This is a genomic window from Methylobacterium oryzihabitans (assembly GCF_004004555.2).
In the GTDB taxonomy this organism is placed as follows: Bacteria; Pseudomonadota; Alphaproteobacteria; order Rhizobiales; family Beijerinckiaceae; genus Methylobacterium; species Methylobacterium oryzihabitans.
In genome coordinates this window covers 55,573-108,557 of sequence record NZ_SACP01000019.1, presented here as the reverse complement: position 1 = coordinate 108,557, position 52,985 = coordinate 55,573, and the positions used below count along the sequence as shown (strand labels likewise).

Sequence of the window (52,985 nt, the reverse complement as noted above, 5' to 3'; positions counted from 1 at the left end):
AGGCGCAGGAGCGGCACGAGCGCCGGGAGCGGGTCTACCGCGACGACTAAATAGAAACTGTCTCCAAGTGACTGACTTGATGAGTAATTTCTGAACGCGGGATCCCCTCTCCCGAGTGGGAGAGGGGAGTCCTGCCACACCGAATGCCGCTTTCGACGAATGCAAAGGGGGCAGATGACCGCCGCCCCGTTTCATCCGCAAGGGACGGCCGTGCCGGTAAGCAACTGATACGAAATCCGGAAGATCGCTTCCGGGTTTCGTATCACAAGCCCGCGCGGCGCTTGAGCGAAGTCGATTTCCGCATCGCGAAGCGATCGATCGGAAATCGTATGAGGCGTCGCCCTCACCGGGTCGCCCTCAACGGGCGGCGAAGCTCGCCTCGCGGCTGCCTGCGAGCACCCGCTTCACCATCGCGCGCATGTCGGCGAGGGTGAACGGCTTCGTCAGCACGTCCGAGACGATCGCGTCGAGGCCGCGGGCGCGTTCGCGCTGGTCGGCGAAGCCGGTCATCAGCAGGATCGTCAGCAGCGGGAAGTCGCGCTTGGCCGCGAGCGCCAGGGCGATGCCGTCCATCAGCGGCATGCGGATGTCGGTCAGCAGCAGGTCGAAGGCGCCTTCGGCTTCGGTGAGGCGGTCGAGGCCGTCGCTGCCGTCGATGGCGGTCACGACCGAATGCCCGTCCATCTCGAGACCGCGCTTCAGGAAGCCGCGGATCGGCTCCTCGTCGTCGACCAGCAGGATGCGCGCCATGGGTCTCGTCTCTCGGCCTCCGGGATCGCAGCGGCGATCGTTTATCAACCTAGGTCAAGTTCACGCTGCGGCCTAGGTTCCCGGCGCACCGAAATCACCCGTTCCGACGGGCTTCGCGCGAACGCCGCGCCGGCTGCGACACGATTTCCGCACGTCACCGTCCGGACATCGCGTCACCGGCCGCCGTCGAACAGGTCGGCCTCGCCGCCACCGTAATCGACCAGCCCGACGAAGGGCAGTTGCCGGAACGCATGGGCGACGTCCATGCCGTAGCCGACCACGAACACGTCCGGGCAGACGAAGCCGACGTAGTCGGCGTCGATCGTGACCGCACGCTTGCCGGGCTTCTCGAGCAGCACCGCCGTCATCACGCGCCGGGCGCCGCGGGCCATCAGCAGATCCTTGGCGTAGACGAGGGTGCGGCCGGATTCGAGCACGTCGTCGATCAGCAGCACGTCGCGGCCGCGCACCTCGCTCTCGACGTCGCGCAGGATCTCGACCTGCCCGGACGACACCGTCGAGGTGCGGTAGCTCGACAGGTGGATGAACTCGACCTGCGGGGCGAGGCCGGCCCGGTGCAGCGCCCGGATCAGGTCGGCGGCGAACATGAAGCTGCCCTTGAGCACCGCGACGACGAGCAGATCCTTCAGCGGCTCGCCGGCGATGGACCGTGCCATCTCCTCGTTGCGGGCGGCGATGGCGGCCTCGTCGAACAGGACGCGGACGCGGGGCAGGGTGGAACTCATCGGACCTCTTCGTGCGCGGGGGACGCCGACGCAAGGCTGACGGGAGTTTCGCCGGTGTCAACCGCGGCAAAGCGGATCACGACGCGCTGGCCGCGGGCGGGGGGCGCCGACAGCTCGGCGCGGAAGCGCGCGCGCTCCTGCGGCTCCAGCACCGCCCGCGGCGGCTCGGCCGTCCAGCGGTACAGAATCCGGTCGGCCTCGTCGCGGATCTCGACGGCGATCGGCGGCACCGGGCGGGGCGCCGCCGCGGCCCCGACCACGTCGCCCTCGACCACGAGCCGGCCCGCTCCGCCGGGTCCGGCCGGGACCTGGTAGGCCGCGACGTCGCGCAGGGCGAGCCCGCGCAGGTTCACCGGCAGGCCGGCCGCGGCATACAGCCTCGCCGTCTGGGGCAGGGCGCGCACCACCGGCTCCCGGCCGAGCACGGCCGCCCCCGCCGCGGCCAGGACGAGCAGGGCGGCGAGCGCCCCCCGCCCCCGGTGCCGGGCGCCTTAGGCCCGGCCCCGGCCGCGGCCCGGACGCCGGGCCGGCGGCGCGGCCCCGGCGGTGTTGACCGCCTCCCCGGGCGGCGACAGGATCGCGGAGGCGGCCTCCGGCGGCGGCACGAACCACGGCTCGCGGCAGGCGGCGCAGCGCACGGTCCGCCCGCCCGGGCCGATGCGGTCGGGGTCGAGCGTGTACTCGCTGGCGCAGGACGGACAGACGATCAGCATGGCGAATCAGGACGGGGCGCGGCACGGCCCCGCAGCCCCACGCTCCCGCCGCAGGCTTAATGCGTGGTAAAGCCGCGCGAATCATCAGCACGGATCAGGGGATGCGCAGCGTGGGGCGAGAGCCGGAGCGGATCGGGTGAGCGGGGGCAGCCTCCTGTCAGGGGCCGACGAGTCGGTGGTCCGGTTCGAGAACGTCGGCATGCGCTACGGCGTCGGCCCCGAGGTGCTGAGCGACGTCAGCTTCGCGATCGCCCCGCACTCGTTCCAGTTCCTCACCGGGCCGTCGGGCGCCGGCAAGACGACGCTGCTGCGGCTGATCCTGCTCTCGGCCCGGCCGAGCCGCGGCCTCGTCTCGCTGTTCGGCGAGGAGGTCAGCGGCATCTCGAGCCAGCGCCTCACCGGCCTGCGCCGGCGCATGGGCGTGGTGTTTCAGGATTTCCGCCTGCTCGACCACCTCACCACCTACGAGAATGTCGCCCTGCCGCTGCGGGTGCAGGGCCGGGCCGAGACGAGCTACCGGGCCGAGGTGGTGGAGCTGCTGCGCTGGGTGGGCCTGGGCGAGCGCATGCACGTCCTGCCGCCGCTGCTGTCGGGCGGGGAGAAGCAGCGCGCCGCCATCGCCCGGGCGCTGATCGCGCGGCCCGAGTTGCTGCTCGCCGACGAGCCGACCGGCAACGTCGACCCGCAGCTCGGCCGCCGGCTGCTGCGCCTGTTCATCGAACTCAACCGCCTCGGCACCTCGGTGCTGATCGCCACCCACGACCACGCCCTGATGGATCTCGTCGACGCCCGCCGCTTCGTCCTCGGCAACAACCACCTGCGGATCGAGGGCTGATGCGGCCTCCCCTTCCCTCCCGCCGCGGGGCCGCGCGATGAGCGCCGGCCCGGAGCGGGCGCCGGCCGAGCCGGCCGCCCTGCCGCAATCGCTGCGCCGCAACGCCCCGCTGGTGCCGACCGACGGCAGCGCCAGCCGGGCGCTGGCGGCGGTGATCGCGATCCTCACCTTCCTCGCCGCGCTCTGCGCCGGGGCCGCCGAGATCGTCGCGTCGAGCGCGGCGCAGTGGCAGGGCGCGGTCTCGCAGGAGGTCACGATCCAGGTCCGGCCGGGCCCGGGCCGGGACACCGAGGCCGACGTCGCCCGCGCGGTCGCCCTGGCGAAGGAGGCGCCCGGCATCGCCGGCACCCGCGCGCTGAGCAAGACGGAATCCGAGCACCTGCTGGAGCCGTGGCTCGGCAGCGGGCTCGATCTCGGCGAGTTGCCGGTGCCGCGGCTCATCACCGTGCGGCTCGCCGGGGCCGGGACCCCGGCCGACCTGCCGGCCCTGCGCGCCCGCCTCGCCGAGGCGCTGCCGGGCGCCGCGAGCCTCGACGACCACGCCCTGTGGCTGTCGCGGCTCTCGACCATGGCGCACACCTTCGTGGGCATCGGCGTCGGCGTCGTCGCGCTGGTGCTGGTGGCGACCGGCCTCGCCGTCACCTTCGCGACCCGCGGCGCGATGGCGGGCAACCGCGAGGTCGTCGAGGTGCTGCACTTCGTCGGTGCCGGCGACGACTACATCGCCCGCGAGTTCCAGCGCCGGTTCTTCCGCCTCGGCCTGCGCGGCGGCGCGGTCGGGGCCGGCGCCGCCCTGGCGCTGCTGGCGCTGGCGGCGTGGCTCGCGCGGCTGTGGCGGGCGAGCCCGGCGGGCGACGAGATCGAGGCGCTGTTCGGCGGGTTCGAGATCTCGTGGCGCGGCTATGCCAGCGTGGTGCTGATCGGGGTGATCGCCTCGGTCGTCACCGGCGTGGTCTCGCGCCTGACCGTGCGGCGCTTCCTCGCCTGAACCGGGGGCCGGGCCGCGAACGAACCGGGCGGCCGGGGGTTGCCTCTCGGCCGCCGCAATCGGCACTATCCTCTCACGCCACGATGGCCCGCGGATGAAGCGCCGGATGAAGTTGCGAACCGCCGATGCGGGGGATTGGACCGGCGAGGCGCCGGCACGCCGCGGCGGCTGGATGCGCACGGCCGGGCTCGGGGTCCTCGCCCTGGGCGCCGCGGCGGCGCTGGCGCTCGGCGCCGGCTTCCTGGTCTTCGTCGCCGACGTGGCGCGCACCGAGCAGCGGCCCTCGGCCCGGGCCGACGGCATCGTGGCGCTGACGGGCGGCGCCCAGCGCATCGAGGACGCGATCGACCTGCTCGCCGGCGGCTACGGCCGGCGCCTGCTCATCAGCGGCGTCAACGAGCGCACCAGCCGCGACGAGATCGCCCGGCTCAACCCGGGCCAGCACCACCTCATCGCCTGCTGCGTCGACCTCGACTACCGGGCCCGCAACACGATCGGCAACGCGATCGAGACCCGGCGCTGGATGCGCGACAACGGCTTCCGCTCGGTCGCGGTGGTGACCTCGAACTACCACATGCCGCGCACGCTGCTCGAACTCGACCACGCCCTGGCCGCCAACGACCGCATCGTGCCGCACCCGGTGGTGCCGGAGGGGTTCGACTTCTCCGCCTGGTGGCGCCACCCGTCGGCGGCGCGGCTGCTCGCCTCCGAATACGTGAAGTTCCTGGTCGCCTGGATGCGGATCCGGATCGAGACCGACCCGGAGGGTTCGCGGGCCGCCTACCTGATGAGCCGCGGCCATCCGGTCAAGGTCGCGGGCCCGCTGGAGCGGTGATCCCTCTCAGCGGCCCTTGCAGCGGGTCTGCAGCATGGCGCTGAACTCGCGTTCCTGGCCCTGGACCTGCTCCAGCCGCCCGGCCCGTTCCGGCCCGGTGAGGCAGCGGCCGTAGACCGCGGCGGCGCGGCGCATCGTGTCGACGTGCTGGCGCCAGCCGCGGCAGCGGTCGGCCTCGCTGTCGCCGAGGGTCTCGAGGCGGTCGATCGCCACCCTCTGCGACGACTGCGCCACCAGGAGGTCGCGGGCGCAGGTGCCGTCGGCGGCCGCCGCCGGGAGGACGGGCGCGAGCAGGGCGAGCGCGAGCCCGCCGGCCATCGCGGTCGCGCGCATCACGCCGCCCGCGCCGGCGACTGGGTCAGCAGGGCGTAGAGGGCGTCGCCGTCCCGGGCGGCGCGGATCCGGTCGAGGATGCCCGGTTCGCGCAGGACCCGGGCGACCCGGGCCAGCGCCTTGAGATGGTCCGCCCCCGCGCCTTCCGGGGCGAGCAGCAGGAAGGCGATGTCGACCGGCTGGCCGTCGAGGGCCTCGAAATCCACCGGACGCTCGAGCCGGGCGACGAGCCCGAAGAGCTGGTCGAGGCCCGGCAGCTTGCCATGGGGGATCGCCACGCCCTCGCCGATGCCGGTGGAGCCGAGACGCTCGCGCTGGAGCAGCGTCTCGAAGATCTCCCGCTCGTCGAGGTCCGGCAGGTGCCTGGCCGCCTGGGCGGCCAGTTCCTGGAGAACCTGCTTCTTCCCCTGCGCCCGCAGCGCCGGGAGGACTGCCTCCGGCTTGAGGAATTCCAGCAATGGCATCGAGACCGCTGCCTCTACCGGCGGGACGGATCATCCCGCACTGACTCCACCCAGAGGCAATCCGTGGGCCGGGTCCGAACCGGTCACGGTGTGCCGCGTTCCGGCGGATCGATCCATCCGATCGCGCCGTCGCTCCGACGATATACGACGTTGACCCGCTCCGTGCCAGCGTGAACGAAGACGAGAACCGGGGCCCCGGTCAGGTCGAGCTCGACCACCGCCTCGCTGACCGAGCGCCGATGGAGCGAGCGGGTGCTTTCGGCGATCACCGGGGGATGGTCGCCGCTGTCCTCCTCGGGGGCCTCGAACACCGAATAGGCCGCCTCCAGCGCCGGCAGCGGGCCGGTCTCCTTGGCGTGGCCGTTGCCGCCGTTGGCGTGGGCCTTCAGGCGCTGCTTGTAGCGCCGCAGGCGCTTCTCGATGCGGTCGGCGGTCTGCTCGAAGCTCGCGGGAGCGTCCTGGGCGTTGCCGGAGGCTTCGAGGGTGATGCCGGAGGTGAGGTGCAGCACGCATTCCGTGCGGTAGGCGCTGCCGTCGCGGCCGACCGTGACATGGCCGTGATAGCCCCCGTCGAAGTATTTCGAGAGCGTGGACGCCATGCGGTCCTCGACGCGTGTCCTCAGGGCTTCCCCAAGGTCCACACCGCGACCCGTCACCCGCAACGCTGCCATGAGCTCCCTCCGGCTGTTGTGATCCCGCCGCGATCCGGAGCGACGCATCCGAACCGGACCGCTGCCCTCGAAGAGCTATGAATGCCGGAAGGTGAAGTCAACGCGAGCGGCGGCCGGGGCGCGGAGAACGGGCCTGACCAAAAATCGAAACCGCCTTCCAAGGGTCTGATGCCGTTGCCGAATTTTTACGGAGCGGGAATTCCGTTTCCGTACCGTGCCAACCCTCCCCCCAGTGCGGGGGAGGGTTCGGGCGCCGCGGTCGAGGCCCCGACGGCCGACCGCCTCAGCGCGCCGCCATCGCCGAGCGCTCGCGCCGGCGCTCGATCGAGGAGGGGATCCGCAGGCTCTCGCGGTACTTGGCGACGGTGCGGCGGGCGATGTCGACGCCCTCGGTCCGCAGGCGCTGCACCAGCGCGTCGTCGGAGAGCACGTCGTTGGCCGGCTCGGCGTCGATGAGCTGCTTGATGCGGTAGCGCACCGCCTCGGAGGAATGCGCCGCGGCCCCGGCGGCGCCGGGAATCGCCGCGGTGAAGAAGTACTTCATCTCGAAGGTGCCGCGGCTGGTGCCGATCGACTTGTTCGAGGTCACCCGCGAGACGGTGGATTCGTGCATGCCGATCGCGTCGGCGACGGTCTTGAGGTTGAGCGGCCGCAGGTGGGCGACGCCGTTGACGAAGAACCCGTCCTGCTGGCGGACGATCTCGCTCGCCACCTTCAGGATGGTGCGGGCGCGCTGCTCCAGGCTGCGGGTGAGCCAGTTGGCGGTCTGGAGGCAGTCCGACAGGAACGCCTTGTCGGTGTCGGTCTTCGCCCCGCGGGCGACCGTCGCGTAGTAGCTCTGGTTGACGAGCACCCGCGGCAGCGCCTCGCTGTTGAGCTCGACCAGCCACGACCCGTCCGGGGCCGGGCGCACGAACACGTCGGGCACCAGCACCTCGACCGGGCCGCTGCCGAAGGCCCGGCCGGGCTTGGGATCGAGCCGGCGCAGCTCGGCGAGCATGTCGGCGAGGTCGTCGTCGTCGACCCCGCACAGCCGGCGCAGGGCGGCGAAGTCGCGCTTGGCGACGAGATCGAGGCGCGAGACCAGGGCCGCCATCGCCGGGTCGAAGCGGTCGTGCTCGCGCAACTGGATCGCGAGGCACTCGGCGAGGTCGCGGGCGCCGACCCCGGAGGGATCGAAGGTCTGGACGAGGCCGAGCACCCGCTCGATCGTCGTCAGCGGCACGCCGAAGCGCCCGGCGAGCGCCGGCAGATCCTCGCGCAGGTAGCCGGCCTCGTCGACCGCGTCGATGAGGAAACCGCCGATCAGCCGCTCGACCGGGTCGCGGGTGGCGAGGTCGAGCTGCGCCGCCAGATGCTCGCGCAGGGACGATTCGACGGTGAGGCTCGCCTCGAAGTCCGGCGCCTCGCCGTCGAAGCTGCCGCCGGCGCTGCCCCACGGCGCGGGCGTGAGCGAGAGGCCCTCGCCCCCCGGTGCCTCGCGCATCGCCGGCCCCTCGTCGGGAAAGACGTTGTCGAGGCGGGTGCCGAGGTCGCCCTCGATCTCGCTGCGGCTCGGGTTGAGGTCGTGCGACAGCCACGGCTCGGCCGCGGGCTCGCCGTCGAAGCCGTCCGCGCTTCCGCCGTCCTCGCGGGCGTCGGCCGCCTCGCCGCGGGCGTCGGCCGGCTCGTGCGCCTCGACCTCGGCCCGCTCCAGCAGCGGGTTGCGCTCCAGCTCGGCATCGACGTAGGTCGCGAGGTCGAGGTGGGACAATTGCAAGAGCTTGATCGCCTGCAGGAGTTGCGGCGTCATCACCAGGGCCTGTCCCTGGCGCATCTCGAGCCGTTGCAGCAATCCCATCAGCCACCCCACGGCACACGGCGCATACCCGCCGAGGCCGGCACGATTCTTGCTTCGATTAACGTATTACAGATCTAGACCGAACCTCGGCATCCGTCAAAGCCGTCGATTGCCCGCGACCGGTTGGCCCGTGCCTCACGGCGTCGCAGGCAGGCCACCATGCCCCGCGGCGCGGTGCGGCGCCAGTCCTGGTCGCCGGGGACGCAGGGTCATCCCAGTCGTCGGTTAGGAAACGCTGACATGATCGTCCGGTCCGCGACCCGTCGCGATCATCGTCGATTCACCCTCCGGGGGCCGGGCGTGCGGAGAGACGATCCCCGCACGCCGGAGCGTCAGGCCGCCGGCATCGCTCGCTCGATCAGCCGCGCCCACAGCGACACGCCGTAGGGGGTGGCGGCGTCGTTGAAGTCGTAGGCGGGGTGGTGCAGGCCCGGGCCGTCGCCGGTGCCCATGAAGATGTAGGCGCCCGGCCGCCGGTTGAGCATGTAGGAGAAATCCTCGGCGCCCATCAGCGGCGGCGAGGTCCGGTCGACCAGGGCCTCGCCCGACACCTCGGCGGCGACGTCGGCCATGAAGGCGGCCTGATCGGGGTGGTTCTCGGTCACCGGGTAGCCGCGGTGGTAGGCGGTGCGGGCGGTGGCGCCGAAGGCCGCCGCGACGCTCTCGGCGACGGCGCCGAGCCGGGCCTCGCACAGGTCGCGGACCGCCTCGTCGAGGCAGCGCACCGTGCCGGTGAGCGTCGCGGTCTGGGGGATGACGTTGAAGGCGTCGCCCGCATGCATCGTGGTGACGGAGACCACCGCGGACTTGACCGGATCGACGTTGCGCGAGGCGATCGACTGCAGCGCCGTGATGACGTGGGCCGAGACCAGTACCGTGTCGATGCAGTCGTGCGGCGCCGCCGCGTGGCCGCCGCGGCCCTCGATCTCGATGACGAAGCGGTCGGCCGCCGCCATCATCGGGCCGGGCCGGATCGCGAAGCTGCCGAGCGGCAGGCCGGGCTTGTTGTGCAGGCCGTAGACCTCCTGGATGCCGAAGCGCTCCATCAGCCCGTCCTTCACCATCGCGTCGCCGCCGCCGCCGCCCTCCTCGGCGGGCTGGAAGATCACGATGGCGGTGCCGTCGAAGTTGCGGGTCTCGGCGAGGTACTTGGCGGCGCCGAGCAGCATCGCGGTGTGGCCGTCGTGGCCGCAGGCGTGCATCTTGCCCTTCACCGTCGAGCGGTAGGCGACGTCGGTCGCCTCCTCGATCGGCAGCGCGTCCATGTCGGCGCGCAGGCCGACGGTGCGGCCCGACCCGGCCTGACGGCCGCGGATCACCCCGACGACGCCGGTGCGGCCGATCCCGGTCACGACCTCGTCGCAGCCGAAGGCCCGCAGCCGCTCGGCGACGAGACCGGCGGTGCGGTCGACAGCGAACAGCAGTTCGGGGTGCTGGTGGAAGTCGCGCCGCCAGGCGGTGATCTCGTCGGTGAGGGCGGCGATGCGGTTGACGACAGGCATGGTGTGGTTCCGGAAGGGCGGGCGGACAACCGCCGCGTGCGCGCATGCAAGCCGAAGGCCGCCGGTGCGGTCAACCGCCCCGCGGGCATGGCCGCCGGGAGGATCCGCATACGATCCCGGCGCTTGCGCCGGCTCCGGCACGACTTGAGGTTATGCGGCAGGGCGTCGCATCATGGCTGGCCCTGCTCTTGCTGCGGAGGGGAGCGGGTCGTCGCGGCCCGCCTGCTGGCCCGGGGTCGATCCATGCCCTGGGGTTGCATTGCCCGTGTCCGTAGCGTCCAATCGGACCTTTCGCGCCTCCCGGAGTTCGTCCGTCCATGTCCCTGGTGAAGACTCGGTCCCTGGTGAAGACCCGCTCGGTCCTGTCGCGCCTCGCCGCCTCCGCCGCCGTCGCGGCGGCGCTCGCGGCCACCGCGCCCCTGCCGGCCGCGGCCGCCACGACCTTCCGCTTCGCGTTCCAGGGCGACATCAAGTCCCTCGACCCCTACACCCTCAAGGAGACGTTCACGATCGCGGCCCACGGCGCGGTCTACGAGTCGCTCATCACCCGCGACAAGGACCTCAAGTTCATCCCCGGCCTCGCCGAGAAGTGGGAGATGCCGGAGCCGACCCGCTACCGCTTCCACCTGCGCAAGAACGTCAAGTTCCACGACGGCTCGCCCTTCACCGCCGACGACGTGATCTTCTCCGCCGAGCGGGTGCGGGCGCCGGGCTCGAACTTCCAGACCAACGTCCCGGGCGACGCCACCTTCGTGAAGGTCGACGACACCACCGTCGACATGGTGCTCAAGACGCCGAACCCGATCGCGCATTACCAGTTCGGCAGCTGGTACATCATGTCGAAGACCTGGGCCGAGAAGCACGACGCCCTGAAGCCCACGCCGGCCGCCGCCACGACCCCGAGCTACGCCGCGCTCAACGCCAACGGCACCGGCCCGTTCATCATCACCGAGCACCAGCCCGGCGTGCGCACGGTGTTCAAGCGCAACCCGAACTATTGGGGCCCGGTCGAGTCCAACCTCGACGAGGCGGTGTTCACCACCATCGGCAACGACGCCACGCGGGTCGCCGCCCTGCTGTCGGGCGAGGTCGACTGGATCGAGCCGGTGCCGCTCCAGGACCAGAGCCGGGTCAACGGCAATGCCGGCACCGAGGTGATCTCGTCGCCGGAGCTGCGCACGATCTTCCTCGGCATGGACCAGAGCAGCGACGAGCTGCGCGGCTCCAACGTCAAGGGCAAGAACCCGTTCAAGGACGTGCGGGTGCGCGAGGCGTTCTACCGCGCCATCGACGAGGACGCGATCGTCAAGCGGGTGATGCGCGGGCAGGCCAGCGCCGCCGCCCTGCTGATCGCCCCGCCGCTGTTCTCGCTGGCCGGCGAGTTCAAGCGCCCGGGCTACGACCCCAACCGCGCCAAGGCGCTGCTCGCCGAGGCCGGCTACCCCAACGGCTTCGAGGTGCCCCTCGACTGCCCGAACGACCGCTACGTCAACGACGAGGCGATCTGCCAGGCCATCACCTCGATGCTCGCCCGCGTCGGCATCAAGGTCAACCTCATCGCCCAGCCGAAGGCGAAGTACTTCGCCAAGGTGCTCAAGCCGAACTTCGACACCTCGTTCTACCTGCTCGGCTGGACGCCGTCGTCGCAGGATTCGCACAACATCCTGTTCGAGATCGCCGGCTGCCGCGGCGACAAGGGCTCGGCGCGCGGCACGACCAACCTCGGCAATTACTGCAACCCGAAGGTGGACGAGCTGACCGACAAGATCGAGCGCGAGACCGATCAGGAGGCCCGCAACCTGATGATCAAGCAGGCCTACGAGATCATCCAGAACGACTGGGGCTACATCCCGCTGCACCAGCAGGCCCTGGCCTGGGGCGTGTCGAAGAAGGTCAAGGTCGCGCCGCGCGCCGACGACCAGATGATGCTGTACTGGGTCAAGAAGGACCAGTGATCCGCCAGAGCATTTTCCGACGAAGCGGATACCGTTTCGTTGAAGAAAATGCGCCAGAATCAAAGACCTAGAGAGCTTCGCGGTTGCCGCGCGATCGTGAAGTGCTCTAGGCGGTTCGTCCGTCGGTGCCAGCGGCCGGGCCTCACGCCCGGCCGTTCCCGCTCAAGACCGGGATGTCTCACCCGCCATGCTCGCCTTCGTCCTCCGCCGCGCGCTGCAATCCATCGGGGTTCTGCTCGCGGTCGGGCTGATCGCCTTCTCGATGTTCCGCTTCGCCGGCGACCCGGTGAACCAGCTCGTCGGCCCCGACACTCCCTACGCCGAGCGGCTCCAGATCCGCGAGAGCCTCGGCCTCGACGACCCGGTCGTTGTGCAGTTCGCCCGCTACGTCGGCAACGCGCTGCGCGGGCAGTTCGGCAACTCGTACCAGTTCCGCCAGCCGGTCTCGTCGCTCATCGCCGAGCGGATGCCCGCGACCCTGGAACTCGCGCTGTGCGCGACCGTGTTCGCCCTGGTCTTCGGCATCCTGATGGGCGTGTACTCGGCCCTGCGCCGCGACGGCGCGCTGGCCAAGCTGTTCCAGGTCGTGTCGCTCGTCGGCGTCAGCCTGCCGACCTTCCTGATCGGCATCCTGCTGATCTTCCTGTTCTCGGTGACGCTGGGCTGGCTGCCCTCCTTCGGGCGCGGCGACACCGTGCGGCTCGGCTGGTGGACCACCGGCTTCCTCACCGCGTCCGGCCTGCGCGCGCTGATCCTGCCCTCGATCACCCTCGGGCTGTTCCAGATGACGCTCATCATGCGGCTGGTGCGGGCCGAGATGCTGGAGGTGCTGCGCACCGACTACATCCGCTTCGCCCGGGCGCGGGGCCTCACCACCCGGTCGATCCATTTCGGCCACGCGCTCAAGAACACGCTGGTGCCGGTCATCACCGTGGCCGGGCTCCAGCTCGGCTCGATCATCGCGTTCTCGATCATCACCGAGACGGTCTTTCAGTGGCCCGGCATGGGCCTGCTGTTCGTCCAGGCGGTGCAGAACGTCGACGTGCCGATCATGGCCGCCTACCTGCTGCTCGTCGCGCTGATCTTCGTCTCGATCAACCTCGTGGTCGACATCCTCTACACCGTCGTCGATCCGCGCCTGCGCGTCGCCGTGCGACGTCCGGCCTGATCGCGGAGCCCTCCATGGCCACCACCGCCCCCACCACCCCCGCGACGCTGCCGGAGGCGGCGCCGCGCCCGGCCTCGCGCCTCGCCCGCTTCCTCGATTCCGACCTCTACGCCAGCTTCCGGCGCTCCAAGCTCGCGATGGCGGCCTTCGTCGCCACCGTGCTGTTCTTCGCGGTCGCGGTGCTGGCGCCGTGGATCTCGCCGCAGAACCCCTACGACCCGGCCCAGCTCGAACTGATGAATGCCAGCCTGCCACCGATCTGGGCGGCGGACGGGCAGGCGCCGTTCTGGCTCGGCACCGACGACCAGGGCCGCGACGTGCTCTCGGCGGTGTTCTACGGCATGCGCCTGTCGCTGTTCATCGGGGTGCTGGGCGTCGTCGTGTCGGGGACGCTGGGCATCGGGCTCGGGCTGATCGCCGGTTATGTCGGCGGCTTCGTCGACACGATCATCATGCGGGTCGCCGACGTGCAGCTCACCTTCCCGGCGATCCTCATCGCCCTCGTGGTCGACGGCGTCGCCAAGGCGGTGGCCGGCGCCCACATGGACGTCGACGCCCAGCTCGCCCTCATCATCGTGGCGATCGGGCTGTCGTTCTGGGTCCAGTACGCCCGCACCGTGCGCGGCTCGGTGATGGTCGAGAAGAACAAGGACTACGTCCAGGCCGGGCGCCTCATCGGCCTGTCGGCGCCGGTGATCCTGACCCGCCACATCCTGCCCAACGTAACCGGCCCGGTCTTCGTCATCGCCACCATCAACCTCGCGCTCGCGATCATCACCGAGGCGACGCTGTCGTTCCTCGGCACCGGCCTGCCCGAGACGATGCCCTCGCTGGGCACCCTGATCCGCACCGGCAACCGCTTCCTGTTCTCGGGCGAGTGGTGGATCGTCGCCTTCCCGGGCCTCGCGCTCGCCGGCCTCGTCCTGGCGATCAACCTGCTCGGCGACTGGCTGCGCGACGCGCTGAACCCGAAGCTCCAGTGACCGTGTCCATGCCCCCTCCCCCCGAGATGATCCCTCCTCCCGCGTCCTCCGCCCCGATCCTCTCGGTCCGCAACCTGCGGGTCGAGTTCGCCACCCGCCGCGGCGTGCTCACCGCCATCGACGACGTGTCGTTCGACATCGCCCGCGGCGAGGTGCTGGGCGTCGTCGGCGAGTCCGGCGCCGGCAAGTCGGTCACCGGCTCGGCGGTGATCGGGCTGATCGACCCGCCCGGCCGCATCGCCGGCGGCGAGATCCGTCTGGGCGGCGAGCGCATCGACGACCTGCCCCCGGAGCGGATGCGGCAGATGCGCGGCCGGCGCATCGGCATGATCTTCCAGGACCCGCTGACCAGCCTCAACCCGCTCTACCGGGTCGGCCGGCAGATCGAGGAGACGATCCGCACCCACACCGACCTCTCGGCCAGGGCGGCGCGCCAGCGGGCGATCGACCTGCTCGCCGAGGTCGGCATCCCGGCGCCGGAGCGGCGCATCGACGGCTACCCGCACGAGTTCTCCGGCGGCATGCGCCAGCGCGTCGTCATCGCGCTGGCGCTCGCCGCCGAGCCCGAACTCATCATCGCCGACGAGCCGACGACCGCCCTCGACGTCTCGGTCCAGGCCCAGATCATCGCGCTGCTCAAGCGGCTCGGGCGCGACCACGGCACCGCCGTGATGCTCATCACCCACGACATGGGCGTCATCGCCGAGGCCGCCGACCGGGTCGCGGTGATGTATGCCGGCCGGGTCGCGGAGATCGGGCCGGTCGACGCGGTGGTGGGCGACCCGCTCCACCCCTACGCCAAGGGCCTGATGGGGGCGATCCCGACGCTCGCCCATTCCGCCGAACGGCTGGCGCAGATCCCCGGATCGATGCCGCGCCTCTCGGCGATCCCGCCCGGCTGCGCCTTCAACCCGCGCTGCCCGAAGGTGTTTTCGCGCTGCACCGTGGAGCGGCCGGAGCCGCTGCCGGTCGGCTCGCACCGGGTCGCCTGCCACCTCTACGACGAGTCCGGACAAGCCGCCGCATGACGCCTCCGTTTCCCCGCCAGGACGACTACGTCCGGGTCCAGAACCTGCGCCGGCTGTTCGACGTGTCGCGGCCCTGGCTCAACCGGATGATCGAGCGCCAGCCGCGCCAGATCCTGCGCGCCGTCGACGGCGTCAGCTTCGAGGTCGCCAAGGGCGAGACCTTCGCGGTCGTCGGCGAATCGGGTTCCGGCAAGTCCACCGTCGCCCGGATGGTGGTCGGCCTGCTGCCGCCCTCCGACGGCGAGGTCGCGATCGCCGGCGTGTCGATGACCGACCCGCGGGCCGCGGCCGCCCGGCGCCAGTTGCGCCGGCGGATCCAGATGATCTTCCAGGACCCCTACGCCTCGATGAACCCGCGCTGGCGGGTCGACCGGATCATCGCCGAGCCGATCCGCGCCTTCGACCTGATCCGCGGCGAGCGCGAGATCCAGGCCCGGGTCGGCGAACTGCTGACGCTGGTCGGCCTGCACCCGGACGACGGCCGCAAGTACCCGCACGCCTTCTCGGGCGGGCAGCGCCAGCGCATCGCCATCGCGCGGGCGCTCGCCTCCAACGCCGAGTTCCTGGTCGCCGACGAGCCAACCTCGGCCCTCGACGTCTCGGTCCAGGCGCAGATCCTCAACCTGATGCGCGACCTTCAGGACCGCTTCGGCCTGACCTACCTGTTCATCAGCCACAACCTCGCCGTGGTCCGCCACATGGCGAGCCGGATCGGCGTGATGTATCTCGGCCGCCTCGTCGAGATCGGCGGCGGGCGCGAGCTGTTCGCGACGCCGAAGCACCCCTACACCCGGATGCTGCTCGACGCGGTGCCGGACATGAGCCACACCGGCCGCCAGCGCATCCCGGTCCAGGGCGAGATCCCCAACCCGATCGACCCGCCCTCCGGCTGCACCTTCCACCCGCGCTGCCCGTTCGCCAACGCGCGCTGCGTCGCCGAGGTGCCGCCGTTCAAGGACGGGGTGGCGTGCCACGCGGTGCACGAGGGGCGTCTGGTGCCGGGGATGCAGGCGGTGGCGTAGGGGGACGACCGTCAGGCGGCGTCCAGGGGCTCGGCGCCGCGGGGCTCGTCTCCGGCGGCGACCCGGAAGCGTCCGCGGCCCTCCCCCTTGGCCGCGTAGAGCGCCGCATCCGCCGCCGAGAACAGCTCCGCCGACGATCGGCGGCCGGCATGGGCGACGCCGATCGAGGCCCCCACTGCGAAGACCCGGCCGCCCCAGGCGATCGGCCGCTGCAGGGCGGCGACGAGGCGCCCGGCCGTCTCCTCGGCGTGGCCGGGCGGGGCCGTGCGCAGCAGGATGGCGAACTCGTCCCCGCCGATCCGCGCCACCGCGTCGCCGTCGCGGCAGACCGTCCGGAGCCGTGTCGCGATCTCGACCAGACAGGCATCGCCGGCGGCATGCCCGAGTGTGTCGTTCACCGGCTTGAAGCCGTCGAGGTCGACCAGCAGCAGGGCGGCGAAGGGCCGGCGCCCCGGCGGGGACTGGTCGAAGTCGGCGCACCGCGCCTGGAATGTCGCCCGGTTGGACAGGCCGGTCAGGGTGTCGAACTCGGCCAGATAGCGGGTCCGGTCGGCGAGGAGCTTCTCCTCGGTGATGTCCTGCTTCATCCCGAAGATGCGCACCGGGGCCTCGTCCTCGGCTTCCACCACCGCGTTGATGCGGATCCAGCGCCGACGACCCAGGGGCGTGACGATCTCGGCATCAAGGCTGAAGCCGCCGCGTTCGGCGATGGCTTGGTTGCGCATCGCGGTCAGCGCGGCCCGCGAGAGCGGGGTGTAGCAGCCGACGATCCGGTTGCGATCGAGGGGGGCGTCGCGGGGCAGGTCGAACATCGCGTAGACCTGATCGGTCCAGGTCAGGGACTCGTCCGGCAGGCTGCACTCCCAGACCCCGATCCGCGCCGCCGCCGAGGCGCGGTCGAAGATCTTGCGGCTATGGGCCAGGGCCCGCCCCTGCTCGTCGAGGGCCGCCCGCAACGCCGTGACCGTGCGCAAGGCACCGGCGAGACAGGCCAGGGCATCGGCGAAGCCGGCGAAACGCCTGCGCTCGGCATCCGACAGGCGGCGCGGGCGGTCGTCCACCAGGGCGAGGACGCCGGATCCGTCCCCGAGGGGCTGCGTCGCGAGGAAACGGCATCCCGGCGGACCGGCCACCGCCGGGTGGTCGCGCCGCTTTGGGCCGGGCGCGGCGCCGAGATCCGCAACGATCCGGACGCGGTCGCCCGCGACGGCCCGGCACAGCGCCGCGACCTCGGGCGATGCGGCCGCGCCGCGCCCGGCCCAAAGCGGCGCGAGCCCTTCCAGGCCGAACAGGAGCACTCCCTGCAAGGCCAATCCGTTCCGGATCTGGTCCAGGAACGCGATCACCGCCTCGGCATCACGGATCGCAGGTTGACGGTCGTCCTTCGCGTCGCGTGATTCGGTGTTGCTCCGCATCGCAGGCGCTTGCCACCTTCGGCCCATCGTGTCGCACGGTGAGGAACGCGGATTAAGATTGGATGACCGGTGCCGTGAGCCCGGCAAAAATTCATCGAGCGAGGTCGCGGACGAGGTTTTGCGCAACGCCGGCTGCGCCGAGACGGCCGCCCGATCCGCGGCCTCCGGTCGTCCAGGTCGAGGGACCGGGCGCCTCGAAACGGAAGCCGGCTCTAAACGACTGATCGCACGGTCGAATGTCCAGGCGCGGGATCCCCCCTCCCGGGTGTGATACGATTTTCGGACGATCAGTTCCGAAAATCGTATCATCAGCCCGCGCGGCGCTTGAGCGAAGCCGAAATCCGCATCTCGAAGCGATCAATCGGATTTCGTATGATACCGACGGTCGTTGAAAACGAGCGTTGGTTCCGTTCTCGAATTGTCGTCAAGCCCAAGATCCCGAACGTCCGGGCTCGGCATCGAAAATTCGAGATGGATCAATGGCCTGTCGATCTCGGGCTTGCCCGAGATCGAAGCTGATGCGTCAGCATCTTGGGCCGTTGGTATGACACGGAATCCCGAATTCATCGTCCGGGAATCGGATCACGCCTGCCGCAGCCGCAAGGCGTTGCCGACCACGAACACGCTCGACAACGCCATCGCGCCCGCCGCCAGGACCGGCGACAGCAGGGGACCGCCGAAGACCCGCAGGATTCCGGCCGCGACCGGGATCAGGGCGGCGTTGTAGGCGAAGGCCCAGAACAGGTTCTGGCGGATGTTGCGCATCACCGCCCGCGACAGGGCGAGCGCGGTGCCGACCCCGGCGGGGTCGCCCGACATCAGCACCACGTCGGCGCTCTCCACCGCCACGTCGGTGCCGGTGCCCAGCGCCAGCCCGACCTCCGCCTCGGCGAGCGCCGGCGCGTCGTTGATGCCGTCGCCGACGAAGGCGACCGTGCCGTGCGCCGCCCGCAGGTCGCGGACCGCCGCGAGCTTGCCCTCCGGCAGCACCTCGGCCCGCACGAGGTCGATGCCGAGGCGGCGGGCGACGCCCTCGGCGGTGCGGCGCGCGTCGCCGGTGACGAGGGCGACGGCGAGGCCGTGCCGACGCAGGCCCGCCACCGCCTCGGCGGCGCCCGGCTTGACCGGATCGGCCACCGCCAGCAGGGCGGCGAGACGGCCGTCGAGGGCGACGTAGACCGGCGAGGCTCCGGCCTCGGCGAGCCGCACGGCTTGCGGGGCGAGATCCGTGGTGGCGATGCCGTGCCGGGCCATCAGGCGCTCGGCCCCGATCAGGACGGCGCGGCCGCCGGCCTGCCCGGCGAGGCCGAAGCCCGGCACCGCCTCGACGGCCGAGACCGCCGGCACGGCGAGCCCGCGGGCCTCTGCCGCGGCGACGACCGCCCGGCCGAGGGGATGCTCGGAGCGCGTCTCCAGGGCGGCGGCGAGGGCGAGCACCGAATCCGGGTCCTGGCCGGGCACCGGGATCAGGTCGGTGAGGGCGGGCCGGCCCTCGGTCAGCGTCCCGGTCTTGTCGAAGGCGACGACCCGGATGCCGTCGAGGGCCTGGAGCGCCGCACCGTTGCGGAACAGTACGCCGCGCTCGGCGGCCCGCCCGGTGCCGACCATGATCGAGGTCGGGGTGGCGAGCCCCATGGCGCAGGGGCAGGCGATGATGAGCACCGCGATGGCGTTGACGATCGCGAGGCCGAGCGACGGACCGGGGGCGAGGACGAGCCAGGCCAGGAAGGTCGCGGCCGACAGCGCCATCACGGCGGGCACGAACCAGCCGGTCACCCGGTCGACCAGCGCCTGGATCGGCAGCTTGGAGCCCTGCGCCGCCTCGACCAGCCGGACGATCTGGGCCAGGACCGTGTCGGAGCCGACCCGCTCGACCGCGACGGTGAGGCCCCCGGTGCCGTTGAGGGTGCCGCCGGTCACCGGGTCGCCGGGGCCCTTGCGCACCGGCACCGGCTCGCCGGTGAGCATGCTCTCGTCGAGGCGCGACTCGCCCTCCTCCACCCGGCCGTCGGCCGGGATGCGCTCGCCCGGCCGCACGCGGACCCGGTCGCCGGGGCGCAGGCTGCCGGTCTCGACCTCGGCCTCGCCGTCGGGCCGGATCACCCGCGCCGTGCGCGGACTCAAGGACACGAGGCGGGCGATGGCGGCGCCGGTGCGCCCCTTGGCTCGCGCCTCCAGGAATCGGCCGAGCAGGATCAGGGTGACGATGAGGACCGACGCCTCGAAATAGACGTGGGCGGTGCCCTCCGGCAGCCAGTGCGGCGCCAGGGTCGCGACCAGCGAGTAGCCGTAGGCCGCGCCGGTGCCGAGCGCTACCAGGGCGTTCATGTCCGGGTGCCCGCGCAGCAGCCCCGGCACGCCGCGGCGGAAGAAGCGCCGGCCCGGCCCGGCGAGGACGAGGGTCGCGAGCACAGCCTGCACGGCCGCGCTCCACGGCCCGAAGCCGCCGTGGCCGGCGACATGTCCGGCCATATCGAGGACGACGACCGGGGCGGCGAGGACGGCCGCGGTCACGAGGTCGTGGCGCAGGGCGTCCGCCTCGGACGACGGCGCCGGCCCGGTCCGGGCGGGCGCGGCGGCGGGCCGGGGCTCGTAGCCGGCATCGCGCACGGCCGCCTCGAGGGCGGTCACCGGGACGAGGCCGGCCGGGTGGCGCACGGTGACCCGCCCGGTGGCGAGGTTGGCGCTCGCCTCGCGCACGCCGGGCACCGCCCGCAGGGCGCGCTCGATCCGCCCGGTGCAGGAGGCGCAGGTCATGCCCTCGACGGCGAGGTCGGTCGCGGTCTCTGGGACGGCGTAGCCGGCCTCCTCGACCGCCTGGACGATCGCGCCGGGATCGTTGTCCGGGGCGAGGTCGAAGCTCGCCCGCCCGGTGGCGAGGTTGACCGCGACCCCGCTCACCCCCGGCAGGGCGCCGAGCACGCGCTCGACCCGGCCGGTGCAGGAGGCGCAGGTCATGCCCTCGACGGGCAGGGTGAGGCGCTGGGCGGACATCGGGACGGCTCCTGGCTCGACAGGATCATATGGGATCCGCCTGCCGGCGCGGCAGCGGCGCACCGGGCACGGCTGCCGCGCGGCGGCAACATGGTTTCGCCGCCGTCCTCGGCGAGAGACGCCGCCATGACGAGAACGAACATCGCGAGGGCCGCGGCCGTCGTCCTGGGGTTGGTGGCGGGGACCGGCCCGGCCCTGGCGCATCCGCATGTCTGGGTGCGGACGAGGGCCGAGATCGTGCTCGACGGCGGCCGCCTCGCCGCCCTGCGGCAGAGCTGGACCTTCGACCCCGACTATTCCGCCTTCGCGGTCATCAACCTCGATTCGAAGCGCGACGGCGTGCCCGATCCCGACAGGCTCGCGGCGATGGCGCGGGAGCGGATCGAAGCGATGGCCGAGACGGCGTTCTTCACCGCGGTCAAGCTCAACGGCCGCCCGGTCGCCTTCGGCCCGGCGAGCGAGCCTCGGGCCGAGTACCGCGACGGCCGCCTGACCCTGCACTTCACCCTGACGCCGCAGGCCCCGACCGCGGCGGTGCGGGCCCTGGTCCTCGGCAACGACGACCCGGATTTCTATGTCTCGTTCGCGATGGCCCCGGGCCCCGAGGCCGTCCGCCTCGCCGGCGCCCCGGCCTGCGTGCTGAAGGTCAGCCGGCCGGCGAAGGACGCCCAGGAGGGCGAGCAGCTGATTCCCGACGAGGTGGCGACGAGCCGGCCCGGCGCCGCCAGCGCCACCGCCGCCGACTATGCCGGCCGGGTCCTCGTCGCCTGCCCGTGAGGGCCGGGCCTTCCCTCTCACGGAGATTCCGCCGATGACGACCCGTCCGACCGCCCGCCGGCTCAGGCTTCTGGCGCTGCCCGCCCTCGTCCTCGTCACCCTGGCCGGGGCCCGGGCGGCGGACGATCCGGCTCCGCCGCGCTTCGAGCCGGCGACCACCCGCACCCTGCGCGAGTTCGGCGCCACCGGCCGGCCGGATGCCGACGACACCGCGGCGCTGGCGCGCGCCTTCGCGGTGTCCGACCAGTCCTGCCTCGACGGCGAGGGACAGTCCTACCGCGTCGACGGCATGCTGCGCATCGAGAAGAGCGTCTGCCTGAGGAACGCGACCCTGGTCCAGATCGCCGAGCCGTTCGATACGTCCCGCGCCATCACGCAGACCTGCCCGGCGATCGAGGATGCGGCCGCGGTGGTGGATTGCGGCGACCCGGCGGTGCCGCAGGCCGAACTGGCGGCGCTCGGCCGCAGCCTGTCGATCCGCACCCTGCTGGTGCGACCGGCCGCGCCGGACAGGCAGATCCGGATCAACTTCGTCAACGTGACGGTGGATCGCGGCCGGCACCCCGACATCGGCTCGCGCAGCGATTCGGCCGGGATCTGGCTGCAACAGGCCGAGCGGATCGACCTCGACCGGGTCGAGATCACCGGCTACGGGCGCGGCTACGGCCTGATGATCGTCGACTCGCGCAACGTCACGATCACCGACATCCACCTCCACGACATGATCTGGGCGCCCTACCGGGGCGACGCGCCGCTCACCCGCGAGCGTGCGAAGCAGTTCGGGTGGAATTCGATCCCGGTCCGCGAGTTCCGGTACGCCAACGGCACGACCATCAAGGAGAGCAAGTTCTACGGCGTCCGCGTCCAGGAGGGCGTGACCTGCGGCTTTGTCACCCGGTCGACGAAAGTCGTCGTCACCAACGCCCGGGTGTCGCGCTGCGGCGCGTTCTTCGACACCGGCTTCCTGCCCTGGCAGGCCGACGGGTTCGACATCGGCTCGTCGAGCGAGAACGTCACCTTCAACCGCCCGCGGATCGATCAGGTCTGGGAAGGCATCGACGTGGTGGCCGGCGGGACCGGCATCCGCAACCTCGCCATCAACGACGCGGTGATCTCCGACGTCTTCGCCTTCGGGATCAAGCTCGGCTACAGCCTCAGCGACGTGCGGGTCGAGCGGCCCACCGTCACCCGCGCCGCCTATGACGGGATCATCGTGTACGGCCCGGTGCGAAACGCGGTGATCCGCGACGCGGTGCTCTCCGAGATGGGCTACTTCGACCTCGACCGGGCGCCGATGCAGCCGTGGGAGGGCACCTCGGTCGGCGGGATCCGCCTCAGCAAGGGGACCTCCGGCCAATCGCCCGAGATCGTGTTCCCCGACGGCGTGACGATCGAGCGGGCCCGCGTCGCCAACCGGGTCCGCCCGGGCGCTTACTTCTACGGCTTCATCAATTCCGGCGCCGCCAACGCCCGCCTGATCGACGCGACCGCCACCGGCTACCGGACGGCCGTGTCGACCGGGTTCAAGTGACGCGCTCGCCGCGCGGCCGGGCGTCCGGCCCGGGCGAGGCGTCGTAGGCGGGGATCAGCGCCCGGAACGCCGCCCCCCGGCCGGGCTCGCTCTCGATGGCGAGGCGCCCGCGGTGGCGGTTGAGGATGTGCTTGACGATGGCGAGGCCGAGCCCGGTGCCGCCCTGCTGGCGGCTCGACGTGACGTCGACCCGGTAGAACCGCTCGGTGAGGCGCGGCAGGTGCTCGGGGGCGATGCCGGGACCGGAATCGCGGACCTCGACGGCGATCTGGGCCGGCCGCCCCTCCCCGGCCGGCTCGCGCCGGACGCCGACCTCGACCCGGCCGCCGTCGCCGCCGTACTTCACCGCGTTCTCGATCAGGTTCTCGGCGACCCGCAGGATCTCGTCGCGGTCGCCGAGCACCGCGTGCGGCCCGGCCCCGTCGGCCTCGAACGCGATCGCGACGCCGCGCTCCAGCGCCAGCGGGCCGAGCGTGTCGACCATCTGGCGCACCAGCGGCGCCACGTCGACGGCCGCGGTCGGCGGGACGTGGGCGCGCAGCTCGATGCGCGACAGCGATAGCAGGTCGTCGATCAGCCGCGTCATCCGCATCGCCTGACTGCGCATGATGCCGAGGAACCGCTCGCGCGCCGCCGCATCGTTGCGGGCCGGGCCGAGCAGGGTGTCGATGAAGCCGATCAGGGTCGCGAGCGGGGTGCGCAGCTCGTGGCTGGCATTGGCGACGAAGTCGACCCGCATCGTCTCGAGCCGCCGCGCCGAGGTCAGGTCGCGCAGGAACAGCACGACGTTGGGCGGCGCGCGCCCGTCGGCGCCCGGGATCTTGAGCGCGCCGATCTGCACCTCGAAGCTGCGCTCGGTCGGCACCCGGGGCGCGTAGGCGGTCTTCAGCGGCTCGCCGGTGCGCAGGACCGCCTCGATCCCGGCGAGCACGTCGGGATCGCGCAGGGCGAAGGAGAGCGGGTGGCGCGGGCGCAGGGTCGGCAGCAGGGCCCGGGCGGCGGCGTTGGCCTCGATCACCAGGGCGCGGCGGTCGATCAGGATGACCGGATCGGGGATGTTGGCGAGCAGCGCCTCGGCGATGCCCGAGCGCGCCTCGGCGGCGCTCTCGGCCGGCGGTGAGGCGGGCGCCCGGCGCGGCGCGCCGAGGAGGCCGCCGGCGACCACCGCGGCGGCGCAGGACAGCGCGAGGACGAGGTCGTAGCCGCCGTGCCAGCCGGCGAGGGCGAACAGGACCAGCCCGGCGATCGCGGCGCCCCGCCACGCCGTCCAGCGGGCACGGGCCTGCGGGTCGGGCCGGGGGGCGAGGGGCAGCGGCGGCACGGGGCGGGGCTCAGGCGGATCCGGTCTCGGCGTCGTCGTCGGAGGCCTCGCGCGGGGTGAGGCGGACCCGCTTGGCGATCTCGTAGGCGCCGAGGGCGGCGAGCGCGACCACGAACGGCACGAGGTAGTAGCAGACCCGGAACAGCAGCAGGGCGCCGAGGATCGATTCCCGCGGCATCGACGACAGCGCGAGCAGGATCGTCGCCTCGAACACCCCGAGGCCGCCGGGGGCGTGGCTGGCGATGCCGAGCATCGCGGCGAGCACGTAGATCGCCAGGAAGCTCTCGAAGTTCAGGTTGTGGCCGGCCGGCAGCAGCACGTAGAGCACGCCGGCCGCCGCGCAGACGTCGCCGGCCCCGACCAGCATCTGGCTCAGCGACAGGCTGAGGCCCGGCAGTTCGAGCCGCCAGCCCTTGACCCGCACCGAGCGGCGCTTGAGCGTCACCCAGACGAGGTAGCCGAGCACCGCCGCGATGACCGCGACGCCGAGCGCCTGGTTGAGGACGATGCTGGTATAGGTCAGGCCCGCCAGGGATTCGGCGTCGCGGATCAGGCTGATGCCGAGCACCGCCCCCATGCCGAGCCAGAAGGTGAAGCCGGCGACGATGGTCAGCGCCGCGATCCGCCCGGGGCTGAGCCCCTTGTTGGAGTAGATCCAGTAGCGGATCGTCCCGGCGGTGAGCAGCGGGAAGCCGAGGTTGAAGCTCACCGCGTAGCTGGTGAACGAGGCGAGCGCCGTGGTCCGGTACGGCACCCTGATCCTGAGCTGGCGCAGCGCGAGGGCGTCGTAGCAGGTCAGGAACAGGTAGCTCACCGCCACCAGCACGATGGCAAGGCCGATCCGCTTGGGCGAGGTCGCCGTGAAGGCGTCGGTCAGCTCCGCCCAAGTGACGGTGGAGACGAGCTTCCACAGCACCGCGAGCGAGACCCCGAACAGCACGAGGCTCGCCGCGGTGCCGATCCAGGCGTAGCGCCAGCGCCGCTGCGCCGGCCGGGGCGCGGAGGGCGGCGAGCCGGGATCCTGCCCGGCCGGGTCGGTGTCCCGGGGCGCCGCCGCCGGGGTGGCATCCCCGAGGCGCGTATCCTGTCTGGCAAAGTTCATGTCGCCGGCGTTCGACTCCGCTGGCCGCCGGGGGCGGCCGGCGGCACTCGGGCGAGCCCCGCCGTGACCGCCATTTAGGCGCTTGCCGCCGGGAAGGCCAGCCGGACCAGAGGACAGGCATGGCAATCGGGTGAAACCCGATTGTCGATCCGGCGGGCGCGAAGAGCGCCCCGCGCAGCGGGTCCGGGAGGACGACTGTCCTCGCGGACGCAGAGCGGAGCGAAGCCAAGGCCGCGGAGGCGGCCGCCGGCGCCTGAGGCCAAGCAACAAACCCAGGCCAATCGGGTGAACCCGTCTGGCCTGAGGACAGGCGGTTCAGGACGCCCGCAGGACGGCCGCCGCCTCGGCCAGCCCGGCGGCGATGCGCTCGGCCACCGCCGGGCTGGTGCAGACGTAGGTCGGGCTCGGATGCGGCACGTCGATCACCGGCAGGCCCGGCCGCGCCGCCGCGAGATCGGGCCGCAAGCCCCCGGCGACCCGGCCCGACAGCACCGCCACGGCGAGGCGCGGCATCAGGTCGAGGAGCGGCCCGAGATAGGGCCGGGCGGCGCGGATCTCGCCCGCCCGCGGCGCCCGGTTGCGGGCGCCGGGCGCGTGGATCACCCACGGCACCGCGTTCCAGATCAGGGTGTCGGCGCGGGCGATGCCGGCCTGCCCGAGGAAGCGGAACAGGTTGGCGGCCGTCCCGGTCGGGTTGTCGCGCGACACGAAATCGGTGCGGCCGGTGGCGGGACCGGGCGTTTCGAGGAGCAGGAGCAGCCGCGCCCCGACGCCGCCGTCGAGGGGGTCGGCCTCCGGCACCGGGGCGCCCTGCTCGGCCCGGATCCTGTCGGAGAGCCGGCGCAGCGGCGCGAGATGGGCGGCGTCGACGAGGGCGTGGCGGGCCGCCACGGCGGCCGGGTCGGCGAGGCTCTTCGCCCGATCGGGCGCAGGCCGGTCGGGACCGGTCATGCGCCCGCGCGCAGGATCGGGAGATCCTCCGGCCGCGCGCCCGACAGGCGGAACGCCTCGCGCCCGTCCTCGGCGGCGAGCCGCACGGCGAGCCCGTCCGGCCCGCCGAACTGGAACCCGATCTGGCTCGCATAGGCGGCGCAGGCGGCGTGCTTGCGGGCGCGCTCGCCGTCGTCGAGCCGGACCGCCAGTTCGGGCAGCGCGGCGAACCCGGCACCGAACGGCTCCTTCGGCCGACGGTCGCGCACCGTGTAGGGAAAATCGCGCCACCACAGCACCGCTCCCAGTGGCGCCTGCCGCAGCACGGTCACGAGCTGGACGTGGTCGACATGGCCGCCGACCGCCTGCGGCGCCAGGACGAGATCCGGCGTCTCCTGGGCGAGCAGGTCGGCGACGATGGCGGCGAGCGGCCCGCGCACGCCGTCGTCGGGCCGCGGGCCGGCGAAAAGCTCGGGCGCCGAGGCGTAGCCGCGGTGGGGCGCCTCGCGCAGCGGCAGGTGCAGCGCCTCGACGGTTCCGAGCGCCGCGGCGGCGTCGCGGTCCTCGGCCCGGCGCAGGGCCATGTAGTCGACCTCGGGACCGAGCCCCTTGTCGAGTTGGCAGGCCAGGGCGAAGCCGGCGGGGTCCGGCACGGTGGCGGTGAACAGGGTCGCCATCACCACCCGCCAGCCGGAGGCGGCGAGCCGGGCGAGGGTGCCGCCGCAGGAGAAGGCGGCGTCGTCGAGATGGGGCGAGAGCGCGAGGGCGGTCGGCACGGCGGGGGAGGGTCTCCTGGGTCCGCCGGGGCGGGGGCGTGGGCTTGCTGCTTGGCCGGCAGCGGAACCAGAAACCTCCCTGCTCTAAGCGCACGGGCGTCAGGGGAAGTACCCAGCGATGGAAACGGCGGGGGTTTTCTCCTCTCCCCGCGGGCGGGGAGAGGACTTCATCGACCTTGTCGTCGATGAAGTGAGCGTAGGCGCAGCCGGAGCGAGGGTGAGGGGGTGTCTCCGGATGAGCCTCGTCCGGCACCTCCCCCTCACCCTCGCCCTACGGGCTTGCCACCGACCCTACAGGGGGTCGGCGGCCCTCTCCCCGCCCGCGGGGAGAGGAGAGGACCGCGCTTCTTCTTTCACCCGAAGGGCAGGGTTCGAATCGCGTCGCTTTTACATCATGTGGCGGCGGTGGTGCCGCATCATGTGCCGGCGGTGCATCATGCGGTCGTGCCGCATCATATGGCGACGGTGCATCATGTGCCGGCGATGCATCATGTGCCGGTGCATCATCCGCTCGCGCCGGGTGTACTGCACCTCGGCCAGCATCCCGGGCGCCGTCTCGGCGACGGCGGGCGCGGGTGAGAACGGCGCCGCCTGGGCCGCCTGCGGGGCGGCGGCGAACAGGCCGCCGACGACGGTCAGGGCGAGAGTCAGGTTCTTCAACACGGCGACACTCCGAGGTTGCGGGCACACACATACCCGTCGAGGTTGAACTCCCGAGGCGCCGCCCCGTTGCACGCCCGAAGGGTCAAGCTTTCGCGAGCAGCCCCGATTCGGAAAGATCCTTCTCCCATCGGCCCGATCGGTGCAGCGATCCGCCGGTCCGGCCTCACAGCAGGTGCGGCTCGGCTCGGAACCGGCAGGCGGGATCGTGCGGCAGGTCGGGGTCGAGGCCCGGGTCGGGGGCGCGATCCCGGACGGCGGCGTAGACCTCCATGATCTGCCGGCCGACCGCCTTCCACGAATAGACCCGGCGGCATTCCTCCAAAGCCGCCGCAGCGAGGCGGGCGCGCAAGGGGCGGTCGGTGACGATCCGGTGCAGCGCCTCGGCCAGCGCCGGCACGTCGCCGGGCTGGACCATGAGGCCGTTCTCGCCGTCGCGCAGGCAGTCGGAGACGCCGACCGAATGGGTCGAGACCACCGCCAGCCCCGCCGCCATCGCCTCCAGGATGGTGTTGGAGAAGCCCTCCGCGTAGGTCGGCGACACGAACACGTCGCCGCCGGCATAGAGCCCCGGCACGGCGTCGTACTCGGCGTAGCCGGTGAAGCGCACCGCGTCGTCGAGGCCGAGTTCCGTGCTCAGCGCCTTCGCCGGATCGACGTCGGGGCCGATGCCCGAGACGATGGCGGCGAACGGCGTGCCGCGCTCGCGCAGCAGCGCCAGGGCGTGCAGGAAGTCGAGCACCCCTTTCCGGCGGTCGACCCGGCCGTGGTAGAACAGGCGCACCGGCTCGGCGGCATCGCCCGGCCGCCAGCCCGCCGGCGGGGTGAACCGGGCGGTGTCGACCGCGCCGGGCACGATGGTGAAGCGGTCGGGATCCGCGCCGAGGCGGTCGCAGACTTCGGCGACGAACGAGCGCCCGCCGATCAGCAGGGCGTTGGCGTGGGCGAGCACCCGCACCATGGCGAGGCGGTGGGTCTCGCAGCACGAGCCGACCCAGTGGCCGTCGCCGCCCTGGATCGAGACGACGTTCGGCACCCCGAGGCGGCGCGAGGCGAGCAGCGTCGCCCAGCCGGTCGGATAGCCGTACTGGGCGTGCAGCACGTCGAAGGGCTTTTTCGCATGCTCGGCCGCGATGGTCTCGACCATGGTGGCGATGTCGCGCTCGAAGTCGCCGCCCTCCTGCTCGCCCCGCTGCTCCAGCCCGATCACCCGCACGCCCGGCACCGCCGGCGGCGGCCCGCCGCCATAGACCCGGGTGCCGAAGGCGTCGCCGCGGTACTGGCTGACCATGGTCACGTCGTGCCCGGCCTCGACCAGCTCGCGCAGGAGGTTCTGCGCGTAGACGCTCATGCCGGAGATCGCCGGGAAGTAGCGCCGGCTGACGAAGCAGATCCTCATTCGTGGTGGCTCCTCGGCCTGCGTCCTGTTTTCAGTCCAGCGCGCGCTTAACCCTCCCCCCTCTGCGGGGGAGGGTGCCCCGCAGAGGGGGGAGGGTTCGGGCGTGGTGTTTCCCTACCCTCGGCATCCCCGCAGGTAGGCCAGGCTCTCCGGGATCATCCGGTCGGCCCGGTGGCTCTCGCGCGACAGCTCGACGCAGACGAGTTTCGGAAAGCCGACCGCCTCCAAGGCAGCGAGCACGCCCGGCACGTCCATGTCGCCCTCGCCGAACGGCAGGTGGACGTGGACGCCCCGCTTCATGTCCTCGATCGCCACCGTGCCGAGGCGCGACGCGAACTCGACCACGGCGGCGGCCGGCTCGCGCTCCTGCGTCACGAGGCAGTGGCCGGTATCGAGGGCGAGGCGCAGGCCCGGCACGTCGAGGGCGGCGAAGTCGTCGAGGGTCTCGACCAGCATGCCGGGCTCGGGCTCCAACGCCGCGACGACCCCGCGTTCGGCCGCGAAGGCCGCCACCTCCACCAACCCGTCGCGCAGCCATTCCCGGGCGTCGGTGAGGGCGAGGCCCGGGCGCGGCACGCCGGCCCAGAACGACACCGCCTCGGAGCCGAGGATCGCCCCGATCTCGATCGCACGCTTGAGGAAGCCGACGCGCCGCGCCCGGCCGGCGGCGTCCGGGGTGACGAGGGTCGGCTCGTGCTTGGCACGCGGGTCGAGCAGGAACCGCGCCCCGGTCTCGATCACCGAGCCGAGGCCGAGCGCGTCGAGCCGGCGGCGCACCCGCTCGGCCTCGCGGTGCCAGTCCGGCGCCAGCGGGTCGAGGTGGTGGATGTCGAGGGTCAGCGCGACGCCGTCGTAGCCGGCCTCGGCGATGAGCGCGAGGGCGTCGTCGAGGCGGTGGTTGGCCGCCCCGTTGGTGTTGTAGGCGAAGCGCAAGGTCATCCCGCCCTCCCCCGCCGCTCCAGCCGGAACGGCGCGTGGTGCGATTCCGGCTCGCGGTAGAGCGGATAGAGCGGCCCGACGATCCGCTCCGCCAGCGCCGTGTCGAACAAGGGCTGGCGGCCGAACCGCTCCAGCGCCTCGGGCGTCAGGCGCACCGGGCGCAGGGTCTCGCTCTCCTGCCCGAAGCGGATCAGCGGGTGGTCGCGCTCCAGGAGCTTGCGGGTGTTGCGCTCGCCGATCCGGTAGTAGCTCATCGTCTCGACTTCGAGACCCGGCACGATCGCCTTGACCACACCGACCCCGCCGCCGGGCGGCGAGGCATCGACGTAGAGCACGTCGAACCCGGCCTGCTCCAGCCGCTCGCGGGCGAGGCGGCCGCGGGCCTGCCCGTCCGGCGCCGCGGTGGTCGGCAGTTCGGCGAACGGTTTCACGGAGCGCTCGGAATAGACCGTGTCGGCGAGGTAGCCCTGCACCGCCTCGGGGGGACCGCCGATCCAGTCGAGCATCGCGGCGAGCGCCCGGCTCTCCTCCAGGTCGAGGCTCGGCAGCGCCTTCTCGATGAAGGCGTCGACGTAGCCCGGCGGGGTGATGCCGCGGGCGAGGTCGAGGGGGCCGTGACCGAAGGTCTTGCGGACGCGGGCGGCCTGGAATTCCAGCAGCGCCTTGCGCAGCGCCCGCTCGCGGTCGGGGTCGCAGGCCTCGCCGCAGGCCGAGAGGGCGATGGGCGCGGGGGCGCGGGACGGGTCGCGGTCGTAGCCGACGCAGTAGACGTTGGCGAAGCCGAACTGGTCGGTGGCGAATTTCGGCATCGCGCGGATGCCGAGGGCCTCCAGCCGGTCGAGCATCGCCCGGGTCTCGGGGCCGACGCCGTCGAGGCCGAGCATCACGCCCTGGTCGAGGGCGCGGAACAGCAGGCCGTTGCCGTCGCGCTGGAGCAGTTCGAGCAGGCCGTGCCCGAGGGCGAACTCCACGTCCAGCCCGGCGCCCAGCCCGTTGGTGATGAGGTTGGTGAAGGGCTGGTAGCCCTCGGACAGCTCGAAATAGTCGGTCGCCGCGATGTCGAGGGGCATCAGCACCGTCTCGCCGGTGCGGGCGCGGATCGTCGGCGTCCAGTCGAGCACGGTATCGCGGCCGACCGGGCTGCCCGCCGGCAGCCCGAGGGTGAGCGGGTCGGCGACCGAGCCGGCGCCGAACACCCGCACGAGGTCGTGGTAGCTGGCGCGCTCCTTCTTGCGCGGGATCAGCGCGAGGCTCGGCATCAGGTTCTCGGCGATCTCGGCGACGCTGCCGATGATCGCCTCGGCGTCGGTGGCGCCGTAGCCGATCCCGCTCGGCATCGCGCCGACGAAGTACGGGTCTTCGAGGAAGAGCGACACGAACCAGCACGGCGTGCCGGTGCGGTCGAGGGGCGCCAGCGGGAAGCCGACGATCCGCCCCGGCGGCAGCACGTCGAGATAGGCCCGCACCGCGTCCGGCAGGTCGGCGGGCAGGCCCTCGACGATGCGGCGGCCACCGTGAGCGTAGGGACGCGGCGCGCGGGCCGGGGCGGAGGTGGGGGTGGCGTCCAAGGGCGGTCTCTTCTTCCAGTCGGTCGGTGTCAGGCGCCCTCGTAGGCGCGGGCGAGCAGGCGCATCGTGTGCAGGTCGCGGGCGGCCGACCACGCCTCGCGCTCGGCGGGCTCGCGTAGGGCCCGGCCGAAGGCGCGGACCTGTTCGAGGAACGGCGAGGCGTGACCGTCGAAGGCGATGTCCTCGGCGGTCCCGTCGCGGCCCGAGATCCACGTCGCCCGCCCGCCGGGATCCTGGCCCATGGTGTTCTCGGCCACCAGCACGCCGCCGGTGCCCGACACCTCCAGCCGCCGCCGCGGCAGCGCGTCGGGGTAGTTGTAGGCGACGTGCAGGCTCGCCAGCACGCCGGACGCGGTGCGGCCGATGATCTGGGCGCCGTCGTCGACGGCGTAGCCCTGCGCCCGGCACTGGGTGAGCGCCGCGATGTCGAGGATCGGCTCGCCGAGCAGGAACTCGATCAGGTCGAGCCCGTGCGGGGCGAGGTCCATCAGCGCGCCGCCGCCGGCCTGGGCCGGGTCGATGCGCCAGTTCGGTTGGCCCGGCACCGAGGTCCAGGCCCGGTCGAGCCAGCAGGCATAGACGATGCGGATCGCCGTCGCGGTGCCGATGCGGCCGGCGCGGATCGCGTCGCGCAGCGCCCGGTGGGCCGGGTGGTGGCGCTGGTCGAACGCGGTGCCGTAGAGGATGCCGGTGCGGGCGACCGCCCCCGCCATCGCCTCGGCATCGGCGAGGGAGGCGGCCATCGGCTTCTCGCACAGCACCGCCTTGCCGGCGGCGGCGAGCGCCTCGACGGCGCCGCGATGGAGGTGGTTGGGCGTCGCGACGTAGACCGCCTCGACCTCCGGCTCGGCGATCAGCCCGGCGAGGTCGGCATGCGCCCGGGCGCCCTGGGCCTCGGCGGCGGCGCGGGGTTCGGCGCCGGGATCGCAGACCGCGACGAGGCGGTGCCCGGCGGCGCGGATGCCCGGCGCCATGTAGTCGCGGGCGACCCAGCCGTAGCCGACGATGCCCCAGCCGACCGGCGCCGCCATCACCAGCGCTCCGGCAGGGCGACGAACTCGCGGGTTCGTGCCCGCTCGACGGATTCGGGCGAGGCGACGAGCGTCTCAGGCCCGGGCGAGCGGAGCGGGTAGGTGGCGCGCGGCGCGTACTCGGCCTCGTAGCGCGGCGAGGGCCAGGCGACGGAGAAGCCGCCGGCCGGGTCGGGCCGGTAGAGCGGATTGAGCCGCAGGCGGGTGCCCTCCGGCGGCAGGGTCAGGCCGTCGACCAGGGGCCGCGGCGCCGGCCGCATGCCGGGGCCGCACACCACCGAGAACGCCTCGACTTCGGCGAGCGCCGCCGGGGATTCCGGCAGGGGCGCGCGGGCCTCGACCAGGGCGCGGGTCAGCTCGGCGTCGTCGTAGACCAGCCCGTCGGGAAACAGCTCCTCGATCTCGGCCGCCGAGACCGCACGGCCGGCCGAGAAGCCGGGGCGGTCGCTGTTGTGGATGTGGCTGACGGCGAGCCAGCCCTCCTCGCCGGCGCATCGGCGCAGGCAGTCGAGGATGCCGGCCTTGTCGGGCAGGAAGTAGAAGGCGTCGTGGCAGAGCACCACGTCGACCGGCGAGGCGGCGATCGGCCAGTGCGGCGAGGCCGCGTCGAAGCAGACGAGCTGCGCCTCGGCCCCCACCACCCAGTGCCGGGCGACCCACAGCTTGGCGAACACCACGTCGGCGCCCGAGACCTTGACGCCGCGGCCGTGCAGCTCGCGCAGGTAATGGCCGATGCCGCAGGCGAACTCGAAGGCGCAGAGCGGCCTGTTCCAGTGCGCCTCCAGCAGGGCGAGGCCGGCGAGGTAGGTCGGGTCGCTCCAGCGATGCAAAAAATAGTCGCCGACGCGGCCCCAGCCGAGGCGCTGCACGGCGTCGCGCAACGTGGCGGTGTCGCGGTCGCGCACCAGGGCGAGCAGGGCCTCCTGCGGCGGGGCCGGCTCGGTCCACCACTCGTCCTGGTCGGCGAGCAGCCGGGCGAGCGCCTGATCGGCCTCGCCGGCGTCGAGGTGGTCGAGCACCTCGGCCACGAGGTCGTCGCGTCCGACCCGGAGATACGGAATGCCGTCGACCACCGGCCAGCGGCGCCCCCCCTTCCCTTCCCGCAGGGAGTGGGGCGTGTCGGCCCGCAGCGGCGTGCCGCTCACCGGCGAGAGGAGCCCGAACGGGATCACGGCAGGTGCATCGCGGCGAGCACGCGGTCGTGGAACCCCTTGACCGGTCCGTCATGGACCAGCGCCATCTCGCCGAGCACCGTGTCCATGGTGAGCGAAGCGGCGCGCAGGTGCTGGGCGATCTGGAGCACCCGGTCGACCACGTCGGCGGCGTGGAAGGCGCGGCCCTCGGCGGTGGCATCGTCGGGCAGGATGCGCCGGGCGCTCTCGACCGTGGCGCGCAGGCCCGGCTCCAGTTCGGCCAGCGCCATCGCGGCGGTGCGGGCGATCACCGCGTCGAGATGCGGGCCGAGCAGCATCTCGCCGGTGAAGCCGGCATCCGGCATCAGGGCGTTGTGGAGGTGGTGGGCCATCGCGGCCACGAACACGGTGCCGGGATCGGCGCCGTAGAACGGGCTCAGCACCACGCCGTAGACCGCCACCATCAGGCAATGCTCGGCGTGGTTCTCCGGCGGCTCCAGCACGATGCGCGGGCGCCCCGGGCAGGTGACGCCGGCCCGCGGCTGCTCGGCCTGCATCGCGGCGAAGCCCGGCACCGGGCCCGCCGGCCGCTCGCCGCGAGAGGCGAGACGATCGCGCAGGCGCCGGGCCAGGCCCGGATCGATGTTCCCGGCCACGTCGTCGAAGCCGGCCTGGAGCACCCCGACCGCCTCGTCGGGCGACAAACCGGCGGCGGCCAGGAAGGCGGCGTCGATGTCGCCGAGACGCGCGGCGGCGAGCGCCGTCGCGGTGATGTCGAGAGCCAGGTCCTCGGGGTCGGCGCCGCCGACGAGGGCGCTCCATCCCTGGAGAAAGAGCCGCTCGGCGATCGAGCCGCGGCGCCCGGCAGACCGGACGCGCTTGAGGTCGTTCAGCTCGACCAGGAGCGCCCGCAGGGGCGCGGGCGCGGCGGCCGGCGAACCGGCCGCCGGGGAGGCCGGCGCCATGCTAGTGGACGCCGAGCCAGTCGAGCAGCATCCGCTCCTGCGCGCCGAAGGCGTGCTCGGGACCGTGGCCGTTCTTGACCATCGGCGCCTTGAAGAACAGCGAGAGCTGCTCCTGCACGCCGCCGTCGCCGCGCTTCTTGGCGAGGTCGAGGACGCGGGCGATCTCGATCACCAGCGGGGCGGCCAGGATCGAGTCCTTGCAGAGGAAGTTGACCTTGATCTGCATCTTCTGGCCGAGGAAGCCGGTGATGTCGATGTTGTCCCAGGCTTCCTTGTCGTCGCCGCGCGGGCGGTAGTAGTGGATGTGGACGAGATGGTCCTCGACCGGGTAGCCGAGGATCGAATCCAGCACCGTTCCCTTGGTGTTGATCTTCGACTGGAGCGAATCCTTGTCGTTGAGGGCGAGGCCGTCGCGGTTGCCGAGGATGTTGGTCGAGAACCAGCCGTCGACGTGGAGCGCCCGCGACTTGAAGGCCGGGGCGAGCACGGTCTTCATCATCGTCTGGCCGGTCTTGCCGTCCTTGCCGGCGACCGGGACGTTGAGCTGACGCGCGATGTCGACGAGCGCCGGGACGTCGGCGGCGACCGACGGCGTGAAGTTGGCATACGGAATGCCGTTCTTGATCGCCGCGTAGGCGTAGAGCATCGCCGGGCTGATCGCCTCGTCGCTCGAATCGAGGCCGCGCTCGAAGGCGTCAGGCGAGTTCAGGGTCGGATCGTCGAGGTCGGGCCAGCGCTCGGTCGAGGCGAGGTTCACGACGACGACGTCGTCGACGCCGGATTCCTCGCGGAACCGCTTCAGGTCCGCGGCGATCACCGTCACGGCCTCGCGGTGATCCTTGGCCACGATCCGGTTCTGGCCGTCGATGTTGCGGCAGAACTTGGCGCTGCCGACCGCCGGCCACGGTCTCATGGTGTTGAGGACCTGGGCACCGTTCTCGATGTCCTGCCGGGTCAGGACGCCGTGACCGGTCGCGGCGGCGCCGAGATCGTCCCCGTTGAGGTCCCAGCCGCCGAAGACGAGATCCTTGTAGTCGGTCATCCCCGCGACCGCCTTGCCCGCAAGGGGCAGCCCATCGAGACGGTTCGAGCCTGCCTTGATCATCTCGATGCCGGCGATCGCGGTGGTGGCGACGGCGCCGCCCATGCCCACGAACGCGACGCCGAGGCGGCGACCGGTCTGGATGCTCATTGGAATGGAGTGTCCTTCGGCTGTGGAGCGGACAAGGAGGCTTGCGAGGGCAAAGGAACACCCAAGGGCACTCGGCCACCCCTTCTGACGCCGCGCTCACGTGGCGAGAGGAAATGCACGGCAGCGCACCCAGTTCCGCCGCAACCCGAATAAATTTTGCGCGATTTCCTGGCCGGACGCATCGCCCGCCCGGGGTGGGCACGGCCACCCCGCCCGGGGTGGACACGGCCACCCCGCATGAGTGTGTCATCTTAAAGGCTTGCCGGATCTCGAAAATTCCCAGTTTCGTACCGCCACGCTGTCCCATTGTGGTCACAGCCGGCCGCCAGAGGTGCGGGTGAGCGAAGCAATGGCGCGGCCGGGGCGACCCGGCCGGGCGGTGACAAGCAAGGCGAGGACATGGGGGTTTTCCCGGAGCCGGCGCACTGCGCCGACGACGCAGGCCGACTCGTGCCCGGTGGTGGGACGGTGAGTGAGGACGCGGCCGTCCGGTGGCTGCACGCGGCGGAGAGACACGACGACCGGCGGCGCCCGCGCTCCGCGCACACGGGATGGGCCGCCGCCCTGTCGCGCAAGGCGGTGGCCATGATGGCGGTCGGCCTCGCCTTCGCGGCGACCCTGCCCGAGGATGCTTTGGCCCCGGCGGCCGAGGCGCACGACCGCATCGACCTGCGGGCGCCGCGCGACCCGGCCGTGCCCGGCCTCAGCCCCGAATGGCAGGGCCTGCCGGCCCCGGCCGAGACGCCCAGCACCCTGTCGCTGATCGAGAAGGACCTCGCCCGCCTCCGGGGCGAGGCCGACGCGCCCGACGAGGCGGTGCTGGACGCCGACAGCGACAGCTTCGTGTTCGGCGAGCACCGGGTGCCCCGGCCGCTGGTGGAGACGATCCTGCGGGCCGCCCGGGAGACCGAGGTCGACCCGGTCTACCTGATGGCGCTCGCCGACAAGGAATCAAGCTTCCAGCCCGAGGTGCGGGCCGGGACCTCCTCGGCCGAGGGCCTGTTCCAGTTCCTGTCCGGGACGTGGTTCGAGGTGGTGCGCAGCTTCGGCGCGCGGCACGGCCTGGAGGCCGAGGCGGGGCGGATCGAGCGCCGCGGCGGCACCCTCACGGTGGCCGATCCGAGTGAGCGCCAGCGCATCCTGTCCCTGCGCCGCGACCCCTACGTGGCGAGCCTGATGGCCGGCGAGATGATGAAGCGCGACCGTGCCCGGGTCGAGCAGCGGCTCGGCCGCGACCTCAAGACCACCGAGTACTATCTCGCGCATTTCTTCGGCGCGGCGAGCGCCGGCCGCTTCATGGAGATGACGACCGAGAAGCCGGGGCAGGTGGCGCAGCAGGCGTTCCGCGCCGCGGCCCAGGCCAATCGCAGCCTGTTCTTCGAGCGCAGCGGCCGCAAGACGCGCAGCCTGACGATCGCCGAGGTCTACGAGAGACTCGACGGCATGATCGATCGTCGCCTCGACCGCTATCAGTCGGTCGCGGGCATCGCCGAACGCATCGACATGCGCCGGCCGGGCGAGATGCGGCCGACGGCGGCCGTTTTCGCTCCCTAGGGCAGCGAGCGAAGCAGCCCCATGAGCGCCGGCCCGGGGCGGTGAACGCCGGGCGGCATAGCGTCACAACACGCCACCCGCTTCCGGGTTCCGCGCGGCGTCGAAAAAAAGTCCGCGACGCGAACACCCCGGCGCCTCAATGTCCGGCGGGCGCCCCGCCACCGAGCTTCACGCTCTTGAGGATCATCGCCAGCGGCACGGCGCAGGCCGAGACGAGGGCGAGGGTCCAGAACACGTCGATATAGGCCAGGAACGCCGATTGGGTCCGGACCTGCTGGCCGATCCAGGCGATGGCCTGCCCCTGGGCGTCGACCGCCGAGGCGCCGCGGGTGGCAAAGAAGTCGGTCACCGTGCGCAGGGTGTGCTGATAGGCGGGCTCGGAGGGCACGACGTGCTCGACCAGCCGGCTCTGGTGGAACTGCTGGCGATAGGCCAGCACGTTCTGGGCGAGCGACACGCCCATCGAGCCGCCGACGTTGCGGGCGACGTTGATGAGCGCCGAGGCCTGATCGGTCTGGTCCTTGCGGATCCCCTCGTAGGACGCGGCGGTGATCGACAGGAAGATCATCGGCAGGCCGATGCCGATATAGATCCGCGACCAGACGAAGAACCCGAAATTCAGGTCGCCGTAGAGGTTGGTCAGATCGACCATGGCGAAGGCGATGATCGTCGCGCCGGTGGCGATAAGGTATTTCGGCTGGACGAACGCCGAGACCCGGCCGATGACGAACATCATCACGCAGGTGACGAGCCCGCCGGGCGACAGCGCGAGCCCGGCCCAGGTGGCGGTGTAGCCGAAATAGTCCTGGAGCAGCTGCGGCAGGAACTGCGTCGTGGCGATCAGGATGGCGCCGGTGGCGAGCATGACGAGGAAGCACGAGCCGAACTGGCGCTGGAGGATGAGCCGCAGGTCGATCACCGGGTTCCTGTGGTTGAGCTCCCAGGGGATCATCGCCACGAACGACACCACCGCCAGCACCGCGAACACCACGATGAGGGGGGAGCCGAACCAGTCCTTGCGCTGGCCCTCGTCGAGGACGACTTCGAGCGAGCCGAGGAAGGTCGCGACGAGCAGGAAGCCGACGATGTCGAAGCGCACGCCGTCGCGGCGCAGGCGGCGTCGCTCCTCGACCGCCGATTTGGGATCCTGCACCAGCCAGTAGACGAGGCCGAGGGCCGCGACGCCGACCGGGGCGTTGATGAGGAAGCACCAGTGCCAGGAATACTGGTCGGAGAGCCAGCCGCCGAGGGTCGGCCCGACCACCGGCGCGACCACGATGGCGACGCCGTAGAGGGCGAAGGCCTGGCCCCGCTTCTCGGGCGGGAACGAGTCGGCGAGGATCGACTGCGCCAGCGGCGCCATGCCGCCGCCGCCGAGCCCCTGGAGCACCCGGAACACGAGGAGCGATTCGAGGCTCCAGGCGAAGCCGCACAGCACCGACGACACCGTGAACAGGGCGATCGCCGCCATGAAGAACGCCTTGCGGCCGTAGCGCTTGGCGAGGAAGCTCGACGCGGTGAGGACGATCGCGTTGGCGACGAGGTAGCTCGTCACCACCCAGGCGGCCTCGTCCGGCCCGACCGCGAGGCCGCCGGAGATGTAGCGCAGCGCCACGTTGGCGATGGTGGTGTCGAGCACCTCCATGAAGGTCGCGATCGCGACCACCACCGCGACGATCCAGGGGTTGTGGTCGCCCGCGGCGCTGTCGGGAGCCCCCGCCGCGCTCACCGGACCCGGACCGTCGGCACGATCGACATCCCGGGGCCGATCGCGACGTCGGTCGGCCAGTTCCCGACCGTGATCTTGACCGGGATGCGCTGCACCACCTTGACGTAGTTGCCGGTGGCGTTCTCGGCCGGCAGCAGGCTGAAGGCGGTGCCCGATCCCGGCTGCACCGAATCGACCGTGCCGGTGATCGTGCGGTCGGGATAGGCGTCGATGCGGATGTCGGCGCTCTGGCCCGGCCGCATGTCGGTGATCTGGGTCTCCTTGTAGTTCGCCGTGACCCAGATGTCGTCGGGCACGAACATCGACAGCGCCTGCCCGGCCTGGGCGTACTGGCCGACCGCGCCGGTCAGGCGCACCACCCGGCCGGCCTGCGCCGCCGTGATCGTGGTGTAGCCGAGGTTCAGCTCCGCCTGCTCGACCTGGGCGCGGCCCTGCGCGAGGCTCGCCACCGCGCTCGCGCGCTGCGCCTCCAGCGCGCCGATCTGCTTCTGGGCGACGGTGACGGCGGCGCGGGCGCGCGACAGGTCGGCCTGCCGCTGCTGCAGGTCGGCGGTCGATTGCTGCGAACGCTGGACGCTGCCGGCGCCGCGCTGGGCGAGGTCCTGGTAGCGGGCGGCGTCCTGCTCGGCGAAGCGGAGCGCCGCCTGTGCCTGCTCGACCTGGGCCCTCGCCTCCTGGACGCTGCCCTGCTGGGCCTCGATCTGGGCGTCGATGTTGCGGATCGAGGCCTGCGCCGCCTCGACCTGGGCCTTCGCCTGATCGAGGGCGACGCGGTAGTCGCGCGGATCGATCTGGAACAGCACGGTGCCGGCCTCGACGTGCCGGTTGTCGGTCACCGGCACGGCGACGACGTAGCCCGAGACCTTCGGGGCGACCGAGAACTGGCGCGCGTCGACGAAGGCGTCGTCGGTCGATTCGTAGGGGTGGATCGCGACGAGCCAGTACCAGAAGCCCAGCGCGCCGAGGACCACGACCACGAGGCCGCCGAGGACGAACCACCACGGATGGCGGCGCAGCACGCTCGGGCGCTTGCCGCCCTCGTCGCGCGGGGTCTCGTCCCGCGTCTTCGCGTCCTGCGTCCCGGCGTCCCCGGTCTGTTCGTCGTCGGGATCCGGCCGGTCGCCGCCCTCGCGCAGGGCGCGCCCGCGGCCGTCGTCGCCGCGCATCGTCTCCGGAGCGGAGGCATGTTCGCCCTCGCGCACCCGGCCGGGCCGCTGATCGTCCAACATGATGCGACTTCCGTGGCCGGTCGCGGCCAGTCCCCGGGGTCGAGGACCCCGGCCCGAGGCGCCCACCTCGGGACGGATGACGCATCGGCCCCCCGCCCGGTTCCCGACGATGCGGGATGAAATCCGGACGGGAAACGTGCCGGGGCGTTACTGCGTCAGCGGGCAGCCGCTGGCCTTGGCCGACAGGAACGCCTTGTCGCCCGGAATCGTGGCGAGGTGCTTGTAGTAGTCCCACGGCCCCTTCGACTCGTCCGGCGACTTGACCTGGAACAGGTACATGTCGTGGACCATGCGGCCGTTGGCCTGGACCTTGCCGCCGCGACCGAAGAAGTCGTCGACCGGCAATTCGCGCATCTTGGCGGCGACCGCCTCGGTGGCGTCGGTGCCGGCGGCCTTCACCGCCTTGAGGTAGTGCAGGACCGAGGAATAGGTGCCGGCCTGGATCATGCTCGGCATCCGGCCGAACCGGGCCATGTAGCGCTTGGCGAAGCCGCGGGCCTGATCGTCGAGGTCCCAGTAATAGCCCTCGGTCAGCACGATGCCCTGGGCGGTCTTGAGGCCGAGGCCGTGGACCTCCGCGAGGGTGAACAGCAGCGCGGCGAGGCGCTGGCCACCCTGGACGATGCCGAACTCGGCCGCCTGCTTGATCGAGTTCGAGGTGTCGAGGCCGGCATTGGCGAGCCCGACGATCTTGGCGCCCGATCCCTGCGCCTGGAGCAGGAACGACGAGAAGTCCTGGGCGCTGAGCGGGTGGCGCACCGCGCCCAGCACCTTGCCGCCCTTGTCGGTGACGTACTTGCTGGTGTCGGCCTGGAGGGCCTGCCCGAAGGCGTAGTCGGCGGTGAGGAAGAACCAGGTGTCGCCGCCGGTCTCGACCAGCGAGCCGCCGGTGCCGACCGCCAGCGCATGGGTGTCGTAGGCCCAGTGGAAGCCGTAGGGCGTGCACTGCTTGCCGGTCAGATCGGTCGTGGCGGCGCCGTCCACGATGGTGATCTTCTTCTTCTCGCGCGACAGGCCCTGGACCGCGAGCGCCACCGACGAGGTGGTCAGCTCGGTGATCATGTCGACCTTGTCGGTGTCGTACCACTGGCGGGCGATGTTGGAGGCGATGTCGGCCTTGTTCTGGTGGTCGGCATCGACGAGTTGGATCGGCGCGCCGAGCACCGTGCCGCCGAAATCCTCCACCGCGAGCTTCGCCGCCTCGATCGAGCCGCGGCCGCCGAAATCGGCGTAGACGCCGGACTGGTCGTTGAGGATGCCGATCCTGACGACGCCGTCGGAGATCGCGGCGGGGGCCTGAGCCTGCGCCGCGAGGGCGAGCCCGAGGCCGGCCGCGAGGGCCGTGGTGCGGGCGAACGCCCGGGCAAGGTTCGTCATGCGCGTCTTCCTCCCTGCGGGCGGAGCGGCTGACGGCTCCCTCCGCGATCGTTCCGGCCGGGACCGAACTCCCGGCGCGCCAGGACGGAACTCCCGGTTGCAGGGCCTTACGGCGCAGCCGCCGGCGAAACAAGGCGGGTGCCGCAGCGTCTCGTGTGCCGGGCGTCACAGCGCGTCCGCGGCGCCCGTCCTACCACCGGCCCGACGATGCGTGAGGACGGCCGGATGTCGGTGGAACAGTTTCAGGGCCTCGTGGCCGAGGTCAGCGCCCGCACCGGGGTCGCCGACCTCGCGGCGGATGCCGACGGGTATCTCGCCCTGTCCTTCGACGATCACGTCCTGCATCTCCAGTACGAACCGGACGACGACGTGGTGGCCTTGTTCACCCGCCTGCCCGAGGTCGAGGAGGTGCGGGCCGAGCAGATCTACCTGATGCTGCTGTCGGCCAACCTGTTCTGGCAGGGCACCGGCGGCGGCACCTTCGCGGTCGAGCCGGCGACCGGCGCGGTCTTCCTGATGGACCGCCGCGCCCTCGCGGGGCTGCGGGCCGACGGTGCCGTGGCGTGGCTGGAGCGGTTCCGCGCGATGGTCGGGCACTGGGTCGAGCGGCTCGAGACCGCCAACCGGGGCGGCCCGATCGACGTGCTCGACCCGGACGCGCCGCAGGACCGTGCGCCGGAGCCCGAGGCCGGCCTGCCGGAGAGCTTCATCCGCGTCTGAGCCACACGAGCCCGGCGCCCCGCCCGCCTCATCCAACCGCTTCACGGAGTTTCCCCATGCCCGTCGGGGCCCCCCTCGCCACCGAACATTTCCGCAGCCTCCAGGGCACGCGCTTCGTCCTCGACCAGACCGGGCAGCAGAACGGGCCGGCCGCGATCAAGGGGGCGGCGCTCGGCCTGATGGACCGGATCCGGGCGGTCCGGGACGGCGGCAGCTTCGCGCACGGCACGATGGAACACGTGCGCGCCAACCAGACCTTCAAGCTGGAATTCTACGACGCGCTCATCAAGGCCGAGGGCCTGACCGTCGCCAGGGCCGCCGCGAAGGCCGCGGGCCTGCCCGACGACTGGGCGACCCGCGCCAACTCGATGAGCGGCGCGCGCTGCCGGCGGGTGCTCGACGCCGCCCAGCACATCCGCATGGACCTGGTGAAGGACGGCAACAGGGCCGCGCGGGCCTTCGTCGCCGGCCAGCCCGCCGGCGCCACCAACCTCGCCGGCGCCCTCGCCCGGGGGCTGCGGCCGGCCGCCGACGCGGCGAACCGCGACCTTCAGGCGACCTTCCTGCGCGAGGTGCGCGCCGATGCGGGATTCGGCCACCGCCGGCTCGACGCCGCGGCGCTGGCGACCATCGCCGACCGGGCGGTCGGCAAGTTCTACGCCCGCAAGGAGGCGCAGTTCGCCGAGGCTCATCCCGGCCTGCGGGCCTACCAGACCGCGCATCCCGGCGACTTCCGCCCGGTGGTGGAGAAGGGGGCCGTCCTCACCGCCCTGCGCGCGCAGCTCACCACCGGCAGCGGCCACGCCCTCGCCGGCGAGACCGCCGGGCTTCGCGACCTGCTCCGCGACGCCCTGACCGAGGTCGAGACCAACGGCGCGCTCCTCGGGACGATGACCTACACGCCCGAGGGCTGGGATTCCCAGACGGCCGGGCTGCTGGACAAGCTCGTCACGCTCGGTCGCCTGGAGCAGACCCTCGGGACCCTCGCCGGGACGCCGGACGCACCGGGCACGGCACCGGGGCAGGCGCTGGTCGGGAACCTGATGACGGAACTTCACCACCAGCAGGATCTGGTGCTGTCCAAGCTCGCCTTCGTCGACGACGTCCGCAACGCGGACCCGCTCTCCGACAAGAGCGTCGCCTATTCCGACATGCTGTGGGCCCAGGCGGTCGACCACATCGTCGCGGGCGTGCTCGCCGATCCCTCGATCACGCTGGCGCCGGGCGGGCATGGCGCCCTGTCGGATTTCGCCGCGACGCTCGTCACCGGCAAGTGCACCGCCTACATGAACGCCCGCCCCGACATGCGCTCGAACGGCGACACGGTCGACAAGAAGACCCATCCGGCCGCCCAGACCAAGGCCGACCTGCAGGCGCAACTGACCGCGGCCCTGAAGGCCGCCGGGGTGCCGGACAAGGACGTCAAGGAGCTCGCCGGCGGCAAGAGCTTCGCCGCCGCCCGGACGCACGCGCTCAACACCTGCCAGGAATGGGCCCCGGTCCAGAACCGGATGGTGGTGACGAAGGACGGCGTGACGCGCGAGTATCTCAGCGTCATCACCCCGGCCGCGGGGATCAGCCCGCGCTTCGCCGGCGCGGCCGGCAACCAGAAGACCGCGGGGCTCGGCGTCAGTTCGGCGGTGAAGGACAGCCCCGACCATGCCCGCAACCTGAAGCTCAGCGAACTGAAGCGCGCCGTGCCGGGCGGTGCCCCGGTCACCGTCGCGCGGGTGATCGGCCACGGCGTCCTCGACATGTGGAAGATCGCCGATCCGGCCGCGCGCCGGGCCGCCAACGAGAACGGCGCCCGCGAGGTGCTCGAGGCCGCCCTCGTGACGAATCCGCGCCTCGCCGCCGAGGCGGCGGCCCGCCATGCCGCGGGCAACACGGCCCCCCTCGCGCTCACCCATGTCAGCGTGAACCTCATCACGCCGACCGCGACGCGCGAGTTGCCGGGCGTGCGGCGGCTGCTGCCGGACCACCAGGAGCTGACCTACACCCGGGCTCAGTTCGCGGCGTTCGAGGCGGTGTCGTCGCCGCCTAACGGCGCCCCCGTGACCCTGGCGATGGACGACCCGGCCGCCCCGGGCCAGACCCTCGCGGTGCCGGTGCGGGTCGACACGATCGCGTTCTCGTTCGGCATCAATCCGATGGCCACCGGCAAGGCCTCGGGGCTGCTCGGGGGGTGGGACAACGTGTTCCACGAGAACCGCGACGCGATGATCCGCTTCGTCGGCGACCTCGGCAAGGAGATCTACACGGAATCCGGGGAGTTCGACCGTTTCGCGGAGTTCGGCTCGCAGGGCACGCCGCCCGGCGGCTTCGTCGGCAGCGTCTACGACCGGCTCGACCCGGCGGTCCCGGCGCAGGCCGACCTGAAGGCGCGGATGCGGGTGCAGACCAACACCGTGCGCGAGCTGTTCGTCAGCGGCGCCTACAGGAGCGAGGACGGCGACCCGGCCAAGATGGGGCGCGAGATCCTGGCGCTCCAGGCCCTGGCCGAGGAGGCGCTCGGCCTCGTCGGCGGGCCGGGCGAGGCCGCCACGATGTCGAAGGGCTGCAAGAGCGACAAGGACCGCGGCGGCGTCACCGACGTCGAGCTGAAGCACAAGCTCATCACCGACGAGATGGGTGGGCCGGTCACCTCCGACGCGGAACTCGGCCGGCGCTCGCGCCTCGCCCGGGTCGGCGACTTCCTGTTCGGCCGCGACCGCGACCTGCTCGCCGGCGCGGTGCCGAACGCCCGGCTGCGGGACGACGACCTGACCAATTACGGCATCGTCTCGGCGCGCTCCGGCCAGTTCGAGAACCAGACCAACAACACCGGCCTGCCGGGCAGCAAGGAGGCCGCCAAGGTGTCGCACCGCAACGTCGGCACCGAGCTGCGCCAGTTCCTCGCCGGCCTCGGCAAGCTCGCCTCGGAGTAGCACCCGACCGGAATCCGACCGTCCGCGCGCATCCTCCGGCCAAGCCTGCCGGAGGATGCGCGCGCGCCTATATGTCTCTATAAGGCGCGCCAGCACGCACGCCGCACAGTTCCGTTTCGATCGCAGGTCCCCACGATGCTCGGTGCCATCGCCAAGAAGATTTTCGGGTCGTCCAACGACCGCCGGGTGAAGGGCTACCGCCCCCGCGTCCAGGCCATCAACGCCCTCGAGCCCGAATTGGCGGCGCTCAGCGACGAGGCACTGCGGGGCCGGACCGAGATCCTGAAGGCGCAGCTCGCCGAGGGCAAGACGCTCGACGACATCCTGGTCCCGGCCTTCGCCACGGTGCGCGAGGCGGCCAAGCGGGTGCTCGGCCAGCGCCACTTCGACGTCCAGATGATCGGCGGCATGGTGCTGCACGAGAGCGGCATCGCCGAGATGAAGACCGGCGAGGGCAAGACCCTGGTCGCGACGCTCGCCACCTACCTCAACGCCCTGTCGGGCAAGGGCGTCCACGTCGTCACGGTGAACGACTACCTCGCCCGCCGCGACGCCGAGTGGATGGGCCGGGTCTACCGCTTCCTCGGCCTGTCGACCGGCATCATCGTGCACGGCCTCGACGACGCCGAGCGCAAGGCCGCCTACGACTGCGACATCACCTACGGCACCAACAACGAGTACGGCTTCGACTATCTGCGCGACAACATGAAGTACGAGCTGGGCCAGATGGTCCAGCGCGGGCACAACTACGCGATCGTCGACGAGGTCGACTCGATCCTCGTCGACGAGGCGCGCACGCCGCTCATCATCTCGGGGCCGATCGACGACCGCTCCGACCTCTACACCGCCATCGACGTGGTGCTGCCCCGCCTCGTGCGCGAGGATTACGACCTCGACGAGAAGCAGCGCACGGTCTCGCTGACCGAGGCCGGCAACGAGCACATCGAGGAGTTGCTGCGCGAGGCCGGCATCCTCAAGGAGGGCGACCTCTACGACGCCCACAACGTGACGCTGGTCCACCACGTCAACCAGGGCTTGCGGGCCCACACGCTGTTCACCCGCGACAAGGACTACATCGTCCGCAACGACGAGGTCGTCATCATCGACGAGTTCACCGGCCGCATGATGCCCGGCCGGCGCTACTCGGAGGGCCTGCATCAGGCGCTCGAGGCCAAGGAGCGGGTCACGATCCAGCCCGAGAACCAGACGCTCGCCTCGATCACCTTCCAGAACTACTTCCGGCTCTACAAGAAGCTCGCCGGCATGACCGGCACCGCCTCGACCGAGGCCGACGAGTTCCAGGAGATCTACAACCTCGACGTGGTCGAGATCCCGACCAACAAGGCGGTCGAGCGCGTCGACGAGGACGACGAGGTCTACCGCACCGCCGAGGAGAAGCACGCGGCGATCATCCAGGAGATCGACCGGGCCCATGCCCGCCACCAGCCCGTCCTGGTCGGCACCGGCTCGATCGAGCGCTCCGAGCACCTCGCCGGGCTCCTGGTCCAGCACGGCTACACGCCCCTCGACTACAGCGACCCGAAGGCGCTGGAGGACGTCTACGCGGCGGCGCGCGAGGGCCGGGTGACGAAGCGCTTCGCGGTGCTGAACGCCCGCTTCCACGAGCAGGAGGCGTACATCGTGGCCGAGGCGGGCGTGCCGGGCGCGATCACCATCGCGACCAACATGGCCGGCCGCGGCACCGACATCAAGCTCGGCGGCAACCTCGACATGCGCATCGAGCAGGAGCTCGCCGACATGCCGGAGGGGCCCGACCGCGACGCCCGGATCGGTGCGATCAAGGCCGAGATCGAGCAGAACCGCGCCAAGGTGCTGGCCTCGGGCGAGCCGGCCGATCCGGCCGCCGGCCGCAAGACCGCCCTGCCCGGCGGGCTCTACATCATCGGCACCGAGCGCAACGAGAGCCGGCGCATCGACAACCAGCTCCGCGGCCGCTCCGGCCGCCAGGGCGATCCCGGCCGGTCGAAGTTCTACCTGTCGCTTCAGGACGACCTGATGCGGATCTTCGGCTCCGACCGCATGGACGGCATGCTGCAGAAGCTCGGCCTGGAGCAGGGCGAGGCGATCATCCACCCGTGGATCAACCGGGCGATCGCCAAGGCGCAGCAGAAGGTCGAGGCGCGCAACTTCGACATGCGCAAGAACGTGCTCAAGTACGACAACGTCATGAACGACCAGCGCAAGGTCGTGTTCGAGCAGCGCCGCGAGTTCATGGCCCAGGAGAGCGTGCGCGAGATCGTCGACGAGATGCGCCACGGCGTGGTCGAGGACGTGGTCGCGCGCCACATCCCGGAGGACGCCTATCCGGAGACCTGGGACGTCGCAGGCCTGCGCGAGGAGGTCACCCAGCACCTCAACCTCGACCTGCCGGTCGAGGACTGGGCCAAGGAGGAGGGCATCGCCGACGAGGAGATCCGCGAGCGCCTGCGCAAGGCCGCGGACGAGGCCTATGCCGAGCGGGTCGAGCGCAACTCGGCCGAGGTGATGGCCTATGTCGAGAAGCAGGTCCTGCTCCAGAGCCTCGACCACCTCTGGCGCGAGCACCTCGTCACCCTCGACCACCTGCGGCAGGTGATCGGCTGGCGCGGCATCGCCCAGCGCGATCCGCTCAACGAGTACAAGTCGGAGGCGTTCGACCTGTTCAACGGCCTCGTCGGCTCGCTGCGCGATCAGGTCACCGGCCAGCTCATGCGGGTCGAGATCATGTTCCAGGAGCCGGCCCAGCCCGAGCTGCCGCCGATGTTCGCCCAGCACCTCGACCCGGCGACGGGCGAGAACGAGATGGCGCTGCCGGGCACCGGCAGCGTCGGCGGGGCGGGCGGCGCCTACGGCTACGCCGCCCAGGATCTCGCGGTGGATGCGCCGGTGCTGGAGCGCGACCCCGCCGACGCCGCGACCTGGGGTCGGGTCGGCCGCAACGAGCCCTGCCCCTGCGGCTCCGGCAAGAAGTACAAGCACTGCCACGGCCGCTACGCCGAGGCGTGAGGGGAAGAGCTTACACTTCCCCGGTGGACACGTTGTGGCGCGGGTCCCCCTCTCCCGAATGGGAGAGGGGACAGGGGTGAGGGTGGCTCGGGTTCAGGATCAAGCAACCAGCGTCGAGCTGGGCAGCTCAACCGTTCGTGATGGATCCTGAACCGTCTCCACCCTCACCCCTACCCCTCTCCCACTCGGGAGAGGGGATCTCACGCCTGAATTCCGAGAGTAAAATCGGCTATTTAGGGGTGGCGCTGACGGCTCGGGGAGCGCCCCTCAGCGCACCCCGCCGCTGGCGTTGATGACCTCGCCGGTCACCCAGCGGGCGTCGTCGGAGGCGAGGAACGCCACGACGTCGGCGATGTCGTCGGGCCGGCCGACGCGGCCGAGGGGAGTGTCGGCGACGAAACCGGCCTCCATCTCCGAGCCGGCGATGCCGGCGCTGTGGGTGCCCTCGGTGGTCACGTAGCCGGGACTGACCACGTTGGCCCGGATCCGGCGCGGCGCCAGTTCGTTGGCGAGGACGCCCGAGATCGCGTTCACCGCGCCCTTGGTGGCGCTGTAGACCGCCGAGCCCGGCATCAGCAGGTCGGTGATGGCCGACGAGATGGTGACGATGCTGCCGCCTTCGGTCAGGTGCTTCGCCGCCGCCCGGCTCGCCAGCAGCACGCCGAGCACGTTGACGTCGAACTGCCGGCGGTAGTGCTCCTCCGTCACCTCCTCGATCGGCGCGAAGGCGTAGACGCCGGAATTGTTGACCAGCACGTCGAGCCGGCCGAATTCCCGCACCGCCGCCTCGATCAGCGCGTCCGCCTGCGCCGCCACCGTGACGTCGCCCTGGACCGCGACCGCCCGGCCGCCGGCCGCGGTGATCGCCGCCACCACCGCCTCGGCGCCCTCGCGGCTCGACGCGTAGTTCACCACCACCGCCGCGCCCTCGCGCGCCAGCGCCCGGGCGATCCCCGCGCCGATGCCCTTCGACGCGCCGGTCACCACCGCGACCTTGCCATCAAGCTTTGACATGGATGCTCACCTTCCGCATGGGTCGGCCTCCGGACGAGGCCATGCTCCCATAGTTCGGAACTTCGGAACTAACGATCCGGGATTCAAGCCCCATATGGACGGATGATGAGGCCCCTGTTCCACCCCGCGATCGAGGACGTCCGGCCGGAGGCGATCCTGCACGCGCTGGCCGACCCGGCCCGGGCGGCGATCTTCGCCCGCATCGCCACGGCGGGCTGCGTCGAGGCGTGCACGGTGCTGTCCACGGTCGGCGACCGGGTGATCCCGAAATCCTCGCTGTCGAGCCACTTCAAGGTGCTGCGCGAGGCCGGGCTGATCCGCTCGGAGCGCCGCGGCGTCGAGATGCGCAACGAGTCGCGCTGCGCCGAGGTCGACGCCCGCTTCCCGGGCCTGCTCGCGGCGATCATGAGCGCCTACGCGGTGCGGTCGGACCCGGCGGCGTGATACGATTTTCGGACGATCAGTTCCGACAATCGTATCACCAGCCCGCGCGGCGCGATCCCGCTCACGCCGGGTGGGTGGCGGCACCGGGCCGCGGCGCGCCCGCCAGCACCAGCGCCCCGGCGATCGTCGAGAGCAGCGAGCCGGCGAGCACGCCGAGCTTGGTCTCGGCTTCCAGTTCGGGCATCCCCGCGAAGGCGAGCCCGCCGATGAACAGGCTCATGGTGAAGCCGATGCCGCACAGCAGCGCCACGCCGTAGACGTGCCGCCACGACGCCCCGGCCGGGCGCGGGGCGAGGCCGAGGCGCACCGCGAGCCAGACGCCGCCGAACACGCCGACCTGCTTGCCGAGAAAAAGGCCGGCGGCGACGCCGAGGGTCACCGGCGCGAGCAGGGCGTCGGCGCCGAGCCCGGCCACCGAGACGCCGGCATTGGCGAAGCCGAAGACCGGCAGGATCGCGTAGGCGACCCAGGGCTGGAGCGCGTGCTCCAGCCGGTGCAGGGGCGAGTGGGCGTCGTCGGGCCGGCCGGGGCTCGCCCGCAGCGGGATCGCCAGCGCCAGCACCACCCCGGCCACGGTGGCGTGCAGGCCGGACCGGAGCACCGCGAACCACAGGGCGGCGCCGAGGACGAGGTAGGGGCCGAGGTTGCGCTGGCCGGTGCGGTTGAGGATCGCCAGCATCGCGACGATCCCGGCCGCGAGGCCGAGCATCGGCAGGGACAGGTCGGCGGTGTAGAACGCCGCGATGATGAGCACCGCGCCGAGGTCGTCGAGGATCGCGAGCGCGGTCAAAAAAATCTTCAGCGACACCGGCACCCGCGGTCCGAGCAGCGCCAGCACCCCGAGGGCGAAGGCGATGTCGGTGGCGGCGGGAATCGCCCAGCCGCGCAGGGTCGCGGGCGTGCCGAGGTTGAGCGCGACGTAGACCAGCGCCGGGGCGACCATGCCGCCGAGGGCCGCGATGCCCGGGAGCGCCCGGTCGGGCCAGGTGCGCAGCCCGCCGTCGAGGAACTCGCGCTTGATCTCCAGCCCGACCAGCAGGAAGAACACCGCCATCAGCCCGTCGTTGATCCAGTGCAGCAGGCTCAGCGGGCCGAGATACGCGTGCAGGGCGTGCGCGTAGGCGTCGCCGGCGGGGCCGTTCGCGACGACGAGCGCCAGCACCGCGCTCGCCATCAGGACGAGGCCGCCGCCGGCGCTGCTGGTGAGCAAGGCGCGCAGGGCCGAGAGCGGGCGCGGCAGGCGGCGGGACGGCGGACGGGTCGGGGAATCGATCATGGCGCCGGGCGTGCCAGGAAGCGGCCGGCGGCTCAAGCCGTGCGGGTGAGGTAATCGACCATCGTCATCGCGAACAGGATCGCGACCCAGAAGAACCCGATCCCGGCGAACAGCCGGACCAGCGGCGGCTCGTGGCGCACCTCCATCGAGACCAGCAGCACCACCAGCACCATCGCGCCCGCGACCGCGATCTCGACGAGCCACACCCCGGCGAACGGCCGGGTGGCGCCGAGCACCACGTTGACCGCAAGCAGGCCGAGGAGCGCGGCCGAGGCCAGGACCGGGGCCCGCATCCGCTGCCACAGGAGCCGCCTGTCGTCCTGGCCGAGCCCGAGCATCGCCCTCTCCTATCGGTTCAGCACGTAGAGGACCGGGAACGCCATGATCCAGATCAGGTCGATGAAGTGCCAGTACAGGCCATAGATCTCGATCCGGTTCTGGTGCACGGCGAGGAAGCCCGGCCGGCTCGCCTGCCGGGTCAGCACCAGCAGGATCGCGATGCCGGTGAACAGGTGCAGGGCGTGCAGCCCGGTGGCGGCGTAGTACAGGTTGATGAACAGCCGCGAGGCCGGCAGGTGGTCGAGGGCGTAGGGCCGCTCCGTGAGGAACGGCATCAGGTGCTCCTCGTAGTCGGCGTGGTACTCGGTGCCCTTGAGGACGAGGAACAGCGTCCCGAGGGCCGCGGTGGCGAGCATGCAGCGGACCATGCCGCGCTGCCAGCCGAGGCGCGAGAGCTGGATCGCACCGGACATGGTGAGGCTGGAAAAAATCAGCACCACGGTGTTGACGGCGCCGATCCAGAACTTGAGGTGGCGGGCCGCCTCCTGCACCGCCTCCGGGTGGAGCAGGCGCAGCACCAGGACGGTGAGGAACAGCCCGGCGAAGAGCAGCAGTTCGGTGAGCAGCCACGCCCACATGCCGAGCACCGCCGCCCGGCGCTGCTGCTCGACGGTCGCGAAATGCCCGGCGAGGCGGACCCCGACCTCGCTCGCCCCGGCCGCGCTCACGAGTGGTGCCTCTGCGATTCGGACGCCTGGATCGGGTAGTCGTAGGGGATCTCGGGCGCCTTCGGCTCGCTCAGGAAGTTGTGGGCCGGCGGCGGGGAGGGGACGGTCCATTCGAGGCCGCGGGCGTCCCACGGATTCGCCGGCGCCCGTTTCCCGAACCAGATCGAGTACACGAGATAGATCATCGGGAAGATGTAGCCGACCGCCAGGATGGTCGAGCCGGCCGAGGACAGGATGTTGAGGAACTGGAACTCCGGCGGATAGACGTGGTAGCGCCGCGGCATCCCGAGATAGCCGAGGATGAACTGCGGGAAGAACGTCACGTTGAAGCCGATGAAGATGAGGAAGGCGGAGATCCGCCCCCACGATTCGACGTACATCCGGCCGGTGACCTTCGGCCACCAGAAGTGCAGGCCGCCGAGGAAGGCCAGCACCGTGCCGCCGACCATGATGTAGTGGAAATGCGCGACCACGAAGTAGGTCGCGTGGACGTGCTGGTTGATGGCGAGCGTCGCGAGGTAGAGGCCGGTGAGGCCGCCGAGGACGAACAGCCCGATATAGCCCATGGCGTAGAGCATCGGGGTGTCGAGCCGCAGCGAGCCCTTATGGATCGTCGCGGTCCAGTTGTAGACCTTGACCGCCGAGGGCACGGCGACCGCGAAGGACAGCACCGAGAAGGCGAGCGAGGCGAGGTCGCTCTGCCCGTTGACGAACATGTGGTGGCCCCAGACGAAGAACGTCACCGAGGCGAGCCCGATCGCCGCGTAGGCGACGAACTTGTAGCCGAACAGCTTCTTGCGGGCGAAGGCCGGGACGATCTCGGAGATCACCCCCATGCCCGGCAGCACCATGATGTAGACCGCCGGGTGCGAGTAGAACCAGAACAGGTGCTGGAACAGCACCGGGTCGCCGCCATAGGCCGGGTCGAACACGCCGATGTGGAAGGCGCGCTCCAGGATTAGCAGCACCAGGGCGAGCGTGATGACCGGCGTGGCCAGCAGGAAGATCAGGCTGGTGGCGTAGTGGGTCCAGACGAAGATCGGCAGCCGGAACCACGTCATGCCGGGGGCGCGCATGGTGTGGATGGTGACGACGAAGTTGAGCCCGGTGAGGATCGACGAGAAGCCCACGATGGT

General features: G+C 71.9%; 46 protein-coding genes (1 of these 46 running past the window's edge). 15 read left to right on the top strand and 31 right to left on the bottom strand.

What is annotated here, in order from left to right; translation table 11 throughout:
* Nucleotides 1-357 precede the first annotated feature (357 nt).
* The 4 genes from EOE48_RS18855 to EOE48_RS30385 form a co-directional block, all read right to left on the bottom strand.
* Complete coding sequence (locus EOE48_RS18855; RefSeq protein WP_127731983.1) at nucleotides 358-750, bottom strand: response regulator; 393 nt, start codon at nucleotides 748-750, stop codon at nucleotides 358-360.
* A 173-nt stretch (nucleotides 751-923) separates the two neighbouring features.
* Nucleotides 924-1,496, bottom strand: coding sequence for a hypoxanthine phosphoribosyltransferase (gene hpt / locus EOE48_RS18850; RefSeq protein WP_127731981.1), 573 nt, complete (start codon nucleotides 1,494-1,496; stop codon nucleotides 924-926).
* Nucleotides 1,493-1,951, bottom strand: coding sequence for a DUF3426 domain-containing protein (locus EOE48_RS30390; protein ID WP_342791863.1), 459 nt, complete (start codon nucleotides 1,949-1,951; stop codon nucleotides 1,493-1,495). The genes hpt and EOE48_RS30390 overlap by 4 nt, the downstream gene beginning before the upstream one ends.
* Nucleotides 1,952-1,987: 36 nt before the next feature.
* A complete protein-coding gene (locus EOE48_RS30385; RefSeq protein ID WP_342791862.1) occupies nucleotides 1,988-2,209 on the bottom strand; it encodes a zinc-ribbon domain-containing protein in 222 nt (73 codons plus the stop codon).
* A gap of 136 nt (nucleotides 2,210-2,345) precedes the next feature.
* Between EOE48_RS30385 and ftsE the strand changes: the two genes are divergently transcribed.
* From ftsE to EOE48_RS18830, 3 genes are all read left to right on the top strand, one after another.
* Entirely contained in the window at nucleotides 2,346-3,044 is a 699-nt protein-coding gene (gene ftsE / locus EOE48_RS18840; RefSeq protein WP_127731979.1) for a cell division ATP-binding protein FtsE, read from the top strand.
* 37 nt (nucleotides 3,045-3,081) lie between these two features.
* A complete protein-coding gene (locus EOE48_RS18835; protein ID WP_127731977.1) occupies nucleotides 3,082-4,032 on the top strand; it encodes a cell division protein FtsX in 951 nt (316 codons plus the stop codon).
* A gap of 106 nt (nucleotides 4,033-4,138) precedes the next feature.
* Nucleotides 4,139-4,867 carry a YdcF family protein gene (locus EOE48_RS18830; RefSeq protein WP_127731975.1) on the top strand — a complete coding sequence of 243 codons (729 nt, stop codon included), beginning with the start codon at nucleotides 4,139-4,141 and terminating at the stop codon, nucleotides 4,865-4,867.
* 6 nt (nucleotides 4,868-4,873) lie between these two features.
* On the opposite strand, the gene EOE48_RS18825 is transcribed toward EOE48_RS18830, so the two are convergent.
* The 5 genes from EOE48_RS18825 to EOE48_RS18805 form a co-directional block, all read right to left on the bottom strand.
* Nucleotides 4,874-5,200, bottom strand: a complete 327-nt coding sequence (locus EOE48_RS18825; protein ID WP_127731973.1) for a hypothetical protein — start codon at nucleotides 5,198-5,200, stop codon at nucleotides 4,874-4,876.
* A complete protein-coding gene (gene ptsN, locus EOE48_RS18820) occupies nucleotides 5,200-5,664 on the bottom strand; it encodes a PTS IIA-like nitrogen regulatory protein PtsN (protein WP_127731971.1) in 465 nt (154 codons plus the stop codon). Before ptsN ends, EOE48_RS18825 begins: the two co-directional genes overlap by 1 nt.
* Nucleotides 5,665-5,747: 83 nt before the next feature.
* Nucleotides 5,748-6,335 (bottom strand): ribosome hibernation-promoting factor, HPF/YfiA family, encoded by a 588-nt coding sequence (gene hpf / locus EOE48_RS18815; RefSeq protein ID WP_127731969.1) that lies wholly within the window; start codon nucleotides 6,333-6,335, stop codon nucleotides 5,748-5,750.
* 283 nt (nucleotides 6,336-6,618) lie between these two features.
* On the bottom strand, nucleotides 6,619-8,175 hold the full coding sequence (gene rpoN, locus EOE48_RS18810) for an RNA polymerase factor sigma-54 (RefSeq protein WP_127731967.1): 1,557 nt from the start codon (nucleotides 8,173-8,175) through the stop codon (nucleotides 6,619-6,621).
* A 332-nt stretch (nucleotides 8,176-8,507) separates the two neighbouring features.
* Entirely contained in the window at nucleotides 8,508-9,677 is a 1,170-nt protein-coding gene (locus tag EOE48_RS18805; RefSeq protein WP_127731965.1) for a M20 aminoacylase family protein, read from the bottom strand.
* A 317-nt stretch (nucleotides 9,678-9,994) separates the two neighbouring features.
* On the opposite strand from EOE48_RS18805, the gene EOE48_RS18800 reads away from it, so the two are divergent.
* The 5 genes from EOE48_RS18800 to EOE48_RS18780 all read left to right on the top strand — a co-directional run bounded on the left by EOE48_RS18800 (nucleotide 9,995) and on the right by EOE48_RS18780 (nucleotide 15,833).
* Nucleotides 9,995-11,632 carry an ABC transporter substrate-binding protein gene (locus EOE48_RS18800; RefSeq protein WP_127731963.1) on the top strand — a complete coding sequence of 546 codons (1,638 nt, stop codon included), beginning with the start codon at nucleotides 9,995-9,997 and terminating at the stop codon, nucleotides 11,630-11,632.
* Nucleotides 11,633-11,819: 187 nt separating this feature from the next.
* Entirely contained in the window at nucleotides 11,820-12,800 is a 981-nt protein-coding gene (locus EOE48_RS18795; protein WP_127731961.1) for an ABC transporter permease, read from the top strand.
* Nucleotides 12,801-12,814: 14 nt separating this feature from the next.
* On the top strand, nucleotides 12,815-13,783 hold the full coding sequence (locus tag EOE48_RS18790) for an ABC transporter permease (protein ID WP_127731959.1): 969 nt from the start codon (nucleotides 12,815-12,817) through the stop codon (nucleotides 13,781-13,783).
* Between the two features lie 8 nt (nucleotides 13,784-13,791).
* Nucleotides 13,792-14,811 carry an ABC transporter ATP-binding protein gene (locus EOE48_RS18785; RefSeq protein ID WP_246154589.1) on the top strand — a complete coding sequence of 340 codons (1,020 nt, stop codon included), beginning with the start codon at nucleotides 13,792-13,794 and terminating at the stop codon, nucleotides 14,809-14,811.
* A complete protein-coding gene (locus EOE48_RS18780) occupies nucleotides 14,808-15,833 on the top strand; it encodes an ABC transporter ATP-binding protein (protein ID WP_127731957.1) in 1,026 nt (341 codons plus the stop codon). Before EOE48_RS18785 ends, EOE48_RS18780 begins: the two co-directional genes overlap by 4 nt.
* An 11-nt stretch (nucleotides 15,834-15,844) precedes the next feature.
* On the opposite strand, the gene EOE48_RS18775 is transcribed toward EOE48_RS18780, so the two are convergent.
* On the bottom strand, nucleotides 15,845-17,131 hold the full coding sequence (locus EOE48_RS18775; protein WP_246154602.1) for a GGDEF domain-containing protein: 1,287 nt from the start codon (nucleotides 17,129-17,131) through the stop codon (nucleotides 15,845-15,847).
* 699 nt (nucleotides 17,132-17,830) lie between these two features.
* On the bottom strand, nucleotides 17,831-20,242 hold the full coding sequence (locus EOE48_RS18770) for a heavy metal translocating P-type ATPase (protein ID WP_127731953.1): 2,412 nt from the start codon (nucleotides 20,240-20,242) through the stop codon (nucleotides 17,831-17,833).
* A 126-nt stretch (nucleotides 20,243-20,368) separates the two neighbouring features.
* Between EOE48_RS18770 and EOE48_RS18765 the strand changes: the two genes are divergently transcribed.
* Both EOE48_RS18765 and EOE48_RS18760 read left to right on the top strand, forming a co-directional pair.
* A complete protein-coding gene (locus tag EOE48_RS18765; protein WP_246154586.1) occupies nucleotides 20,369-21,019 on the top strand; it encodes a DUF1007 family protein in 651 nt (216 codons plus the stop codon).
* Between the two features lie 34 nt (nucleotides 21,020-21,053).
* Nucleotides 21,054-22,550: a right-handed parallel beta-helix repeat-containing protein gene (locus tag EOE48_RS18760; protein ID WP_187371470.1), complete on the top strand. Its 1,497-nt coding sequence runs from the start codon at nucleotides 21,054-21,056 to the stop codon at nucleotides 22,548-22,550.
* On the opposite strand, the gene EOE48_RS18755 is transcribed toward EOE48_RS18760, so the two are convergent.
* The 12 genes from EOE48_RS18755 to EOE48_RS18695 all read right to left on the bottom strand — a co-directional run bounded on the left by EOE48_RS18755 (nucleotide 22,543) and on the right by EOE48_RS18695 (nucleotide 35,566).
* A complete protein-coding gene (locus tag EOE48_RS18755; RefSeq protein ID WP_425463675.1) occupies nucleotides 22,543-23,871 on the bottom strand; it encodes an ATP-binding protein in 1,329 nt (442 codons plus the stop codon). The two genes, EOE48_RS18760 and EOE48_RS18755, sit on opposite strands and share 8 nt — an antisense overlap.
* A 10-nt stretch (nucleotides 23,872-23,881) precedes the next feature.
* Nucleotides 23,882-24,973 carry a lysylphosphatidylglycerol synthase domain-containing protein gene (locus tag EOE48_RS18750; protein WP_127731947.1) on the bottom strand — a complete coding sequence of 364 codons (1,092 nt, stop codon included), beginning with the start codon at nucleotides 24,971-24,973 and terminating at the stop codon, nucleotides 23,882-23,884.
* Between the two features lie 315 nt (nucleotides 24,974-25,288).
* The gene (locus EOE48_RS18745) at nucleotides 25,289-25,924 is read right to left on the bottom strand and encodes a uracil-DNA glycosylase (RefSeq protein ID WP_127731945.1); all 636 of its coding nucleotides are present in this window, start codon (nucleotides 25,922-25,924) and stop codon (nucleotides 25,289-25,291) included.
* Nucleotides 25,921-26,679, bottom strand: a complete 759-nt coding sequence (locus EOE48_RS18740; protein ID WP_127731943.1) for a PIG-L deacetylase family protein — start codon at nucleotides 26,677-26,679, stop codon at nucleotides 25,921-25,923. The genes EOE48_RS18745 and EOE48_RS18740 overlap by 4 nt, the downstream gene beginning before the upstream one ends.
* A 387-nt stretch (nucleotides 26,680-27,066) precedes the next feature.
* The gene (locus EOE48_RS18730) at nucleotides 27,067-27,339 is read right to left on the bottom strand and encodes a hypothetical protein (RefSeq protein ID WP_127731941.1); all 273 of its coding nucleotides are present in this window, start codon (nucleotides 27,337-27,339) and stop codon (nucleotides 27,067-27,069) included.
* A 166-nt stretch (nucleotides 27,340-27,505) separates the two neighbouring features.
* Complete coding sequence (locus EOE48_RS18725) at nucleotides 27,506-28,738, bottom strand: glycosyltransferase family 4 protein (RefSeq protein ID WP_127731939.1); 1,233 nt, start codon at nucleotides 28,736-28,738, stop codon at nucleotides 27,506-27,508.
* A 114-nt stretch (nucleotides 28,739-28,852) separates the two neighbouring features.
* Nucleotides 28,853-29,677 carry a sugar phosphate isomerase/epimerase family protein gene (locus EOE48_RS18720; protein ID WP_127731937.1) on the bottom strand — a complete coding sequence of 275 codons (825 nt, stop codon included), beginning with the start codon at nucleotides 29,675-29,677 and terminating at the stop codon, nucleotides 28,853-28,855.
* On the bottom strand, nucleotides 29,674-31,278 hold the full coding sequence (locus tag EOE48_RS18715; protein WP_425463676.1) for a YcaO-like family protein: 1,605 nt from the start codon (nucleotides 31,276-31,278) through the stop codon (nucleotides 29,674-29,676). The genes EOE48_RS18720 and EOE48_RS18715 overlap by 4 nt, the downstream gene beginning before the upstream one ends.
* The gene (locus tag EOE48_RS18710; RefSeq protein WP_127731932.1) at nucleotides 31,275-32,276 is read right to left on the bottom strand and encodes a Gfo/Idh/MocA family protein; all 1,002 of its coding nucleotides are present in this window, start codon (nucleotides 32,274-32,276) and stop codon (nucleotides 31,275-31,277) included. Before EOE48_RS18710 ends, EOE48_RS18715 begins: the two co-directional genes overlap by 4 nt.
* Nucleotides 32,276-33,448, bottom strand: a complete 1,173-nt coding sequence (locus EOE48_RS18705; RefSeq protein ID WP_127731930.1) for a class I SAM-dependent methyltransferase — start codon at nucleotides 33,446-33,448, stop codon at nucleotides 32,276-32,278. Before EOE48_RS18705 ends, EOE48_RS18710 begins: the two co-directional genes overlap by 1 nt.
* The gene (locus tag EOE48_RS18700; protein WP_127731928.1) at nucleotides 33,445-34,374 is read right to left on the bottom strand and encodes a hypothetical protein; all 930 of its coding nucleotides are present in this window, start codon (nucleotides 34,372-34,374) and stop codon (nucleotides 33,445-33,447) included. Before EOE48_RS18700 ends, EOE48_RS18705 begins: the two co-directional genes overlap by 4 nt.
* 1 nt (nucleotide 34,375) lies before the next feature.
* Nucleotides 34,376-35,566: an inositol-3-phosphate synthase gene (locus EOE48_RS18695; protein WP_127731926.1), complete on the bottom strand. Its 1,191-nt coding sequence runs from the start codon at nucleotides 35,564-35,566 to the stop codon at nucleotides 34,376-34,378.
* Nucleotides 35,567-36,034: 468 nt separating this feature from the next.
* Between EOE48_RS18695 and EOE48_RS18690 the strand changes: the two genes are divergently transcribed.
* On the top strand, nucleotides 36,035-37,120 hold the full coding sequence (locus EOE48_RS18690; RefSeq protein WP_246154585.1) for a transglycosylase SLT domain-containing protein: 1,086 nt from the start codon (nucleotides 36,035-36,037) through the stop codon (nucleotides 37,118-37,120).
* A gap of 136 nt (nucleotides 37,121-37,256) precedes the next feature.
* Here the strand turns inward: EOE48_RS18690 and EOE48_RS18685 are convergent, their stop codons facing one another.
* The 3 genes from EOE48_RS18685 to EOE48_RS18675 all read right to left on the bottom strand — a co-directional run bounded on the left by EOE48_RS18685 (nucleotide 37,257) and on the right by EOE48_RS18675 (nucleotide 41,455).
* Nucleotides 37,257-38,849 carry a DHA2 family efflux MFS transporter permease subunit gene (locus EOE48_RS18685; RefSeq protein WP_127731922.1) on the bottom strand — a complete coding sequence of 531 codons (1,593 nt, stop codon included), beginning with the start codon at nucleotides 38,847-38,849 and terminating at the stop codon, nucleotides 37,257-37,259.
* Nucleotides 38,846-40,078, bottom strand: a complete 1,233-nt coding sequence (locus tag EOE48_RS18680; protein WP_246154584.1) for an HlyD family secretion protein — start codon at nucleotides 40,076-40,078, stop codon at nucleotides 38,846-38,848. Before EOE48_RS18680 ends, EOE48_RS18685 begins: the two co-directional genes overlap by 4 nt.
* A gap of 147 nt (nucleotides 40,079-40,225) precedes the next feature.
* On the bottom strand, nucleotides 40,226-41,455 hold the full coding sequence (locus EOE48_RS18675) for an ABC transporter substrate-binding protein (protein ID WP_127731920.1): 1,230 nt from the start codon (nucleotides 41,453-41,455) through the stop codon (nucleotides 40,226-40,228).
* Nucleotides 41,456-41,680: 225 nt separating this feature from the next.
* On the opposite strand from EOE48_RS18675, the gene EOE48_RS18670 reads away from it, so the two are divergent.
* The 3 genes from EOE48_RS18670 (at nucleotide 41,681) to secA (ending at nucleotide 48,108) form a co-directional block, all read left to right on the top strand.
* On the top strand, nucleotides 41,681-42,175 hold the full coding sequence (locus tag EOE48_RS18670) for a type III secretion system chaperone (protein WP_187371468.1): 495 nt from the start codon (nucleotides 41,681-41,683) through the stop codon (nucleotides 42,173-42,175).
* Between the two features lie 56 nt (nucleotides 42,176-42,231).
* Entirely contained in the window at nucleotides 42,232-45,102 is a 2,871-nt protein-coding gene (locus tag EOE48_RS18665) for an inositol phosphate phosphatase SopB (RefSeq protein ID WP_127731916.1), read from the top strand.
* A 135-nt stretch (nucleotides 45,103-45,237) separates the two neighbouring features.
* The gene (secA, locus tag EOE48_RS18660; protein ID WP_127731914.1) at nucleotides 45,238-48,108 is read left to right on the top strand and encodes a preprotein translocase subunit SecA; all 2,871 of its coding nucleotides are present in this window, start codon (nucleotides 45,238-45,240) and stop codon (nucleotides 48,106-48,108) included.
* Between the two features lie 267 nt (nucleotides 48,109-48,375).
* Here secA and EOE48_RS18655 read toward each other — a convergent pair whose 3' ends face one another.
* A complete protein-coding gene (locus EOE48_RS18655; RefSeq protein ID WP_127731911.1) occupies nucleotides 48,376-49,122 on the bottom strand; it encodes a glucose 1-dehydrogenase in 747 nt (248 codons plus the stop codon).
* 105 nt (nucleotides 49,123-49,227) lie between these two features.
* Here EOE48_RS18655 and EOE48_RS18650 point away from each other — a divergent pair, with 105 nt between their 5' ends.
* Nucleotides 49,228-49,566, top strand: a complete 339-nt coding sequence (locus EOE48_RS18650; protein ID WP_127731909.1) for a helix-turn-helix domain-containing protein — start codon at nucleotides 49,228-49,230, stop codon at nucleotides 49,564-49,566.
* Between the two features lie 61 nt (nucleotides 49,567-49,627).
* Here the strand turns inward: EOE48_RS18650 and nhaA are convergent, their stop codons facing one another.
* The 4 genes in view from nhaA to EOE48_RS18630 are tightly spaced (at most 32 nt apart) and all read right to left on the bottom strand, a layout consistent with a single transcriptional unit that may run on beyond the window.
* Nucleotides 49,628-50,842, bottom strand: a complete 1,215-nt coding sequence (gene nhaA, locus EOE48_RS18645) for a Na+/H+ antiporter NhaA (protein WP_127731907.1) — start codon at nucleotides 50,840-50,842, stop codon at nucleotides 49,628-49,630.
* Nucleotides 50,843-50,874: 32 nt separating this feature from the next.
* Entirely contained in the window at nucleotides 50,875-51,180 is a 306-nt protein-coding gene (locus EOE48_RS18640; protein ID WP_127731905.1) for a cytochrome C oxidase subunit IV family protein, read from the bottom strand.
* Between the two features lie 9 nt (nucleotides 51,181-51,189).
* Nucleotides 51,190-51,849: a cytochrome c oxidase subunit 3 gene (locus EOE48_RS18635; RefSeq protein ID WP_246154583.1), complete on the bottom strand. Its 660-nt coding sequence runs from the start codon at nucleotides 51,847-51,849 to the stop codon at nucleotides 51,190-51,192.
* A protein-coding gene (locus EOE48_RS18630; protein ID WP_127731901.1) for a cytochrome c oxidase subunit I crosses the window boundary here: on the bottom strand, nucleotides 51,846-52,985 show its 3' portion. The gene runs 540 nt beyond the window's last position; the window shows 1,140 of its 1,680 coding nt (coding positions 541-1,680); its start codon lies off the right edge, out of view; the stop codon is at nucleotides 51,846-51,848. Before EOE48_RS18630 ends, EOE48_RS18635 begins: the two co-directional genes overlap by 4 nt.

What these genes read in the sequence shown, in the direction of transcription:
- EOE48_RS18855 (WP_127731983.1), bottom strand. Translation starts at nt 750, where the DNA reads ATGGCGCGCATCCTGCTGGTCGACGACGAGGAGCCGATCCGCGGCTTC.
- hpt (WP_127731981.1), bottom strand. Translation starts at nt 1,496, where the DNA reads ATGAGTTCCACCCTGCCCCGCGTCCGCGTCCTGTTCGACGAGGCCGCC.
- EOE48_RS30385 (WP_342791862.1), bottom strand. Translation starts at nt 2,209, where the DNA reads ATGCTGATCGTCTGTCCGTCCTGCGCCAGCGAGTACACGCTCGACCCC.
- EOE48_RS18835 (WP_127731977.1), top strand. Translation starts at nt 3,082, where the DNA reads ATGAGCGCCGGCCCGGAGCGGGCGCCGGCCGAGCCGGCCGCCCTGCCG.
- EOE48_RS18830 (WP_127731975.1), top strand. Translation starts at nt 4,139, where the DNA reads ATGAAGTTGCGAACCGCCGATGCGGGGGATTGGACCGGCGAGGCGCCG.
- EOE48_RS18825 (WP_127731973.1), bottom strand. Translation starts at nt 5,200, where the DNA reads ATGCGCGCGACCGCGATGGCCGGCGGGCTCGCGCTCGCCCTGCTCGCG.
- ptsN (WP_127731971.1), bottom strand. Translation starts at nt 5,664, where the DNA reads ATGCCATTGCTGGAATTCCTCAAGCCGGAGGCAGTCCTCCCGGCGCTG.
- hpf (WP_127731969.1), bottom strand. Translation starts at nt 6,335, where the DNA reads ATGGCAGCGTTGCGGGTGACGGGTCGCGGTGTGGACCTTGGGGAAGCC.
- rpoN (WP_127731967.1), bottom strand. Translation starts at nt 8,175, where the DNA reads ATGGGATTGCTGCAACGGCTCGAGATGCGCCAGGGACAGGCCCTGGTG.
- EOE48_RS18805 (WP_127731965.1), bottom strand. Translation starts at nt 9,677, where the DNA reads ATGCCTGTCGTCAACCGCATCGCCGCCCTCACCGACGAGATCACCGCC.
- EOE48_RS18800 (WP_127731963.1), top strand. Translation starts at nt 9,995, where the DNA reads ATGTCCCTGGTGAAGACTCGGTCCCTGGTGAAGACCCGCTCGGTCCTG.
- EOE48_RS18795 (WP_127731961.1), top strand. Translation starts at nt 11,820, where the DNA reads ATGCTCGCCTTCGTCCTCCGCCGCGCGCTGCAATCCATCGGGGTTCTG.
- EOE48_RS18790 (WP_127731959.1), top strand. Translation starts at nt 12,815, where the DNA reads ATGGCCACCACCGCCCCCACCACCCCCGCGACGCTGCCGGAGGCGGCG.
- EOE48_RS18785 (WP_246154589.1), top strand. Translation starts at nt 13,792, where the DNA reads ATGCCCCCTCCCCCCGAGATGATCCCTCCTCCCGCGTCCTCCGCCCCG.
- EOE48_RS18780 (WP_127731957.1), top strand. Translation starts at nt 14,808, where the DNA reads ATGACGCCTCCGTTTCCCCGCCAGGACGACTACGTCCGGGTCCAGAAC.
- EOE48_RS18770 (WP_127731953.1), bottom strand. Translation starts at nt 20,242, where the DNA reads ATGTCCGCCCAGCGCCTCACCCTGCCCGTCGAGGGCATGACCTGCGCC.
- EOE48_RS18765 (WP_246154586.1), top strand. Translation starts at nt 20,369, where the DNA reads ATGACGAGAACGAACATCGCGAGGGCCGCGGCCGTCGTCCTGGGGTTG.
- EOE48_RS18760 (WP_187371470.1), top strand. Translation starts at nt 21,054, where the DNA reads ATGACGACCCGTCCGACCGCCCGCCGGCTCAGGCTTCTGGCGCTGCCC.
- EOE48_RS18750 (WP_127731947.1), bottom strand. Translation starts at nt 24,973, where the DNA reads ATGAACTTTGCCAGACAGGATACGCGCCTCGGGGATGCCACCCCGGCG.
- EOE48_RS18745 (WP_127731945.1), bottom strand. Translation starts at nt 25,924, where the DNA reads ATGACCGGTCCCGACCGGCCTGCGCCCGATCGGGCGAAGAGCCTCGCC.
- EOE48_RS18725 (WP_127731939.1), bottom strand. Translation starts at nt 28,738, where the DNA reads ATGAGGATCTGCTTCGTCAGCCGGCGCTACTTCCCGGCGATCTCCGGC.
- EOE48_RS18720 (WP_127731937.1), bottom strand. Translation starts at nt 29,677, where the DNA reads ATGACCTTGCGCTTCGCCTACAACACCAACGGGGCGGCCAACCACCGC.
- EOE48_RS18710 (WP_127731932.1), bottom strand. Translation starts at nt 32,276, where the DNA reads ATGGCGGCGCCGGTCGGCTGGGGCATCGTCGGCTACGGCTGGGTCGCC.
- EOE48_RS18700 (WP_127731928.1), bottom strand. Translation starts at nt 34,374, where the DNA reads ATGGCGCCGGCCTCCCCGGCGGCCGGTTCGCCGGCCGCCGCGCCCGCG.
- EOE48_RS18695 (WP_127731926.1), bottom strand. Translation starts at nt 35,566, where the DNA reads ATGAGCATCCAGACCGGTCGCCGCCTCGGCGTCGCGTTCGTGGGCATG.
- EOE48_RS18680 (WP_246154584.1), bottom strand. Translation starts at nt 40,078, where the DNA reads ATGTTGGACGATCAGCGGCCCGGCCGGGTGCGCGAGGGCGAACATGCC.
- EOE48_RS18675 (WP_127731920.1), bottom strand. Translation starts at nt 41,455, where the DNA reads ATGACGAACCTTGCCCGGGCGTTCGCCCGCACCACGGCCCTCGCGGCC.
- EOE48_RS18670 (WP_187371468.1), top strand. Translation starts at nt 41,681, where the DNA reads ATGTCGGTGGAACAGTTTCAGGGCCTCGTGGCCGAGGTCAGCGCCCGC.
- EOE48_RS18665 (WP_127731916.1), top strand. Translation starts at nt 42,232, where the DNA reads ATGCCCGTCGGGGCCCCCCTCGCCACCGAACATTTCCGCAGCCTCCAG.
- secA (WP_127731914.1), top strand. Translation starts at nt 45,238, where the DNA reads ATGCTCGGTGCCATCGCCAAGAAGATTTTCGGGTCGTCCAACGACCGC.
- EOE48_RS18655 (WP_127731911.1), bottom strand. Translation starts at nt 49,122, where the DNA reads ATGTCAAAGCTTGATGGCAAGGTCGCGGTGGTGACCGGCGCGTCGAAG.
- EOE48_RS18650 (WP_127731909.1), top strand. Translation starts at nt 49,228, where the DNA reads ATGAGGCCCCTGTTCCACCCCGCGATCGAGGACGTCCGGCCGGAGGCG.
- nhaA (WP_127731907.1), bottom strand. Translation starts at nt 50,842, where the DNA reads ATGATCGATTCCCCGACCCGTCCGCCGTCCCGCCGCCTGCCGCGCCCG.
- EOE48_RS18640 (WP_127731905.1), bottom strand. Translation starts at nt 51,180, where the DNA reads ATGCTCGGGCTCGGCCAGGACGACAGGCGGCTCCTGTGGCAGCGGATG.